The following is a 55757-nucleotide window of genomic DNA, read 5'->3' as shown; positions in this document are numbered from 1 at the left end:
ATCATCCGTCCGCATTCTATCCTGCTTAATCGAAATCTGGTATACACGGCCATCACACGTGCAAAGAAGAAAGTATTTTTGGTGGGTCAGAAAGATATGCTGATCGCCGCCATACTACGGAATAAGATCGACCAGCGGAATACATTGCTGGCGCAGCGAGTGCAACTTTACTATAAGGCTTTGTCCAGAAAGAGCGATGCTGTTGTCGCTTGATCTGGGAAAAGGTAAAAAACGGGGTGCCGTGCAAAAATTTGCCGGTGTCTCGACTTTTTATATTGAAAGGAGATATTTCCATGCCAGAAGAAAAGAACCTTTTGATCAAAGAGAACAAGCAGGTCGCGGATCTAAACCGTGTGCCGGGATTTGACCCTGTCAAGCTGCTCCAGAAGTCCGTCAAAGGGCAGGAGGGTGCGTCGGATCAGGTCCCCCAACTGATGCTGAAGTACAAGAAACTCTGGTTCCGGCTTGCCTGTCCCAATGGCAGAATTCGCCTGGTCGCGCGGCACTTGACCGAGAAAATCGCTGTTGTTGAAGCAGAGATCTATCGGGATAAAGCCGACCCTGCACCGGTTTCGAATTTTGTCGCCAGCCGCACTGCGCATGATACTCCCGGCGGGCTCTATATTCAGGCAGCCCAGTACGAGGCTGTGGACAATGCCCTGACGGATGCGGGCTTTGGGCTCCAACTTTGCGATGTCTGCAAGACTTGGGGGGAAGAGGCCTACACGAAGCCGGTATCCAAAACCATGGATGAGATGCAGGGGTACGCTGTGCAGAGTTCTGAACCTGTAATCGAGCGCCACCAGGAGGAGCAGAAAGACGAGGCCTCCACGCCTGAAATGGAACCGGTTCCCAATCAAGTTCTGTCTGAATGCACCTCTGCGACGCAGAAAGTCGTGCCGGCAGAGAACGAGAACTCTGCTGCTCATGGGTCCGATTTGGAAAAACCGAGTATGCAGCCCGGCACAAATGAAGACTCCGCCCAACCTGCGGCTCCCGAAACGGCTCATGTCGGGGTTATTCCTGACAACAGCGATAGCTTAACGACGCAGGGTGAGGAAGCGAGCGACATTTCCCTGGCCGAGCAAAGCATGCCTGCGGAGACTGTCCATGAAGCTCATCCCGTCTAAGACACGGAGGCGAAACACCGAGAGATGGAGGCCAATGCCATTGTCGGTGAGGCTGACGTACCGGGTGATGAGAGCGCGGAAGCCCAGCACGGCGCACAGGACGGCGAATTGAACGATACGGAAAAGACATCTGCTGGTGAGGCGGATCAGGTGCCCAAGGAGATGACCTTGGAGGAAGCCATGAACGTCATCGCTGATGTGGGAAGCTGCCGGGGAAAGACGCTGGCCCAGATTGCGGACCGCCGTCCGACTACGTTGCGCTGGTATTTTACGACATGCCCGGACAGCAGCGAGCATCTCAGAAAGGCGGCACGCATGGTATTTGAAAGCCTCAATCTGCAAAAGAGTGCTTGAGAGTCATCTTATGCTGACCAAGTGCGGCATGTGGGAGGTGGTGCTTCGTGGACGAGTACCCATTCAATATCCTGGACATCGCCAATATCTTACGGCTGACCGTCAGGCGGGAACTCGCCGACAGCGTTTATGTGGATTGCCCGTTCTGCAACAAGCACCGCAAGGGAAAGCTGAACCTAAATCTGATGAAGAACGTGTGGCGGTGCAACCGATGTGGCGAGAGCGGACACATGTTTGAGTTGTATGCCCGGCTGCGCGGCATCCTTGTATCCGACGCAAAACTGGAGCTGATCGACTTGCTGGCAGAAAGCATGGGACAACCCCGTGTTTCACATAGTGAGGTCGCCGTAAAAGCGATCCCAGCCGGCAGGTACAACCATGCAGTGGAGCAGTCACCAAAGGCATCCCGTGAGGAGATAGACCGCACAATGCGTGCCATGCTGGAAATGCTGAGCGTCCGGCCGGAGCATCGTGAGCACCTTCATCATGTACGCGGGCTCAATGACGACCAGATCGACTACTTGGGGTTGAAAAGCACGCCGTCCTTTAAACTGCGGCATGTGATACCCAGACGGCTCCAGGAAAGAGGCTGCACCTTGGCTGGCGTGCCGGGTTTTTTCGTGGATCGATACGGAAAGTGGACTGTAAATTTCACGACCTGGACGGCAGGCATCTTGATCCCGACACGGGACATGGATGGCTTGATCAGCGGTGCGCAGATCAGGCTGGATAAGCCAATAAAAGATGACGAGAGCGATCCGGAGGAACAGGGTACAAAATATATCTGGTTTTCCTCCTCCAACAAGAGCAAGGGCACATCGTCTGGCTGTCCGGTCAATCTCATCGGGAACAGCTATGCACGCACCGTTTACATCACAGAAGGGGCTTTTAAGGCAGGAATCGCGCACTGCCTGATGAAGCGGACCGTCCTCTCCATCCAGGGGGCTAACAACCTCAATGGCGTAAAAGAGGCGTTTCTGACACTCAAGGATCATGGAACACAGCTGATCGTGGAGGCGCTTGATATTGACAAGTTCAATAACGCTACTGTGGCGAAAGGTGCGCAGAAGATCTATCTGCTTGCCAAAAGCTGTGGACTGCGCTGCCGGTCCCTGACTTGGAACCCCAATTATAAAGGCATCGATGACTGGCAAATCGCACTCCGAATAAGACGAGCGCAGAAAAAGGAGGAACAAAAGAATTTTAAGGAACGGTTCCGAACAGATGCCTGCTCTGCGGAACAGGTTAACGAATTCGTACAGCAATGGGAAGATCTGCCGGAACCAAAGGTGTCCTTGGCAAGCTTTCTGGGAGTTAACGAGCGGGAGTTCGCAGCGTTTCAGGAAAGTATTGCTGCATTCAGCTCACTGCTGGAGCGGGAAAAAGTAAAGCGGCGCTTTCGGATCTATCAATTGGATCTGTCCACCGGCCAGGTAGTACCATTTGCATTCAAAGGGATCAAGGCGCTGGCGGAAGCCGCTTACGCGCAGCCGCCGGCCAGGTCTTACTGCCTAGTCCATGATGGTGAGATCAATACCTTTGCAAGTGATACGGATGACATGATCCTGGAGCGGATCGCTGAACAGTACAGTGACGATCTTCCGAACGGTTACTGCGGACGAAGTGTTGCGCCCTCGGATGTGCTGGAACTGTATGATGAGGGGAGCCGCAGGTACTTCTATGTGGATCAGGACCGTACGTATCTCCCGGTGAGATTTTCGCCAGCGGCGATCAGGCGAACGGTAACGGAGGAGGAGAATACTCGAGAATGGAGATGATACAAAAGGCAGAGGACCGAAAAACATTGGCTATGGCGGAGCTGCTGAAATTGATGGAAGAGTGCAGTAAACTGGATGCGGAGATCCGATTCTGCACCGGAAACCTATGCTTTACCGCCATGGTGTGGCAGGGCTGGGATTCACCAGATCCGGAGGGAAAGGCAAAAGAGATCCAGACGCAGATCAAGAAGTTGGCGAAACGCTACCCGCGGGTTGCGTGCTATTGCTTCGATGAGCACAGCACCTTGCTTTATGCGATCTGCTAAACCATGTAAGGGCACGAGACGGCAGCAACATGCCGTCCCGTGCCCTTTTTGATTCAAAAGGAGGACAGAGCAGAGTGGCTGAGTGCCAGTTGGACGAAGCATGCAGAATGGAAATTGAACAGTGGACTCTGACGTTCCGCTATCAGATGCTGGACCGGCTCAGAACCGATTGTAATTACTACCTCGGTTATGGACGCCGGTGCAGCCGATATCTATGGGCGGGAGACGTCGCTGAGCAGATCGCCTACATGAGAGCGATTTGGGACAGCTTTTCACAGGATCAGAAGCCGGAGTGGCTGAGCATGCTTCAGATCGACGACTATGAGGCTCGTATGATGGGGATGGACCAGACTACAGAGCAGAGGGGGAATGAACATGATTTACAAACAGGAAGGTGAGCAGTTCCTGTACAAGGGTGCCTGCTACAAAATTGGCGGCCGTGTGCTGACGACGGAAGCAAGCGGATACGAAGGATTGTTTGGACGCCTCGTGGAGATCCATACCAGCCGCGAAGGAGTGCCAGAACTCTACTGTACGTTTGATACTCCAGCGCTGCCGTCTAAACGGGGCATGCTGGAGGGGGCTTCGCATGAGTTCAGAAGCGCTGTTCTGCATACTGATTGCCTGGCTTATCGCGCCTCTGTCATGACGCCGGAGATGGTGATGCCGTTGGCGTCACCGGAACAGGATTACGTCTGGCAGGTGATCTATGCAGTGACAGCTCACTGGGCAACCGACGGAGAGTCTGGGGCCTATGAGCTCCCCTTCACCGATCTGAACGACGCAAAGAGACAGCTTCAGGATGATCTGTGGGAAGAATTTCAAAACGGCTGCGTGGAACGATGGCGGGAAAAGAGCCAATTCGTAGAGATGGAGACAGAGCAGAGCTACGAATGTTATCTGGATGGGGAATATAGCGAAAACCACTATTTCATTGCCGTGGAACAGCGGTTATTGTATCTATCCCCATCGTTTCTGAAGATAACAAGTGAGCAGTGGATGGCTCAAAAGATTCGGGATGATTTTTCGCATCAGGCCAAGGGGCGGCGAAATGATCGAAAACTTACCGCTGAGCAGTGGGAGCGGATTTGCCACTCGCCGGAGGTAATGCAGCGGCTCCTAAGCCAGATAAAAACCAGCTGTACCGCGTATCGGCGTTCGCTCTCAGAGGCAGCAGAGTCGCTCTTAGAGGGCAACTGTCTGCAAATCAAAGAAGAGAGGCCAGACAGTACTGCCGGAGCAATGGCCGGAAATGCGGAAAAGAGTGAGCAAAATGTGAAAGATCGATACGAATTGGAGTATCTGTTTACCTTCGTGGAAGCTTCTTCGTTTGAACAAGCGATATTATGCGATCAGCTTGTATGCCTGTGGACTGCGTTCTGTCTACATAACAAAATTGATGCAAAGGCAGACCGGTACAGTACAATTTTGCATGACCTGTGGGACCGACTTATTAAAAATGAGGAAGATCCTGCTTATTGGAGCGGATATGAATCGTTTGCCCTCTCTATGGGCAGATATTTACGGTGAAAGGAGAATGGTGTTTTTATGGGTGCGTACTCAGAGATTGATATCGACCTGAAGTACGGAGACGGTACTGAACAGCCTGTCGAGGCGTTCAGCTTGGGCCCGGAAGAAAAAGAACTCGGGCAGGAGCAAATCAGATTTGAAGATGAGGACGCCCAGAGAGCCGAGGCAGACGCCGCTCCGCAAGAGCTGAAAAAGCTGATGGGAGAAGAAAAACCGCCGAAGCAGGATACCGCACCGGCAGTGCCGAGCGTAACCGATGAGGCCGAGGCCGAAGCCAGGAGAGCCCACGAGGAGGCTGAGGCTAAGCGCAAGGCGGAGTGGGAGGCACAAAGAGAGGCAAGAAAGGCCGCGGAAGAGAAGCAGCTCCAGAAGGTTGCCGCCATGGGTGAGGAGGAACTGCTGATGTCCTCTGCAAAGCGGATCAACGCAGAGACTGAACGCCTGACGCGCAGGAATATGAAGGAATATCTGGCTGAATACCTTCAGACCCTGTGCCTGGACGACCTGGAGTTTGCCAGGCTGACCATGCACCCGCGCAAAAGTTTTATGCACTGCATCTGGTACATCAACCGCAAGGCACGGGAGTACCTGGAGCAGGAGATGAAAGACAACGGCATGCAGCGCCCCTATGGTGTCAACGGCATGTACGGAGGAGATGTTCCGGATGATGTTGTATACCAGTGGGCGGAAGACTACTACCGGGACATGAGTGCCGAGGAGGATAAGGAACCTGAGGAGGAATTTGTACCGAAGCCTTATACCGGCCCTGTGTCCACGAAAGGAAAGAAGCGGAACTCCGCCAAGAAGAAAGAGAAAAAGCCAGCGGAGAAAAAAACGGCTGCTCAGAAGCTGGCGTCCGAAGCTCCGGAAGAAGAGCAAATCTCGTTTGGCGCGTTTCTGCAAGATATGGAAAAGGCAAGCTGAAGGAGGAAAATATGCTCGCTTACAAAGGATTTCATCAGGGTCTGATCTGTCGGGATTATCAGTTCTCTATGGGACTGAATGTGACGGAAAAGGCAAACTGCCGGGCAAACGGATTTCATTGTGCTGCCAACCCGTTTGATTGCCTGTCTCACTATCCCGATACGGCTCATTCTGAGTATTACTTGGTCAATGCCGGGGGAGATATGGATGAGGACAATATCGACTCCAAGATCTCCTGCACGGAACTGACGATCCTGCGGAAACTGGAGTTGGACCAGCTGCTTTTACATGGCCTGGCCTATATGGCCGCGCATCCGCTGCAGCCATGGAGTTCGCGGGTCATTCGAGACAGCGCTACGGCATTCAACGGCTGCGCCGTGGCCAGGGGTGTGGATCCCCGCGCCAGGGGCAAGATCGGAGATATCCTGGCCCTTGCAAAAGAAAATCTCTACGGGACTGGGATAGAAGAAATCTGCCTTACCCGCGTGGATGGAAATAAGGTCCTGCCGGATACCTGGTATGGTGTAGACCTGAAGGAGAGGGTAGCGATCAGATGAACAAGAAAAAACTCTTGGCTATGTCAGCGTTGCGCGCCACCAAGAAGATCTTGGAACTGGCCGCTTTGGATGAATTGAAAACGCGGAAACTGCTGCTTCACGGCTTTCCTTATCAGGGTAAGGGCTACCAATGGGGACGATACCTGCGCAGCAAAGTGCAGGACGGCATACTGCATGTTGCTATCTTCCTCCCGGAGCCACTCCGCATGGGGGCAAGAGACGCCGCCTATGAGATCTATGTGGATCGGGCAAAAAAGCAATTTCTCACCTACGACCGGATCGAGAACCGGTGGCGCAGTGCGAAACTGGATTATCTGGATTGGCCGAAATACGTCAGCTACTCTGAAGGAAACTGGATCAGCCGATCGGATGATAAGACCATCAAACAGTATCTGAACGGAGAACGTGGGGGCTTTAGCGGCGTCCTGGATTACCAGTTGAGGCTGCGCGAGGAATCACTCCGGCGCAGATACAAGCGGGAAGTCGAGCCGTGGGACGCGGATATGGCACAGATTTCTGCATTGCCAAAGAACTGGACGCAGTGGTGCCGGAAGGTCGGGATTCCTGAAAACTATATTTTCTATCAGTACAGCCGAAGGGGAGCGACGACGGGATACTGCACTTACTGTGAGCAGGAGGTGCCGATTTCACATCCTAGGCATAATCGAGAGGGGCACTGCCCGCGCTGCCGTCGGAAGATTGCTTATAAGGCACTGGGCAAGGCAAAGTATGTTTCGACGCCCGACTGCTATATCCACCTGGTGCAACGGTACCAAAGTGGATTTGTTCTCCGCATGTTCATATGTACGCGGAGTTATACCACAGATGACGTAAAAAAAGAGAAACTGTATATGCATGAGTTTCGGCGCGTGCTCTATGACAGCCAGGCGAAAAAGGCTGGTACTTACTGCTGGGAGAACTACAAAAACCGGGAGACCCGATGGATCCCGCAGAACTATGTTTATGGATACAGTTACTATCATCGGTACTGGCATGAAGACTGGGCGGGCGCCGTCTATGGAAAAACCATTCCAGCTCTGGCAGAGAGCGTGCTGCGGTACACAGGCCTCCCGGAGGCCGTCCGGCTGCTCAGGAAGATTGATCCGGAACTCTATCTGGACACGCGCAGAAAAATCCCGATGGTGGAACAGTTGGTCAAGGCGGGACTAGGTGGATTGGCCCGGGACTGCATGTACCATTCGCGCAATTGGAACGTCACAGAACTGAAGTCAAAAGCCGGATTAGCTCGGACGCTCGGCATTGACGCACAGGAGATGAAGCGCCTTAGGGACTGTCAAGGCGGGATGGATGTTCTTGCATGGCTCCGCTGTGAAAATAGCACGGGGAAACCGATACCAGACCGTGCGATCATGTGGCTCTGCGAACATGGACTGAAGCCAAGGGATCTTGCGTTTTTGAACGGCGTCATGAGTCCTCAGCAGGTCTGCAATTATCTGAAGCGGCAAATGCGGGAGCTGAACCGGGAATGCGACTATGTCATGACCACGTGGAAAGATTATCTCTCCATGGCGGCCCGGTTGAAAATGGATCTCACAAGTGAGGCGGTCTACCGTGTGCGAAATGTGAAAAAACGCCACGATGAACTGCTTCAGTTCTTCCACACAGACAAATCCATGGTCCTTCGAGCGGGTGAAATTTTGAAAAAGTATCCGCACTTGGAGGATATCTTCCAAGAGATCAAGCCCAAGTACGAGTTTTCCGACCAGGAGTATACGATCCGTGTCCCGGAGCGCATCGAAGAGATCATCCTTGAGGGACAGATCCTATCCCACTGCGTCGGCGACAGCGAGCGGTACTGGGAACGGATCGAGCAGCGGGAAAGCTATATCCTGTTCCTGCGCCGCACCGGGGAGACTGATAAGCCTTTTTACACACTGGAAATCGAACCGAACGGGGCGATCCGGCAGAAGCGGACCCTGGGAGATGAGCAGAAAGAGGACATCCTTCAGGCGTCCCAGTTCCTGAAAAAGTGGCAGAAAGAAATCAAAAATCACCTGAGCGAGGAGGACCTGAAGCTGGCTCAGAAGAGTAAGATTTTGCGGGTCCAGGAATTTGAAGAACTCCAACGGGACCAAGTTAGGGTCCGGACCGGCAAACTGGCAGGCAGCCTCTTGTTGGATGTGCTCCAGGCGGATCTGATGGAGGCGGCGTGAGAGAAGATCATACCAGCTGTCAGATGAGAACCGAATTGATAGAAAAGAAGAAATAGAAAAGCACTTTCACAAAATTCAAATTTAAAAGAGGAGCGTACTACAATGTGTATCTATCATTCTGTCGCCCTGCGGAACGCAGTTGTAGAGGAAAACCTTTGGTGTATTGATGCGGTGATCCGCAGAAATCATGCGCTGATGCAATCTGCACACCTGGATTACGATGATGTGTACCAGTGGCTGGCACTGCGCATGATCCAGGCGGTTGCCACATTTGACCCGGACAAAGGCGTTTTGCGCCAGCATCTCTTCGCCCAGCTCCACTATGAACTCCTGAAGTGCAAGGGGAGCCAGAGGAAATACGGATTTGCCGATGCCCCCTGGGACCTTCGTGGTGCCGTTGTATCTTTGGAATGTTTGGCCGAGTGCAACCCCGACTGGGAACTGCAGATCGCGGCGTAGCGGTGAGGTATTCACAGCAGGACCGTTGTAAGAATCTGTCTACATTATAAACGATGTAGAACCATGAAAAGGAACGCGCTGACCATGTATGTGGCTGGCGCGTTCCTTTTCGCCAGATCTGAAAGGGGGGACGGCCCGGGCAGCACGATCAAAGGGTCACACGAACGTATCAGAAAGGAGCGCGATCATGAAATTGGAGTATATCACTCCGGTTGTCGGTACAGTTTATCGTAACCGCAACGGGAATCTGTACCTGTGCACGAGTGTCGAAAAGCGGCCTATGCCCTGTGAGACAACGGCGACTTTCCAGCGTATCCCGGACGGATGGACGCTGACCGCCCATGGGATCATGCAGTATGAATCCGATGAGGAGATCGTTTGGGGATATTCCGTCAACGGGCACTGGCCGCCATTGGCCTAAGGGCACCAAACATCAAAACCATTTTAGACGGTTATCGTGCCGACCTCCGTCGCGGGGACGGCTACCGATCAGAAGAAAGGTGATTATGGGAAAATCACGATTTGAGTATGAAATCAGGGGTTGCCGATATGCCCCGGAGCTGTTCCGAGCTTACAAGGGACTTCCAGGACAGGAAAAACATAAGATCCCGTTGTCTTCTGAACAGCGCCGCCAGATGGGGAATCTCTGCCTGACCAAAGGCGGACAGGCCGGCGTGGCCTATCTCAAGCACATCGAGCGGGAACAGGCGCGGCAGTGCCATGCATACAAAACCTATGGCTTTTTCCTCAAAGGGGAGCAGCACAGATATGTGTACGCTTCTAATCTGCGGTGCAGGGAAGACGACGCAATCGAAAAGCGTTTGGATATACTGCGCATGTTCCGGGACTATTTGGCCCGGACGCAGGGGTATATCGAGGAGAGCACGGAGTGCGAGTTTGACGCGCAGTTCCGCCCTGTTCATGTGCGGAAGAATTACGCGATTGCCGACCTTGCCCGGCCTGTTGTGGTCTGGCTGTATGCAGCGTGAGGAAAGGAGAATGACAATGAAGCAGCTGGGTAACTTGGCCATCGTCTGTGCGCAGCGCACTGATGTGCTGCTGCAGGTGTCGTGCGCCAAGGCGAGTATTCATGTAGGGGAAGGTCCAGAGCGGACCACCCTCTCTGCCCGGTGGGATGATGATGAAAAGATTCAGGAGATCATCCGGGAACTGAATTTTGGCCGGTATGCCAAAGACCGCTCCGCAGTGCCAACGGAGAAGTAAACCATGAAATGCAAATTTTGCGGCGGAGGTGAATTTGTAGGACATCAGCGCTGCTATATGGATGTCTTAGTAGATGAAAACGGCGACTTTCTTGCAAACCTCAGTGGAGGAGCGGACGCCAACATTTATGAAGCAGAACAGCCATACGGCCCCTTTGTCTGTCGGAGATGCGGCGCTGAGTATGAGTACCTACGGATAACGCCGTACCGACCCACGGGCCAGCAGGAAGCTGGAACAAGAAAAACAGACGAAATGAGGTATCACAATGAATGCAATGTTTGCAAAGGACAAGTTCTGGGCGCTGCTCCAGGAGGGCAAAGACAAATTGGGACAGGATGTCACAGCCGAGGCGAAGTGGCTGACCGACAGCCTTATCAAGCGCGGCCAGGACGACGCTATATGGTTCCACATCATTTTGGAGTCATACCTGGATATTGCCGTGGAGCACGGCATCAGGGATGCGGCAAGCTTGATGTGCCATGATCTGAATTACGACAAGTTTCTCAGCTTCCGCTGCTGGCTGATTGCCCAGGGGAAGAAGGACTACCTTGCCGTCATGGAAAATCCGGACTATCTGGCAGAACTCGAGACATATGCAGATTGCTCCTTTGGATTCTTAACTCGCGTTGCTGAAAAGGCGTACGAGGAATTGACCGGCGGGAATGTCTGGGACGACGTGCCGGATGGAACATATCCGGTAGTGGCTGACCTGCTGGCGCAGGAGGTCACACTCCGGGAAGGAATCGAGTTTCATCGGAACATGCAGGACATCGCCGAGTATTGCCCACGCCTGTGGAAGAAGTATGGGCCCAATCTGGCGAAATCCGAGGCTCAGCATGACCAAAATCACGCAGGTACCCAACTCCCGATGGTGATTGAAAGCGACGGTGACAGATACCCGGCCCGTATAAAGATCGGGACATATGTTACATTCGACAATCTTGCCGTGGAACGGGAAGCCCTGATCGACGGCTACTGGGAGTCTTGGGATACGTTGACCGTGAACTTGACTCCATGTTCGAAAGGCCCCAACTACGCTTTCCTTGACATCAACAACTGTGGTCAAGAATGTGTGGATTGGCTCAAAAAATATGGATTTGGGAGCCTGACTGGTGCAACGACACAGAGCGGCTTTGTACGTTATCCCGAGTTTCTGTTCTCGGAAGAAAAATTGCGCGAAGTTGATCTCAAGGGTTATGAGCGGCACGTGCGCCAGTGGAGACAGCGCAGTTCCGGAGGTACTTGCTCCGGTACGGAAAACTGAACGGAACTGGCCCTAACCATCCCCCCCACAGGCGGTGCCGCATTGCGGCACCGCCATAAGCGGGCAGGGAGGGAGCTGAGGAAAGCAGCATGGAACAAAACAAGTTGACCCAAGCCATTTATGCAGCGGGCTATACCAAAGAACGGCACCCGGAATATGTCCGTTGGGATAGCTGGCAGGGCTTCGTTTACAAAAGAGAGTACCTGGCTCAGGTTACCTGGGAAACCCCGTGCGGTCTGCTGATCAGAGGAAAGAGCGCAATGGGAATCGGCCTTGCGGAAGGCGAAGTCTCTTTTCAAGGGATCTGCTACTGTCCGGAGAACGACAACCCCATGCTCCTCTGCCCGTATGATCGAAAAGACTGCTCCCACATCCCAAAAGGCTTTCCGATACCGCATTGCCCATGCCACCGCACTGATCGGCATTATCGCTACGAGGACAGTGCGGAGAAAGCAGAGGAGGAGCTGACGCGGGAAAAGAGGCGCAGATATATGAATCTCACGCAGGGCGCCTGCTGTGCCTGCGTGGTCAGCGACACCGACTGCGGCGGCGCCGGCTTTAAGATCCAGTATGATGTGGAGAGGTGTATCCGGAGCGACTGCCGCAATCCGTTTTGCGTGGCCAGGCAGCAGGAGCGGGATCTGCGCCGGGCTAATGTGTACTATGATGTCAGGAGGGTATGGATCACCCGCACCGGTTTCCTGCGGGATCGGAAAGAAACCGTGATGAGAGGTAAAAAGGTGTTCCCGAAACCAGTGGCTCGTACAGACGCAGAGATTTGGCTTTCTGAGCGCAAAGACTCATTTGCACAGCTCCAAAGCAAAAGTACAATCTATAAACCGGATATGGCCGGGGAAATACCTGCACAGAAAGATCATCAAAGGACAGTAAGTCAATGTGTGGACCAGGACTGCGTTCACTATCAGTATCACGTTGAGAATATCCGGGTCGCCGCCCGTGAGCACCGGGATAGTGTACAAGATCAGTTGGAGACTGAGCGCGGCGTTGATGTGATATATGCGACCGACGCCCATAGGGCAGCCAGCGAAAAAAAGCGTGCGGAGAAACGAAAAAGGCAGATAAAAAAGCGGCTCCGGCAGGAACGAGCACAAGATACGTCCCAGATGGGGGCGGAGCAGACCTCGCTCTTCCAGAATGGGGCGTACACAGAGACGACTGAACCATTGGATCGATCTACTTGGATTTTTCCAAACAATGATGAAGAAAGGAAGGATAACAATGAATACCCTGACCGAACAATTTTATGATGTCATGCACAAGTACGGAAAGTCGTTTGGAATCGCAGGCGTCCAGAAAAACCTGGAGCAGTGGAAAGCTGGGAAGAAAGACCTGCACGCGCTGCTCCAAAAGCACCCTGACTGGAATGAGGACGAGATGGCGGTCGTTCTTCACTATGAAGATATTCGGGACATTGACCGAAGCTGTGTGGATGAAGGTGTTTTTGAAATGACGCAGTTGGCCAAGGACTGCGGTCTCTGCGGTGAACTGTTCGACAACTTTACCGGCGCGTTGGATGCCGCCACAAGAGACTATCGACGTGTTCCCAATGATAGCAGATTGGCAGATATCCGCCGCCTCGGAGGGATCGAATGTGCGCCGGGCCAGAAGGCCAGCCGGATCGTCAACCGGCTCTGCCTGAAATTCGGCTTGGACCGCTATGTTGTGGACAAGGAAGAGTCTTCACCGGATGGGACAAAGACCATGCGGCAGATACATCCCTATAACGCGATCTTTGCCCGGCTCGCCGATGCGCTGAACCCAGGTGTGGAGCAGAGGGTAGGGGTCCTCTCCATCCATCCCTGCGACTTCCTGGAGATGTCCAACAAGGACAACTCCTGGCACTCTTGTCACTGCTTAGAGGACGGGGGGTACCAGGCAGGCGCTCTCTCCTACATGGGAGATACGGTCACTATGATTTTTTACACGGTGGCATCTGATGTGGAAAGGGAGTTCCATAAGGCCCCGCGGATCACACGGGAGGTCTTCTGCTATTATGATGGGACACTGCTGCAGTCCAGACTCTACCCTACGGACCGGGCAGACCAGAGAGAGCGCTATATGGATTTGGTGGAACGGGTCATTACCACATGTCTGGACGTGCCGAATCAATGGATTACGCAGGCTATTACACATAGCACCGATAAATATTGGCTCACGGACCGAAATGCGCTCCATTATAGAGACTACAATAATGGATATGCGGTTGTCTCATTGCTTCAGGGACAGGAGTTCCAGCACAAAATTTTTGTGATTGGGTCCCAGGCATACTGTGTCTGCTGCGGGCAGGAATTATATTATGAGGACAGGCTCAAGTGCTCCAGCTGCAGGGGAACTATTATCTGCAAAGAGTGCGGGAGAGAAGTAGGTACCGCATATGGGGAATACGACGACGAAGCAAGCGCATTTTTCTGTGGTGACTGCCGGCCTCGCTGCCGTTTCTGCAGCACCCTTATTCAGGGAGAGGTCTACCGAGTACAAAGACACCGACATGGTCTGCCCGCAAATGCGTGTCGGACGTGCTATGAAGAATTGACAGAAGCATGCAGACAGTGTCAGTGCACGTCTGTCTGTGAAGCCGTGGACGCGGCCGTATTTTGCGGACACTCGGAATGGTTCCCTGAAGCGGCCTGATGGGAGAGGAGAAACGTATGAACCAGAAACTGGACTATCAATTATTGGAGAAGATCCTGCGGCAGACCCAGCCGGAGCTCAAGCAGATGTTGAACAGCCGCTTGAAGGAACAGGGCTACCAGACGACAGTAGAGTGCGGCTACCTATATGCTCCAGGCGACGTTCCGGTGCTCCTGGTGGCTCATCTGGATACTGTACATCGCCAGCCGGTACAGATCATCTGTTATTCAGAAAATAGGCGGATCGCCATGTCTCCTCAGGGGATCGGCGGAGATGATCGGGCAGGTGTTTTCATGATCTTACAGATCATCAAGAAAGCACGGTGCCACGTCCTCTTCTGTGAAGATGAGGAGATCGGAGGCAAGGGCGCGGAACAGTTTGCCAAGAGCGGAATCAAGCCGCAGGTCAACTACCTCGTGGAGTTAGACCGGAGAGGCCGGAATGACGCGGTATTCTATGGGTGCGCCAATCAGGAGTTCATACAATTTGTGGAAGGTTTCGGCTTCCAGGAGGAGTTTGGCACCTTCAGCGATATCTCCATCATTGCACCGCAGCTGGAGACTGCGGCGGTCAATATCAGCGCCGGCTACTATTATGAACATTCTCCCCGGGAATACATCGACCTGGTACATATGATGAACAATGTGCAGCGGGTCATCAAGATGGCGCAAACAGATTGCGGGCACTTCCGGTATGTTTGGGGAAGGTCATTCGGCTTTGGCGGATGGCAGGAACGTCTCCCGCTTTGGGACTTCACACCAGAGGAAAAGGTTCAGGACCTGATGGAGGTTCCCACGGAGGCATATGTCAAAGTAAACGGACAAGTGGTAGAAAACGGACTACTACACTATATGGATAAGAGCGGCAATGTCTATGACTACCTGGATGAGGTTGGAGCTGCGGTATTGGCTGAGCACACGAAAGCGTACACGCTGGACGATCAGCCGCTGGAATTTTCCGAGCACCTCGCGGAACCAGTAGAGGTTATGACATTGGAGGAAGCGTTCAGGTTCCTGAACGCGATCTGAAATTAGATGCAAACGCGCCCCGTGCCAACAGCTGTTGGTACGGGGCTACTTTTTTCTAAAGGTTGATCGAGTTACCAATTATCTTATCCAATCTCCATAAGCATGTGTAAAGAGGAATCCCGCAGGGACCATGCTGGTCTCTGCGGGATTCCTCTTTGTCAGTATCCAGTTGTCAAGTGGAGATCAGAGAATCGTTGTATAGCAGCTTCTCAACACTTGGCTCCTGGATGAGGTGTTTAGTTCAGCTGGGTCCAGTCCTCTGTGTTGCCGCTCTTAGTGTAGTCGTGGGCGTTGGTGGCCTCCATGATCTGGAAGTAGCCCCAGTGAGAGCGGGGCACGTCGCTGAACTGTACCAGGTCGGACTGGTGGTCGATCACATAATCCCGATCCGCCGCGCGGCCCAGCATGTTGTTGACGATGGTGGTCACCTGAGCGCGGGTAATCTGGTCGTTGGGACCGAAATTCCCGTTGGTGTAGCCGCCGATCCAGCCGTAGCTGGCCGCCTGGGCCACGTAGGTGTAGAACCAGTCGCTGCGGGACACGTCGCCGAAGTAGCACACGGCGTTGTCAGGCTCGTAGGCGAAGGCCAGGGCGATGACGCAGAACTCGGCCCGGGTGATGGGGTCGTTGGGCCGGAAGGTGCCGTCGGGATCGCCGGAGACCATGCCCAGAGAGGCCAGGGTGTTCACCGCGGTGGCGTACCACGCATCGGCGGGCACGTCGGAGAAGCTCTTGGTGATGGTCACGTCCTTGTTCAGCAGCAGGGCGTAGAACATCTGGGCCACCTCGGCGCGGGTCATGGAGTTATCGGGGCCGAAGGTTCCGCCGGGATAGCCGGAGAGGTAGGCCGTGTGGTCGGTGGTGTTCAGCCAGCGGGACACGCCGGTGACGCTGGGGTCGGCCAGGACCACGGTGGGGGTGACGGAGAAGGCCGCCTCGCTGCCGGAGGTGCGGATGACGCCCTCGGCGCCGGTGGAGGTGGCGGTGTAGCCGTCGGCGGTCTCGATGATGACCTCATAGCGGGTGCCCTCGGGCAGGTTGCGGATGACGATCTTGTCGCCGCCGGTCAGGGTGATCTCGTCGCCGCTGCCGATGGTGCCGGTGTAGTCGCCGTTGTAGTAGAAGTTGTTCTCCAGCTCGTCTCCGTCCTCGTCGGTGAAGATGACGGTGAAGGTGAAGTCCTCATTGCCGCCGCTGCCGCCCAGGGAGATGGTCAGGTTGCCGGTGGGGTCGCTGTTATCGCTGCCGCCGCCGGAACCACCGCCGGGGTTGGTGCCAGGGGTAGAGGCGTCGGTCCATACCAGAGCATAGGGAGAGAACTGGCCGGCCTCAACATGGAACTTGATCCCCGCGTCTGATTTCTGGATGTTTACCGCAGTGGGGGTAATATTCGCAAGGTCGCTGAGTTCAAAGCCAGAGTTCTCACCATCCCGGTGCAGGCCCGCAAAGTGCAGCAGGGTGAAGTTGGTGCTTCTGTCGGTGCCGCTGGGATAGCCCCAGTAGATGTCGGTGCCATTGCTGGACTTGATCCAGGCGTTGCCGTTGTTGGCGTCCACCAGGTCCAGATACTTGATCTGATACTCACGGTCCGCATCCGCGCCGCCGAGGACGGCGTCCACTTTGTCCTTCAGGGCGCTGGTGCGGTTAACATCCGTGTCAATGATGTCGTCGAACAGCAGGGAGGGCAGACTGCCTGTGGGCAGTTCCACGCCGGTGTCATTCAGGGTGTATGTAGTACCATCTGCCGGGGCAACCGCCGTGGCAGAGCCAGGGGTGACAGAGGAGGGAGCCTGAGTCTCAATGGGACTGGTGGCGTTGCTGCTCTGTACCGCGCGGACGGTGAGGATGCCAGTATTCGTGGAAACGGTGTATACCGCCTGACCTGCCGTCGCAGTAACGTCATCGTCACCAGAGAAGATCGCGATGGTGTGAGTATCGAAAACCTCATCCGTTGTTGCAACAGTATCACTTTCGATTACGTTGCCATCTTCATCAATAAACTGGATGCGGATTGGTGTGCCAGAACTCTTCGTATCGACCAGTCTGTAATAGGTTGTCCCTTCCGAATCTGTACCAGCCACTTCCACATGCCAGCTGTTGCCGGTGCCGTGATTGGTAAAGGTCAGATTTTCTGGATCGGCCCCGCTGCCTTCCGGCGTGTTGATCTTGAACAGCGGCTCGGGGAAAGAGCTGCTTGTGATCGTACTTCCGCTCTCGTTAACGACTCCTTCGTAGCCGGCGACGCCGCCCTCGTAGATCGTGATGTCGGCGGGAGTAATGACAACTGGGGCGGACTCGACAACAACAGCGGAAGCTGTACCGTCCATCGCAGTGTCTTGGCTCAAGTCATAATTTGTCAGTTTATCGTTTAAAAATTCTGCGGCAAGCGCAACGGCCATGGGATCGCTGGGTTCGCCAAATATGTTTGCCCAAGCGTCATTAGGCGATGTTGTGAGCAGACTGCGAGCCTTCTGATATAAGGTGCGGGACTCACCCGTTGCCGTAAGATCAATCTTGGCGGTAATGTTGGCATTTGTCTGGAGCTGTATCCCTTGCGTCTGCACATCATCTTTCAACTGGAAAACCAGATTGTCAAGCGTCATGGGCTGGCGCAGCGTATTCTCTGTAGACGGGTAGACCTTAGAAATCCACTCCGCAGTTACTGTAATGGTCATGCAGCCATCCTCATCCGGCGTTATGCTGCTGGGAGAAAATGTGATTGTGTAATTGCCGTTTTCGTCAGGAGTATCTGGAATTGTTGCTTCCTTAATATTTGTGCTTGTCGGCTTCAGGAATGGGCAGTTGAAGGTAAAACTTGCCTGTCCGTCTGTCCCACTTACAAACTCCAGATTATTATCCACCTTCAGAGAAAGGGTAAATGTGGCAAATTTCTGGATCGCACTATCCTGCGCAAAACTATTGACATCTCCACCCATTCTGGCAGAGACTCGGTAATGAATCGTTCCAGTTTCGTCGAGATATACCGTATCACCAGAATATTCTCCAAAATCCGGTTCGCCGTGCAAGCTGCTCCACTGGGTCAGCAAGACATTTTCGCTGGTGGCGCTGCTGTCCCTCTCAAGCACATCAATTTTGAAGTCTGGATAACTCTCTGCATTGGCCCAAGCGGCCTGCGCCTTAGCCAGCTTTTCTGCGGCCTCGGTCTGTGCCGCTGTCGGCTCCTGGCCTTCCGCCGCTTCCGTGGGATAGAACAGCTCCCACTGGGCGGTCAGCGTAATGGTATCATCCTCTCCGGCTAACAAAGAAGTGGCCTGAACTGTGCAGGTGTTCTCTTGGGTCTCGTATAAGTTCCCCTTCTCATCCTGCCAGCCCGCAAAGGCATAATACCCTTCGTCGCCAAAGACCAGATAGTCTTTGTACTGTCCGCCCTGGGCAATGGTAAAATACCGATCTTTTTTGACCGAGGTTTGATACTTGCCAAGTTCTTCGTCCAAGTCAGTGAGTCCATCATTGCCGATGACCATACCGCCTGCTGTATCGACTGGATAGATGTTTCGGTTTTCCAGTGTGGGAAGATTAGGAACGTATTGAATCTGATATGTTGCTGCCGGAGTCACTTCGCCCTCCCATGAGTCAGGCGCAATATCGGTCCAGCAGTAAACAATGTAGTACCGGTTTGAGCTATTTGGTTTTGCATTGATCTTGCTCAAATCAAATGAATATACATTATCCGAACTGTTATTGTTAGCCTCAACAATCTCATCTGAGGATACAACTGTGCCTGTATCCATTGTTGCATAATTTATGGTCGATGCATTTGTCCATATGATCTGATAAAGGTACCATCTCGTGTTGTTGCTGTCATCAATAAAGGGGATCGCAACATCAGAGCGATCTTCTTCGGTCATGTCTTTGGTCATCGGATAAACATCGATCTTATTATTTTCCCTCTTCTCAGAAGGCCATGCGTTAGCTGTTATCTTATGGGGAGGATTTAAGATATCGGATTCACCCGCATCGATTCCGCTGGCCGCGTCTTTCAGATTGGTATTCTCTGTGTTCTTTAGAGTGTCGTCCATTGTTTTATGGAGAGCCACGATCGCCGCACCAGAATTGTCCGTATATCCAGCGGTGAACCCTTTAACAGGCAGCAAAGACAACATCAATCCCAGCATAAGCAGATAGCTGAGCGCGCGGTTCAAGTTTTTGCTTCCAGCTTTCATGATAAAATTCCTTTCTGCTTCGTATGGGGACGCGTAGCACAAGGCTACGCGTCCCAAATAAAGAAGCGAATTTGTCAGTTATTATCAGTAAACTGGTACTCAACTGCGGTTTCAATAAAATCTGTTTCATCACCGTCCGCCAAATTCCAGTAAACTTCTCCAGAGGCATTAAAACCAGCTGCTTCAAAAGCGCTCGATTCAGTACTATCCGGATCGACATCATCAAGGATGTTAATATTCGTCCCTCCAGAATCCGAGGCCCCGACAACAACCATGGTTGCCCAACAAGTATCAGCATATCCGCCACGGACATTCTTACTTACGACACCACCGGTACTGCCGCCAAAAATGGACGGCAATGCAGTGGGCGAAGTGGTGGAATAGCAGAATTCTACTCTGGCGTTGTTGATGCCCACAATGCCGCCGCCGTTGGCGAGCCCGGTAATAGTGGTATTCCGGCTGGAGCAGAAGCGCACTGTGGTATTACGAGTAAAACCAACCACACCTGCTGCGGTGCGGCCGCTGGCGCTGCTATTACGAACCTGCACATTCTGGATCAGAACCCGCTGACTAGAGGTGCCGTCTGCCAGACCAGCCAAAGGCGCAGAATAGGTAGAGGCATACTGAGCAGTGATGTTGTCCAGCGTCAGGTTGGCAACAATCTGCCCCGCGCCCAGAGCGGCGAACATGCCGCTACACACGATGTCGGACTCGGAGGAGGTGTAGTACGCGCTGTCAACAGCCCTAAAAGTGGCGTTGGAAATGGTTTTGCCATTGCCGTTGAAGTTGCCCTTGAAGGTCATGGAATCATAGGTGGTGTTGTTACAGTCGATGTCAGCACCCAAGGTAATCAGTTGTCCCGCAACTACCACGTCAGAGTTTTCCACAAATGTGTCCCACTCAGTTTTTGTATAGATGGTAACATCATCATGATCTTCCAATTTCTCCAGGAAAGTTTTATCCGTAGCTGGAACATCTACTTTAGCATACAGGGTGGTATTCCCAGTAACAGTCGTACCCACCACAAAAGAATTGGTGCAGTCAGCATTGGTGTACCAGCCCTCGATTTCCTGGCCGCCGGACAGCTCCACCGCAATTTCTCGAATTTCAGCCCCTGCGGGCAGCTTCCAGGTGATGGTGGTGTCCTCGTCCACTACGTAGTCCACTGTGTAGACTGTGGCATTGGGGGCGCAAAGAGCCAACATGACGTCCTCAGCATCCTGGTTGACTAAGATCTGCTGAGCCTCGCTGCCAGCGCCAAGAGCTCCAGCCGCCAGCTGGATGTCCTGATCCACCAGATACCCGGCCAGGGTCTCCAGGGACAGGCCCGCGGCATTCTCAAAGCCGCCGGTCCACTTGTTGTCCCCAGTCTCCTCCAGAATCAGTGCGAACTGGTCGGCGCTGATATCAACACCACCCACGTTCAGATTGAATTTCAGGGTGGCAGTACCTTCGCCGACTTCCTCCACGTACAGATCCCCGGTGTTGGGGGTGGTGGGGGTAGTGGGGGTAAAGACTGCGCCGTCGCTAAGGGTCACTGTGGCAACATAACTGGTCACCGCGCTGTTCAGCGGCGCAGTAAAGATATAGCTGCCATTGACAACTTCACTGTCAGTGACATTGGAGATTTCAATGTCACTGATAGTCGGCACAGCAGTCTCTACCTCAACAGGCTCTTCCGCAGTTTCCGGCTGAACAGGCTCCGCACTATCGGTCTCTTCCGTAGCGGACTCCGGCTCAGCGGGTTCCTCAACCGGAATTTCATCGGCCGGGACAAGCTCTTCCGCTGGGATTTCCGGCTCCGTCGGTTCCTCGATCTCCGTTTCCAGCTGAACCGGTTCTTCTACTGGGGTCTCGGTCTGAACAGTGATCTCTTCCTCCGGAAGAGTTGTGTCCTCACCCTCCGCCGCCAGTGCCGTCACCGGGGTCAGAGACAGGACCATAGCCAATGCCATTGCGGACGCCAAAAGTTTCTGTTTCATGCTCGGTTCTCCTCCTTTACTATATCAGTCTGTACGCGTTTCGGGCCGCGGGCCCCTTACGGCGCGCTGCTCACCTCCTTACTTTGATCCCAGCCGATGGTCAGCTGTTCCGTCTCCAGCAGGTTGTCACAGGTCTGCTCCACCAGGTGGTCCAGGCGGAGGCGCACGTCGTCCTGAATATCCTGCCACATCCGCTTGAGGCACCTTGGGTTCACCTTTTCCTCCTCCACCCGGGCGTCCCGGCACAGCTGTTTCATGCTGTCAGTCACGGCGGTTCTGCCAATGGGATTCCCATATCGGGTCTGAAACAGGGGGCCGCTGACCACTCCGCTGCGTTTGGCATAATCCTTCAGTTCCTGATGCAGGCAGTCTGGAAGACGCACCGGACATGGGGCCTCCCCCCGCAGGGCCTCCGCCGTCAGCCGGGGCAGATCGCTCACGGTCAAATCCGTACTGCCAAACAACTTTATCAGCAGATAGATCCGCTCCTTGCCCAGGGTCCGGGCCGTAGACAAGAGCCTTAGATATTCCAGCCGGGTCAGTTCCGGCAGGTCAGCCTCCGCCACTTCCAACCTGCCCCGGGCCTGCAGCTCACGCCGCCCCAGAAATGCCACCAGGTGGTTGGCGGCCGACACGCGGGTATTCACCGTCCGTGGGGAGTACCCGTCCGCGAGCATGTCCCCCTGCCACTGATCCAAAGTGCCTGGCCGCAGCGTTTTGTCGGGGGGCAGGGCGTCGTACAGCTGGTACACGCTGCGCCGGTACGTCTCCAGCGTGCCTGGGGTCCGTTCCTTTCGAATCAATTCCCCCAAAAATTCTTCCAGCAGATCCTTCGTCAACTCCAGCTCTGCTGGTTGCGGGAGCACCTTGGATTCCAACATCGCGTTCACGTTTGCCACCCCCGTTTCCCTCGTGGGCAAAATAATTGTTTTGCCTTCTTCTGGAGCGCCGAAAGGCGTTGGAAATATGGATTGAGCCGTTGGCTCAGCTCGTCTTTCACCGTGTAAAACGTCGAAAAGGCGCAAAAATCCAGGCCGCATGAAAACAAGTTTTCGCGCGGCTAGATTTTCACGCCCAAAATCCGCACGGTACCTTGAAAATTCGGATTGCCCGTGCTACAATGCTTTTAAACATATGTAAAGATTTGGCTCTTTTATCAAATGATGTAGGCAAAACAATTATTAAGTTTTATTGGACAAGATGCATGTTCCGTAAAATCTTTGTGTGTTCCGAACCCGTGGACATCAGGTAAATCCTGGTGGTCTCTACGCTGCTGTGGCCCAGTACGTCGGCCAGCTTCACTACATCTCGGCATACCTTATAAAATGTCCGGGCAAACAGGTGCCGCAGGTTATGGGGAAACACTTTGCTGGAGGCGACCCCAGCTTTTTTGCACAGCCGTTTCATCTCGGCCCAGATCTGCCGCCGGGATAAACTTTTGCCGCTTCTGGTGAGAAAAATCTCACCGGAAGTGATTTTTTTTGCTCGAGCGTATTTTTTCAGCTTCCGGCACAGCTTCCCGGGGAGCAAAATTACCCGCAGCTTGCCTTTGAGGGAGATCTCCGCCCGCCCAGCGCGGACTGCCTCCAAAGTGATATACCGTACCTCGCTCACCCGGACGCCGGTGGAACAGATGGTCTCCAATAGCAGAGCCAGGCGGTCTCTCCCCAGGTTGTGGGCGGTGTCCAGCAGACGCTGGTACTCCTCCCGGCTCAGGTCCCGGCGGTCATCCCGGAACAGCTTTCGCTGGATTTTCAGAGACCGGATTTTACAGTCTTCCCAGCCCAGAAAGGCAAAAAACTGATTCACTGCCGCCACCATGGAATTTACCGTCACTGGAGCGTAGCTCCGATCCAGCAGATCGTCACGCCAGTCTCTCGCCCGCTCTCGTGTGACTGGTTGCCCAGCCAGCCAGTGGAGAAAGGCTGCGGCGTCCCTCAGATATTTTTCAATCGTCCCGGGACTGCGCTCCTCCGCGTGAAGATGTCTGGCATAGGCAGCGAGGTGATCTTGGGTCAGTTGACGCTCATTCATGACAAAGTCCTCCAAAACAGCAAGAATACGATTATTATACCTTTCTGCCATTCGCTCATTCTCAAAGCGCTGTGGATACAAAGCCAATAGCAGCTGCGGATCAATGATCGGCAACATTCAGTGAATTTGAGGACCTCCGGCAAAAAAATGTTGATAAAAGCGCGTTGTGTGCGTATAGAAGGAGTACAGCAAAAAAAGGAGTTGATTTTATGCTGATTGCAATTGACCATGGGAATAAACAGATCAAGACAGAGAATTGCCCTCCGTTTACCTCCGGGCTCCGGGAGAGCCTGACCCGGCCGCTTGGGGACATGGTAATTTTCTACGACGGGAAATATTACTCTCTGATGGATGAGCGCATCCCCTACCGGCGGGATAAAACGGAGGATGAACGATTCTTTATCTTGACCTTGTTCGCGATCGCGCGAGAATTGGACAAGCGTGGGACGTACTCCCCAAATGTCGTCCTGCCCATCCAGCTGGCAGTGGGACTCCCACCGGCGCACTACGGTTCTCAGTACGAGAAGTTTGAGTGGTACTTCAAAGAGCGCCGCAACGTCAATTTCACCTTTCAGGGACGGCCCTATTCCATTTTGATTACGGATGTGCTCTGCTTCCCCCAGGCCTATGCCGCGGCCTGCACGATGCTCACGCAGCTGTGTGATGAGCCGCGGGCGGTGGTTGTAGATATTGGGGGCTTCACTGCGGACTACTTACAGATCAAGTTTGGGGAAGGTCAGCTCAGCGCCAGCGATTCCCTGGAAAATGGAGTGATTCTTCTCTATAACCGGATCTTGTCCAAAGTCAACGCGGAATTCGATCTGCGGCTGGAGGAGAGTGACGTGGACGCGATTCTGGAGCGAAAAGGCGGGTATGCCCCTGCGCTTGCCGAGATGGTGGAGCGGGAGGCGGTCAGCTTTGTGGGCGACCTGTTTGGGACCCTGCGAGAGCGGGGGATGGATCTGCGCACCGGTCTGACCATCTTTACCGGTGGTGGGGCAATTCTTCTTCGGCGTATAATTGAAAACACAGGAAAGGTAGGGCGGTGCCTGTTCGTCACGGATATCAATGCCAACGCCAAAGGCTTTGCCAAGCTCTATCTGGCAACGGAGCAGGGGGCGTGAGAGCATGCCGGAGAAAAAGACACCAGGGCGGTTTACGATCAGCCTGAACCTGGAGGACCCGATCCAGCGGGAGGTGGCCGAGGTCATCAACCGTCAGGGGCCCAGGCGTAAGGCACAGTTTATCGTCAATGCGATTTCACACTACATCCATTGTTCAGAGACGCCGGTGATACAGCGAGCACTGGAGCCGGCCGCAGACAGTGCTGCCATCGAGGCGGTGATCCTCCATGTACTGGCGGAGAAAGGACTGCTCCGGGAGAAAGCGCAGCCGCAGAGAACTGCAGTGCCGGTTATGCCGGTCGAACAGGAAAAAGAGGTCCGCAGGCAGGCTGAGGAACTGCTGGGAGAAAAGGGAGTGAGTGCGATACAAAGCACCATAGCGGCCTTTCGGCAGCGGTGACAGCAAACTGGATATTTTGAGCAGCGGATCATGACGAAGAAAGATATATATTGACAGGAGTATGATTTATGCCATAATTTCAAATTGCGGCAGCTTTTCCGCTGCATGTCCGACTAAAGCGACTGCGGTGGTAAAATGAAGAATGTGAGGTATCAGGAAATGAATGATATTTTAAAATCCTCGGATTTTCAGCATCCAGACACCGGCGTCCCAATCTGCTTTGTGTGGGATGGAGTTGCGGAACTGCTCTGGCAGGAACCCTGCGAGGAGGTCTGCGAGCAGTGGGATGTACCCTCCAGTGAATATAACGAAACGGTGGATCTGTGTAAACGATGGGGAGAGCGTGCATGCGCCTCTCCGGCAGAAGCCAATCGTATCATTCAGAGCTGTTACCCGGAACTCATGGAAGATGGGATCTATTTCCCTGAAGATTAAAATTACGACGAAAGAATGCAGCTGCGGATGCTCTGAATCCGCAGCTGCATTCTTTTTGGAATAGCAGATTTTTCGCTTATATCGAGTGCTCCGGCCCGCCTGCGGCGGCTGGCTGGAACCGATGTGTCAGAAAGGCAACTTCACATCGCGGCCGAACAGTGCCAAGACAGACAGAGCATCATCCTTGCTGAGAGTTGGATAGGCCACACGCAAAACGGCGTACGCAATGATTTGGGCGGCGACCGACACATCTTCCTGGATGGTTGTCCGCATAACGTATTCAGAGCACTGCGGGTTATCTGCACAGGCCAATTTTGTCACTAAAGGTACACCCACCGCGAGTGCCGGGATACCGAGAGAATTTTTGGTCAGGGCAGTGCCCTGCAAAGCGGTGGTGATTCCGAAGTTGCTCACGTCAATTCTGGAGGATAGAGCGCTGACGTCTTGTGCCTGGGAGGCGTCGATCAAAAGGACGCAGGAGGCACCGCTCGCTTGCAGGAGCGCGGAAATATGGGTGGCTGTATCAAGATTCGTCTGCCCCAAAGTTCCAGGTGCCAGTGTCAACAGAGATGAAAACAAGGATGGGATACCGGCGGCTGAGATAGTATGTACAGGGATCAGGGAGGCAGTCAGCGGTCCGAGCCTGTCGTATACTGTCCAGACATTCCCGATTCCACAGACGCAGAGCGTTTCTCCCTGAAAAGGCTCCAAAAGAGGCACAAGGACCTCACGAAGGCACTCGCCGGCCTCACTGATCTCAAACAGATCGTGGAAGGAGCCCGTCTCAATGCACCATGTTGTACCAACAGGGAGGCCTACAAGTGCGCCTGCCTCCGCGGAGGTAATGCTGGTTACATGCACATCAAAGCCGCAGATCTTCTGCTGCTCCGTCTGGATATGGTCCTGCAAAGCATCAAAAATCATGGCTACTGATTCCCCACCTTACTGCTGCTTGGTATCGCACAGGCTTGGCATTGAACTGGCCTGGAGCCTGCGGAAGCGCGCAATGAATGCCGCCATCATTATAGCAGTCATTTGATAGTAACTCAACCAATTTGTATAGAAATAATTTCTATTAGAAATGAAAAGCCGTATACACTAGTAGAAAAGGAGGATACGGCTCATGGTTGATTTTTCTCAAAGACTCAGGAAGGTGAGACTGGATAATCATATGACTCAGGCACAGGTCGCCAAGAAGATCGGCGTCACTGCGTCTATGGTGTCTTCCTATGAAACGGACATCCGGCTGCCCTCTTATGATGTGCTGATCCGCATTGCAGATTTGTTTGGGGTATCGGTAGATTATCTGCTGGGCCGGGAGGAGAAACGCACACTGGATATATCCAGTCTGACAGATGAAGAGGCCGCGCTTGTCAGCGGAATCACAAATGTGTTCAAGCGTCATGGAGAATCGGAGCAGTGACCGTGCAATCTGGGATGTCCTGCGGACAGGAAAAGTCTTATTAGTCTCCGACCTGCTGCAGATGTTAAAATATATTTGCCGATTTGAGATTGCAGCAGATGGACAGACCCGGCAGTATATCATCCAATAAAACCCGTTCATCAAGTTTGAAAAATTTCTACAAATAATTTTGGACAGTCCATAATCTCCTCTTGTTTTCGTATTATATAATGAGAGAAACTGACGAACAGCGAGGCTGAGGAAATTATTTGGGTATGCCAATTATTAGGGAAAATAAAGGGTGAAAAACATGAAAAGAACGATGAGAAATAGTATACCGGCGGGCGATATGAAAATGCGGCGTCTAAAGGTGGTGTTCTCTCTTGCTCTGCTAATAGCTCTCACGGGATGTAATACGGAGAAGCAGACGATTGGGCTTTCAGCACGCGGAGACAGCTTTGACATCAGCAATACAGAAGGGGAAACGGTCAGCTGCCGCAGCGGGGACTTTTCGGGAGACATGGATTTGATCAATCAACAGATCTTTGAGGATGCTCCGGAATCTGCGGACAGGTATCTGTTGGAAACTGCTTTCAGCGACAGTTTTACCTATCAGTGCGAGGGAGATGGCGGGCAGCTCTTTGGAATTGTCTCCGATCCAAATTTGGACGTCAGCACAGAGGGTTATTTTGAGTACACCGTAAGCGGCATCGGTATGGAGACAATCACCGTTACTACGGATGGCGAAATGACTTTTTCCGGGAATGACGCATTCGCGGACATTGCCGGTTCCATGCCGTGCAAAAATTTGGGCGAACATGGTTTTATCCGCTTGTCTGCCGGCACTGCAGAAACGGCCACAGTCAGTATTGACGTGGAGAACAGCAAGATCCATTTTTCGGGGCTCTCTGCCGGAGACCTGGTCCTTTCCTATGCGGGAACGATATCCAATTCATTGCTTACGATTGAATTAAGCGCAGGCAGTGGGAGCATTGATTTCAGTGAGCTGGACATGGGTCAAATAATCCTCGCGGAGGATGGACATGAGGACCAGATCATCAAGGTTTAGCTGCTAAGGTAAAAGAAACACGTGGCAAGTGCTTCAGAAAGGATTCGCAGGTTGAAAGAGGCCGTTTTTGTGATTTTTTGCTTGTAATAGTAATCAATAGTAGAGGAAGCACTTGCTTTAGATAACTAAAAGTGGTACAATAAATGGTACAAAATATAGTACATGATATGGTGCATAATATGGATTGGAGGTGTATGGAATGATTGCGATTAACTTTTCGACGGCCCGGAGCCGGCTCAAGGCTCTCTGCGATAGAGTTACGGACAATGATGAAACTGTCATCGTGACACGAAAAGCAGAAAAAAATGTGGTAATCATCAGTGAGGAACGGTATAACGAGTTGGAGAAAGCTGAGCGGAATGCTGCATATCTGGGCAAGTTGGAGAGAGGGCTTGAACAGGTCCATGCAGGGTTTGGTATCACAAAGACAATGGAGGAACTGGAGGCAATGGCGGAAGATGGCACATAACATTACTTTCTCGCCGGATGCCTGGGCTGACTACCTTTACTGGCAGTCAGAGGATAAGAAAACACTAAAGCGGATCAACAAGCTGCTCCAGGAGCTGCAGCGGGATGGCGCAGTGCAGGGAATAGGCAAGAGTGAGATCCTGCGGAGAAAAAAGGGTATGAGCAAGCGGATCGACAAGGAGAACCGTCTGGAATATATAGTGGAGAATGACAGCATTGTGGTGTTGTCTTGCCGGGGCCATTATGAAGATTAAAAATAAGCGATGTGGTGCTCATGGCAAAGAAGGTGCTGCAGGTTAGTTATGAGGCGGAGTGTGATCGCATGATCTAGGACGGCTGGGATATTCACTGGGGGTAGGGGTGGACGTGCTGCGCCCAAATCGGCTCGGTGGGGCACTTGGCGTTCTGTTTCCTTTGAGTACAAGTCTGAAGGGGGTATATGCCAGGGCAGCCTAGGATTTTCTCGGCTTGTCTTTGAGAGCATGAGAGTAAGCTCCATAGAAAGAGGAGGGGAAAAGTTTTGGATAAAAAATTATTGTGGGTTGTTACAATACTGCTCATAACGGTACTGGTTTTGCAGTGTGTTTTAATAAAAAAGGTAGACAAGGTATATGAGGGCTTAGGTTCTGTTGGTGAATATTTATCTGAAAAAATAGACAAGACAATGGGAGAAGTATATGAAATACAAGATATTCTTGAAGAAATAAAAAATAGTGAAGATCGGGGGGAAGGGTAACCTTCCCCCCAATCTTCACTGCAATAAATTACCAGCGGTAATTGTCCTTATTCCAATCTGCTTTTGTTGCTGCAACAGTCCAGTTAATAGAACCTGATGCACCACCAGGGAGGCTTACAGAAAAACCAACCATTTTTCAGAAGTGCATCATCAGAAATGGATATAAAAAATTTTCTACAAATAAATTTTGGTGGTCCAAAATCACCCTCTTATTTCGTATTAAATAACAAAGAAAGGGGGGAAATTAAGACTGGTATTGGCTACGTTGGCATCTGAGAGAAATGTTGTAGAAATGGAGGGGGTCAAAATGAGAGGGATTCTTATGTGAAAGTAAGAGCAACGGGAACATTCGATACGGAGATACCCGGAAACAATTCCGTAAAGGCCATTAGCGTTTCTCTCTGAATGTTGGAGAGATGTTAACGGTTAAGGTGACCTGTTCTCCGCTTTCTAAGAGTGCAGATTTTGGTTGGATTGCTGTAAATAATTTGTTCTGCGAAGTGAATACGAAAAACGTTATCTTTGATGAATCAATCGGAGTAAACCAGAAAGGATTACATTTTAGCTGTAGGGGAAATTTTCCGGAATCAGTTTATGTATCTGGCTATATAAAGTATTAAAAGTAATTATCAACGATGGAGACAGTCAATGAAAAAAACTCACCTAAGTGCAATTTTAGTGTTGGGTGTATGCTGTATTTTAGTACTGGTACTGGGGGTAGTAAAAAGTCAAAATGACAGTAACACAGAAACATTAACGGAGCACTACTATGAAAAAATAAAAGAAATTAGAGAAGAATTTTCTTTTGAAGGATTTGCTGAGGTGATGCAGGATCGAACAAACATCATGGCGCTACCGATGGAATATCCCCAAATTAATGAAAACGGTATTTTTTTGGATTTACAAAAGTTGCTTGTATATAAAAATGATGTAACTGGGACAACTGTTTTTCTTCAGATAACCTGTGATCCAATGGTTTATACTGGAGAAAATCAATGGCTGAGTAGCATGAGTTATAGCGCAGAAATGTTTAATTTACTTAACATTGAAAGTTACGACACAAATACTCCAAAAGTGGAAATCGCATCAAATTCTTTTTCATATTGTGGAATAGTTTTTTCTACACTTGTTTTTTCAAATGAGAATTCAGAGCCAAGTGCAGCGGCAGTTTTGTTGGACTTCAGTAATAAATTAATTACCTTTTTAGTAGAAAAACAATAAGATGAAGGAGGAAACAAAATGAAACGACTGGTATCTATAATGGTAGTTTTGGCTTTTTGCCTTTCTGCACCATCTGTAATGGCGTATGAAAGAATTCCAGACAGTGTTTCATATAATGGCATTCTCCCTGATGGAACAAGTATTTATGAAAACGATTTACCTGAAAAAATAAATGTGCCTCAGAATCAGGAAGTTTCACCACTCGTATTCATTGGCTATAATTATGTTCCTGGATATGAGGAGTTAAAAAACCGTACTTATGTCCATGAGTATGCATATATCTGGGGAACAAGTGTGAATTTTGACGAAGGTGCAAGCCCATACTACAAAGTGTCGACAAGAAAATGGACTACAGAGGAGAATGAGTGGAATATTCGCGTACAAGGATCAGGAGATTTTGACATAAAGGCAGTAAAAGCAAGTTTGCTGCTAGAAGGGGACTATCATAACACAGAAACTGCTAGTATTGAAGTTAACGAGGAATGGTATTGTGAATTTGATAGTCCGGGACTGTATGAATTGACTTGGTACATGAGAGGACATAAGTATGATGCCTATTGTGGAGGAGAATATATAACGACGGACATGAATGATGGTAGATTTACTAAAGTATATCTTGGTACGGTGACTTTTGCTACAAAAGAAATTCACTTTGATATTTCTAAAATTTAGGAGAACTATGTAACAATTTGAGAGTCATATATAGTATGGAACCCGACAAATATGGAGATGTCGGGTTCCATATTAATATACCGGTTTATCTTTTAAACAATGATCGGATAAAATAAAAGCCGCCCTTGCGGGCGGCGCACTAAAAGTAAATGCTGTACCGGCGAATCTGCTCAAACAAGACGCGCTCTACTCGGGAGAGAATCTCCGGTGGGTAGAAATCAGCAAAAGACTCCAGGATCGAAGTAACGTCGCTTCGGGTAAAAGAGCACTGAAGGTGACTTCCATAGAGTGCATTAGCGGCATCTGCCTGCTCATCAAAGTCCAGTGAGAACGGCTTGGCCTGCACGCGGCCAATGCAGTGGTACACGTCATTGTCCAGTGGATAGTCGTTCAGGTCAGACAGCAGCGCCAGGCCGTTATCAAAGATAGGGCAGAACCGGTAGACGCCAGTCTTTTCGTTGCGGACGACTGCCAGGTTGTTGGTGTGCCGGTCCTCGTTGAGAAACAAACAGTCCAGCTCTAAAATGACGCTTAGATATGGGCCGAATCCCGTCAGGCCGGTGACGGATTCCACAAAATCCACGGTGTAGCGGATGCGGTCGGTTGTTTCCGGCAGAGCGGCGATTGACTCCGCCAGGCCGCGGCCGTGATAGGCCCGGTGCAGTCGCTCCAGCGGAACCAGCATCTCATCCTTGCCGCGAAAATTTTTGCTGACACAGCCGCACAGTGTGCGGCCACGGTATAAAATTTGAATCGGCTCATAGGAAACAAAATCCTGGAGGTTGGTTTTCTCCAGAAGTGATGAGACCAGGCATTCCACAAGAGCTTCGTAGCCCATATGATCTGCTTTATACCACCGGTTGCGGATCTGCCACTTTGGCTGATCACCTTTAGACGTGTGGCCCGCAGCCGGCACCAGAGCTGCGTCATCCAAATTGATCTGTTTCATGCGGGAGCTCCTCCTTCCGTGCGGTATTGAAATTTAAGCCAAAGATCGTCGTCAGCAGTCCGTCCCTTTGTTTTTTCCGCAATGCGCAATGGATCGTAGGTGTCTACGCCAATGTCATTGAGCGCCTCCTTCAGCATGCCGCGGGAAGCAGGAATACAGCGATCCTGCAGGAACTGCTGGAAATCTGTCCAGGTTGGGTGTTCGTTGGAGCCGAACGCGCGATGGAGCGGGTCCGGGGTCAGGTTGCAGATGTGAATTTTTTCCTCCAGAAAATCCACGTCGATCGTGGTACATGGCTTCTGGCGGTACATATAGGTGATGCGCATCGTATACGGCGCAGCCAGCGGGGTATGCAGATACTTGCCGACAATCTGCCTGGAGGTGCCGAACTTATTGGCGATTTGCTGTATCGTGGCACCGGCGACCTGAAGATCCCGCATCCGGGCGATTTCCTCGGCCCCGAATTTTCGCTTCCGCCCGGCATTGCGGGGATTCTGCTTCCGCGCCAGTTCAGCAATTTTGCGGAGCCGGTCCACATCATCGGTTCCGAATAGCTCCACACAAAGTTCTCGGTAATCTGTTCTGCTCAACTGACTCGCCTCCTCTATAAAGTATATGTAATTATTTTAATTTAATTACATTCTAAACGAAGTGAGCGGAAGTGTCAAGAGGAGATAGAGGAGAAAGGAGAGTGGCTGATAGTTGGCTCGGAAGAAGTCCCATTTGAAACGGGACAGGTGCTGTTGGTGTCCATGGCTGTTAGGGTCTGCTTTGCGATATTACAAAAGAGAAGAAAAGATGCTCAAGCAACTTGAAGGGACAGCAAATTAAACTGTAGGTTGCGGAGCTGTGCATATTGGCCTGTCGCTTCGGTACAATAGTGGTATCTGCATTTTTAGGAGGACACTGCTATGAGCCGAAAACCCACAATTTTACCTCCAGCCACATCCGCCGCTATGTCAGCTATCTGCAAGAGCAGGAGCGCGCCCCGGTCACCATTCAGAAGTACGTCCACGATCTCACCGCTTTGCTTTCTTGGATGAATGGCCAGCCCCTCACCAAGGCGGCGCTGATTGCCTGGAAAAAAGCTCTGACCGCCGACCACGCCCCGGCCACGGTCAACAGCATGGTCGCCGCCGTCAATGGCTTTCTCTCCTTTATGGGCTGGTGCGAGTGCAAAATCAAGTTGCTGAAAATCCAGAAGGCCATCTTCTGTGACCCCGACAAGGAGCTGACCCGCGCTGAGTACGCCCGCCTGGTCCGCGCCGCTGAGCAGAAGGAAAATCAGCGTCTTTCCCTCATCATCCAGACCATTTGCGCCACTGGCATCCGAGTGTCCGAGCTGCGCTATATCACCGTTCAGGCGGTGCAGACCGGCCGGGCCGAGGTCAGCAACAAGGGGAAGCGGCGCGCCGTCTTTCTCTCGGGCAAGCTGCGCCGACTTCTGCAAAAATATCTCCGGACACAAAAAATCACCGCCGGGGCGGTGTTCGTAACGCGCAGCGGGAAACCCGTTGATCGGAGCAACATCTGGCGGGATATGAAACGGCTGTGCGAGAGCGCCGGGGTTGAGCCGGAGAAAGTGTTTCCCCACAACCTGCGCCACCTGTTTGCCCGGACCTACTATGCCATGGAACGGGATTTGTCACGGCTGGCGGACATTTTGGGGTATTCTTCTGTCAATACCACCCGCATCTATACCGTGGAGAGCGGCGCGGTCCATGCCCGGCAGGTGGAGCGCATGTGGCTGGTCCTGACCACATAGTTTTCCTTTTGTTGTAATCCGGCCACGGAGGAAAACAGCTCCGCTGGTGCGGAGCTTCTTAAAACGTGTCGAAAATTGAAATATGCACGAATGTTGGCATGACAAAACTGGCGTGAGGAGCAATTCACCCTCGTTCACGCATGTCTGTGCTGGCGGGGACGAAATTATCTTGCGAATTTCCCAGCAAATATGTATAATTTTGTTATTGAAATATTTCTGTGCAGACGCAGCTACAACAAAAGGAAAAGTATGTGGTCAATGGTTTTTTCGGAGGTGTTTTCATGCTGGAATATCTGCGAAAGAGACAGGGAGAAGCCAAGGCACAGGAAACTGAGAAGGAACAGGCAGCCGTACCCGCCGGGGCGGGCAATCAGGCTATGCTCTCCATGCTGGAGGCGCAGGGGGAGAGGGGGGAGGTCCAGCCCGCCTCCGGGGGGACGCCCCTGGCCGAGGCCATGCGGGCGAAGTTTGAGCGGCATTTCGGCCTGCCCATGGACGATGTGCGGGTCCACCGCAATTCCGATGAGCCCGCCAAGTTTGACGCCGGGGCCTACACCTACGGCACAGACATTTTCATCGGGCCGGGGCAGGAGGATTTGCTGAACCATGAGATGACCCATGTGGCCCAGCAGAAGCTGGGGCAGGTGCGCCCCACGGGGATGGAGCACGGGATGGCCGTGAACCGCTCCCCGGCGCTGGAACACAGCGCCGACGCCGGGTCTGTGGCCCAGACGGCGGGGACTGCGGCGGGGCCGGTGGTGCAGTATGGAAAACCTAAAAAGGGCAAGGAGAGACGGGGGCGAAAATCTTCGGCAGCACCACCTGCTACACAACGAAGGGTGGCTGCAGCGGAACCGACGGTGCCAACGGAGTTATTAGCGCGAATATTTAGTTGTAGGGATGAAAAAGTAGGAGGCGGAGCATCGAGTGATGCTCGCTTCCAAAGGTTTATGAAGGAACACGAAAAACCTGAATGGCCCAAAGATAGTGAACGGATTTTGAGCCACGCTTTTTTAGGAACAGATGCAAAAACAAAAAAGAAAACTACAGATCCGGTTGGAATCCATGCATATTTAGTAGATGGGGCACGGAACGGAAGGATTCTGCCTGATGATGTTTATCCCGAACGTATCATTGGTGACCCCAGAGCGGTTCACGTTTTAGTTTGGCATCGTAAAGGTTCTGGCGGAAAAAAAGAGGAGAAACGAAAGAGCAGCACGATGTTTCCCATATCGGAATCTATGGAAGCTGCGGCAGCAGCATTCTTTGATGATACCTGTACAGGCAGAGAGAAAGTTGCTCGAGTAGGGGACACCAGATATCCAACCATGCGTCCTGAAACGATTGGACTTTCCGAAGATGAGTTTAGTGAATTGTTAACTGACCCGGATGACTTTATTGACCGAGTAAGCAGTAGTGCGACGAATAGAAAAAAATATGCTCAATTCATACATATGATTTATGAAAACGTGAGGTAGGGAATATAACAAGAGAAATAGGGGTGCGTTTGTAAAATGAAATCAAAAATACTCAAAAACTGGAATGCTTTTTTACTTTTCCTCGCCCTGTGCCTGAGCCTGCTGCCCGCCACGGCGCTGGCGGCGGGCGCACAAAGTGGACAAACGATTTATGTCGGCGGCAAAGAAGTGACAAGCGGCGGCTACTGGACGACGGACAGTGATGGAAGTGTCACCCAATACACCGAGGAAGGCACACCGTCAAACAACTATATCCATTATGACGCAGGCTACAATACCCTGACCCTGCACAACGCCACGATTAAAGAGGAAGTACCCTATAATACCAGCACTTATGTCGCTGGCGCTGCCATTGGCGTGCACAATCAGAACGGCGCTGCGGAGTTGACAATCACATTGGAGGGCACCAATACAATCGCAGAGGTCGGCAAGGGGATCTATGTGTTGGCCAATTCTACTGGCGGCGCCACCCTGACCATCACGGGCGACGGCAGTCTGGATGCCAGCGCCAGTCAGACTGGCATCTGGGTTCAGAGCAACAACGGCAATGGCGCTTTGTTTATCCAGAACGCCAAGGTTGAAGCAACGGGGACCAATACCGCCGGCTATGGTGTTAATGTGCAATCCAGCAATAGTTCGACCGCCGCTCTGACTGTGGACGGCGGCAGCCTGACTGCCAGCGGGTCTCCAGGGATTCTATATGATTCTATCGGCAGTGGTACCGTTCCTAAAACTACGGCCTTAACCATCAGCAACAGTGCCATCGTGGACGCAAGAAATGGCGAAATCGGTGCCGGAAGTACTACAAATCTCCAGCCAGTGTCCCCTTCCGGCGAGGGCATCGTCTTTAACGGCGACGAGGGCACCGTGTACGGCAATGTGACCTTGCAGGAGGATTTGACCATCGGCGAGGGCGAGAGCCTGACGCTGGACGATGGTGCAGCCCTGGCCGCAGGCGGCCACAACGTGATCGTGGACGGTGGCACGGTGGACGAAGATATCACGACCAGCCTGGGCGACAGCGTGAAGTATCCGCCGACCATTACAACTGCAAGCCTGCCGAACGGCGAGGTGGGTACGACCTATAATCAGACCCTTGAAGCTACCGGCTCTGACACCATTACATGGAGCGTCACCAGCGGTTCTCTGCCCGCGGAATTGAGCTTGAATGGAAATATGATCTCCGGCACGCCCACAGCACAAGGGGAAAGCACCTTCACTGTGGAGGCTGAAAATGACTACGGCAACGACAGCACGCAGTTTACGCTGACGATTGAAACGGCAGCTTATGTCCCAGTTAATAGTGTGTCGCTTAGTCCAAGCACATTGAACTTGGTGGAGAACGAAACAGGCACCCTCACCGCTACGGTGGAGCCGTCCGACGCCACCAACAAAAACGTGACGTGGGAAAGTAGCAACACAAGCATTGCCGCCGTGGACGCGACCGGCAAAGTGACCGCCATAGGTGCGGGCACCGCAACCATCACCGTCACCACAGCTGACGGCGGCAAAACCGCCACCTGTGTCGTGACCGTGACGGCCGCGACGGTTCCTGTTACCGGAGTGACACTGAACAAAACCAGCACCAGCCTCTATGTGGGCGACACCGAGATCCTCACCGCTACGGTGGAGCCGTCCGACGCCACCAACAAAAACGTGACGTGGAGCAGTGATGATACAAGCGTTGCCACCGTGGACGCAAGCGGCCGCGTCACCGCCGTGAGTGCGGGCACCGCCACCATCACTGTCACCACGGAGGACGGCACAAAGACCGCCACCTGCACCGTGACCGTCACAGTCCCTGTCACCGGCGTGACCCTCAGCCAGACCCAGGCGTCCCTGTACTACAACCGCACCCCCAACACCCTGACCCTCACGGCCACGGTGGCCCCCGACAACGCCACCAACAAGGCGGTGACCTGGACCAGCAGTGACAGCGCTGTGGCCACCGTGGACCAGAACGGCGTTGTCACCGCCTTGGCCCGCGGCACCGCCGTCATCACCGCCGCAGCGGCGGACGGAAGCGGGGCAAGCGCCTCCTGCACCGTCACCGTCTCCCGGTACAGCTCCGGCGGAGGCAGTTCCAGCAGTTCCACCTCCCTCAGCGACCAAGCCATCGACGACATCCAGGACGCCCGGCCCGGCGACACGGTGGAGATCACCCTGCGCCCCGGCCGCACCACCCTGGAGCGGGAGGTGTTTGAGGCGCTGGCCGGCCAGGACATCACCCTGGAGATCGACGCCGGGGACGGCGTGCTCTGGACGGTCAACGGCCTGGACATCCCGGAGGACACCCGCCTCCACGACCTGGACCTGGACGTGGACCTGGGGGACAGCGATATTCCCGCCACGGTCCTCAACGCCGTCACCGGCGAGATCGGCGCCGTCCAGCTATCCCTGGCCCACGACGGGCAGTTCGGATTCACCATGACCCTCTCCGCCCCGTTAGGCCGGGACAACGCCGACTACTGGGCCAACCTCTACTGGTTCAACGAGGGGACAGAGGAGCTGGAGTTCCAGCAGGCCGCCCGGATCGCCAGAGACGGCACGGCGGAGTTCGAACTGGACCACGCCTCCGACTACGCCATCGTCATCGACGACAGGAGCCACGAGCCGGTGGACCTGCCCTTCAACGACGTGCCGGAGGGCTACTGGGCCTATGACGCCATCCAGTACGTCTACGGCGAGGGCCTGATGGCGGGCACCAGCGGCTCCACCTTCAGCCCGGAGGGCGCCACCACCCGGGGGCAGATCGTCACCATCCTGTGGCGGCTCTCCGGCAGCCCGGTTGTCAACTACCTGATGGACTTTGACGACGTGGACCCGGCGGCCTACTACGCAGAGGCCATCCGCTGGGCCACCTCCGAGGGCATCGCCGGGGGCTATGGAAACGGCAGTTTCGGCCCCGACGATCCCATCACCCGGGAGCAGCTGGCGGTGATGCTCCACCGCTACGCCCAGCACCAGGGCTACGACGTGTCCATCGGCGAGAACACCAACATCCTCAGCTACGCCGACGCCTTTACTGTGTCCGAGTACGCCGTCTCCGCCCTCCAGTGGGCCTGCGGCGCGGGGATCATCAGCGGCACCGGCGACGGCAGCACCTTATCCCCAGGTGGCTCCGCCACAAGGTCACAAGTTGCCATGATCCTCATGCGATTCTGTCAGGAGTTTGTGGAAGAAGCAAACTGACATATAAAATCTGAAACAACAAGAAAAGGCCGGAGGAACTTCCTCCGGCCTTTTCTGCTATTAAACAGGGTTCACCTTCAAAATTTTTGTTGAAAAGGAAGCTGATTTTTCGTATAGGAAAAATACAGAACGGAGGAATCCATATGAACACGACTACACTTTATACTTGTACGGGTCATCTGCAGGTCAAACAGACGCAGAAGAACGAGCGCTACCCGGTTGTGATTCTGAATCGGAGAGAGTACCTGCTGACGCCGATGGAATTGGTGCTGTGGAGCCGGCTGTGCTGGCGCTTTCGGGACCAGAAACATCTGTGGAGTGAATACGAAGCGGCGGCAAAAGAGGCGGGGCTTCCGGCACGGGAGCGGGAGGAAGAAGCATTTCGCCGTGCGTTGAAACATCTTATGTCCCGGGGGCTGATTGCGGCGGGGGAGGGGGAGTGCCAGGTGGACGCCCTTTATGATCTTGTGAGCAATCTCTATATCTCGCCCATCAGCGACAGCTTTTGGAATCGGCTGTCACTGGCCTCAAAACTCATGGCGAATGGACGGGCCACACCGGCCGCTGTGAAATCCATTTTGAAAAAGGACTGTACCACGGAGCAGGAGGCGCGAATTTTAGCGCTGTCCGGCCAGACACTCTTATCCACTGCCGAACTGGTCAAATGCGAGGAGTGCGGCGTGCTGGATGTATCCAGCGGTGAAAAGGTGCTGTCTTCTCTCTACTACGATGATACCACAACCTGCTATAATATTGCGCACCTCATGAGTGAAAGCCCGGTGAGGGACGCCGTTGTATTGGCGGTGTCCAACCTATATCTGCGTAAGCAGATCGTGTTTCAAAGAGGCTGCCTATGATGGAATTGATCAAAATGTGGCCGACAGTTCTGATTCATCGGTGGGGACTTACCATTGCGGCGGGATTTGGTTTTCTCCTGGTGGGCGTTGCCGTCTGGATGGCGACCCAGGACCGTATTATGTTGCTGCTCAGCGGGACAGTTTTTCTTCTCTCCCTTGGGCGGGCGGCTCTGCTGTTCCGGTGCTTTGTATTGGGCAATTATACTGTGCTTGAGGGGGTATGTGTCCAGATTACCCCGCTGCCGCTCCAGAAGTGCAGAAAGGTGAGGCTGTTGGGTGCGGATGAAGAGGAACTATCCCTGTGTATTGGAAGACAGTACACGATGCAGGTAGGGGAGCGTTACCGGTTCTATCTTCAGCGCCAGAGCGGCGTATCCCTCCCAGGGACATGGCTCGCCGCAGCTTTTTCTACCGGAAATCTGCTCGGCGTGGAAAGAGTTGAGGACAATTCGGGATAATCTTGCCCGAATACGCGGAATTTGCAGAAATCAGGCGTGCTTTCCCCTTTTTAATAGATGTAATGGGAAAGGAGGCTTAGCCATGTATAAACCCAGAACCATTGAGCAGTTCAAAATCATGGAGTACATCAAGGATAATTTCCACATGGAGTGCCTGTTGGTGGCCCCGGTCTCTCGCTCCAGCCTGATGATCCAAGATGAAATCGGAGACCGCATGGCATTCCAGTGGATGGACGGACATGTTTTAGAAGCGCCGCTTCCTACGCCGGCGTCTAATCAGGAGCACCTCGCATTCATCAAGGCATTTTGGGCCGATCCGCGGCACCCGCAGTTCATGAGCTTTGACGACCTTACCACTTGGTGGCTCAATAATCCTACCCCGCTGACCCACCAGCAGATTCTGAACCTGCCTGATGACCTCTATTGCCGCTATCTCGAGTGTGAACAGCTGCTGGAGCTTGACGATGTTCTGACCATGGTGATGAAGGAACGGATCACACAGACGGAGTATCAGGATATCAGACTCTGGTTCCTGAACGGACATAATGGCGGGAACTGGCTGGGGCTTGTTGGTGTGGACGGCGATGGAGACAGGTATGACTTGGTGTTCAATTATGGTACATCGGCTGAGATGCGGTATCACTTCTATGTTGAAGACGGCGAAGACGGAATCTGAACATGGGAAAAGCGTAGTTTGCCTTGCGGAATACTATATATAGAAATATGAACTTGACAAACACATAATATTGTGGTATCCTGACGCTGTAATTGATTATTGTGCGTGTCCTTCGGGATGGCAGACCACCCGGTTTGTCCCGCAGGAGAGATCCTGCATTGCACACGTTGTTAAGTTTGTATTCAAGTGTCAGTAGTACGACTGCGCCCATTGCGGGATGCAGTTGAATTACTGGCACTTTTTATATATAGAATACAGCCGCAAGGCAGAAAGGAGTGAAATGAGTTTTATTCATGTTGTGGGGCGTGTGACCACGGAGTTGGAGTTGAAGGTGAGCCTGAAGGGGACCCCCTATGTCCGCTTTTCACTGGAAGAACGCACCGGAAATGCACCGGCGCAGCTTTTTCAGGTATGGGCATACGGATGGGAGGCCGAGCATCTGGTCAAGCGAGACTTGAGGCCGGGCTGCATCCTGGAAGTAAACGGCCCGCTCTTGGTTGAGGAGTACACGGCAAAGGACGGGTATACACCAGGAATCCGGCTCAAAATCATCTATCGTGATGGCAGGCTGATCCTCCGGCAAAAGCCGAACTCAAATTCTCAAAGGACGTCTACAACCCACGCGGTCTCACCGGCTTCGGAGTCCACCCTTCCACCGGAAGGAATGCGGATTGACGGAGAGCGGGAACCGCTGCCGGAGTGATCTCCGGTACAAAAGGGACTGTGTCATGTTTTCAGAAGCGACGCTGAAAACAGGCACAGTCCCTTTTTTGTTTTCAGTTAGAAAAGGAAAGGTGGAGTGTATGTGAAAGTATATGAAAGGCTGTGGTGCAGCGTCTCCGTTCTCGTTGGCGCTGTACTCGCGGTATTTGCCTTCGTTCCAGGAGCTTGGAGAACCGGCATTCTGCTGCTTGTGTTTGCCGTGTGGGGGATCTGGGTGTTCATGATTATTCTGCGTCCACGCATCGCATGGAGGCGCGCCCAGAGAAATTTCCTCGGGCGGAGACGGTCGACCGGAGACGGGCAGGCCAGGTTTCGGGCCGAAGAGACTATGGTGAAACATGTGAACTACCGCATTTCAGCCCGCCTCCATTCCGCTTACCCGGACGCTTCCTGGGAGTGGGAGACAAAAGATCCCGCGCGCCTTATTGTTCGCGGCGGAAAGGGACGGCTCCTGCTCCACGGCGTACCGGATTACAACTATGCGGAAGTGGATCTGCGGCCGAACGGTTGTATGGAGTGCAGTCTTCTCCGCGTGGTTCCTGTTCCTTCCGAACATGATTTGAAGGAAGAAACGCCAAGGGCAGATGAGCAGTTCAATCCCCAGGTATGGTTTGAGATCCAAGGTCGGCAGGTCTTGGAAGAGCTGATTGCTGACCTCGATTCACGGGGCCACAACAGCCTGATCATGAACGAGGATGGCAGCGTCACAGTGGAGGGCGAATTTGACGACAAGGCTGTTCCGGCCTTTACCAGCTTCCCAAGCAAGGTCCACTGGCCGCAGACGGTCCGAGTTTTGGAAAGCGAGGGTTACGCTGCGGATGTGGACGGTGAAGCCATCCGAGTTACCTGGTGAGTCGGTGTGACGGAGAAAGGAAGTGAATGAACGCCATGATTGAGCGTTTGACCTTGGAGGAACTGGCCCAGACACTGGTGCAGCAGAGCGAGGTCAAGCAGGATTACTTGGTTGACTCAACCCGAATGGTGATGGAGGCGTACGGAGGGACGCCGGTTCTGCGGGTCCTAGACTATTCCGGCGGGGACTGTATGGAGCCGCTGGAGCTCACCTCCACAGCCCATAAGCAGCTGGGGGCGTACCTAAAGATTCCGGCCAGTTATTATGACCGGATGCTGAGGGAGGCCACCGATCTGCTGACGACCAATGTGAATAACTGGCTGAACCGGACCGCGGAGGTAAAATTGCTTCGTACCATGGACGGCACCGCCAGGGCCGTGCTGAGTAACCGCTACTGGTGTGTAGACCATCTGAATCTACTCCAGATGGTAATTCCCGTACTCGGCCACATGCCCGGCATCAGCGTGCTGGACTGCGGTTTGTCGGAGACACGCATGTATGTCAAGGTTACCAGCGAACGGCTCAAAGAAGATGTTGTCCCGGGAGATACCGTTCAATACGGGCTCATCATTACTAACAGCGAGGTGGGGATGGGAGCTATCACCATTCAGCCTTATCTCTACCGGCTGGTCTGCAGCAACGGGATGGTGAGCGGTGAACGGATCGGGGACGGCACGCGACGAATCCACAAGGGCTGTACGATGGAATTGAACGGCCCCATGCAGGTCTATCATCCGCCGGAGCTGACTCTGAGGGACAAGTTTGCAGAGCAGTTTCAAAACAGTGTGAAGATGGCTGCGGAAGAGAGCAAATTCGGCGAGATCCTGGATATGATGCGGCGCGCAGCACAAGCAAACATCGAGACAGAGGAGCTGCCCGGTCTGCTGAAGCTGGTCGGGACTGCCGTGGGAATCCGAGAGCCGGAACAGCAGCATGTGCTTTCCCATCTGCTGGAGGTCGGAGACATGACCCTCTACGGTCTGGCAAACGCAGTCACCCGATACGCTCAGGATGTGGACAGCTACGACAGAGCAATACAGCTCGAATCAGCGGGGTACGACCTGATCGCCATGCCCCTGCGTCAATGGAACCATTTCAATCAGGCCGCGGCGCTTCAGGCCGCCGCATAAAATGAAGGAGGACTACTATGTATAATCAGACGAATTTGGCAGTTGCGGAAGAGCAGGACATCGTGTTCCGATTCCCGGACGTAGATGCCTCCGCAGACTTTTCCAAGGAGGACATGGAAGACGATATTGACGGTCTCCACCTCTCGTTCCCCAGGGCGAAGATCGCCGGCGGCGGGACCACGGTGTTTGAGCTGCCCAGCGACGACGCCTCAAAGCCGGAACATGTGGGCAAGCTGGAGGGTGTTATTCTTTTCCATCACCCGGTCAATGGCTACTGGGTAGGCGATTCTGCGGACGAAGATAACGCGCCGTTGTGTACTTCCATGGATGGTAAGACTGGATATGGAGAGCCCGGCGGAGCCTGTGCCCAGTGCTATCTGAACCGGTTTGGAAGCAGCGAAGATGGGCGTGGAAAAGCCTGCAAGAATCAGCGGTGCCTGTATCTGCTGCGGGATGGAGAGTTTATGCCGATTCAGCTGTATCTGCCCCCGACCAGTCTGAAGGCGTTCAGCCAGTTCATGAACATTGCGTTTCTGCGTCGTAACCGGGCCAGCTACGGCAGTGTGGTTGAGCTGACGCTTCATCGAGAGGAAAAGCCGAAGCCCCATGCGGTGGTAGATTTCCGCAAGGTGCGTGACTTTGTTGGCGTGGAATTGGCACAGGCCAAAGCATACTCCAATGCCTTCAGAAATCAGACGAAGAAAATGCTGGAGGAGCGTGTTCAGATTATCAAGGATCAGCAGGATGACGGCTGTGACTATGATGGCTTTGGAAAGAAAGGGAAGAACGGCGGCTTTGTTATCCAGGACGGTGTCAGTGCAGATGAAGATCTGGGCGAACTGCCCCTTTGAACTGCGGGGGGCGAAACGACGCATCTGACTGGAGCCAGTAACACAGCGTGGCAGGCAAGGTGAGTTCTGTATGCTGGATAGTGCGCTGACAGATCAGGAGCGGCGCTTTGCTGCTGAGAACCACCGGCTTATCCTGGCGTACCTCGCACGTAGAGGGCTGCCGGAGGAGGAGTATTACGCCGTCGCCGCACTTGGGTATATCAGTGCGGTGCGGCGCTACCTCTCCCGGCCGGAACTCCATCGGCATGCCTTTTCCACCATTGCCAACCAGGCCATGCGCCGGAGTGTTTCACATGCCATGCGCACCCGCTATGGACGCCGTCATCACATGGAGACGGTCAGTTTGGACACGGGAGGCACGGATGGGATGCCGCTTCATGCGATCTCCGACAAAAGGATGGAACAACAGCTGGAGGAGGTGCTGATCCTCCATGCGCTCTCTGCCAAACTGCCTGCGCAGCAGTATGATCTGATGCGGCTGAGATTGGCTGGATACAGCGTGCGGGAGATTGCAGCTGAAAAAAAGTTGAGTGAAAAAAAGGTGAGGACACTGCTCCGGAAAACCCGAGAATCCTATACAAGGTTGTGTGAGAGTCCATAAGACAGATTTTACTGTCCGATCACAAAACAGATGAAGGAGGCTTAGAAATGAAACCGAGAATGAAGACTGTCCGCATGGCGGGAGTTGCCCTGGCTCCAGTCGAAGTAGGGAGCCGCGCGCTCCTGCTCAGCGGCGGCAAAATTATCTGGACGACTCAGGTGGTTGCTGTTTACAAGCGGACGGAGAGCGAACTCCGCTTCGAGACGCTCAACACTATCTATCAGATCAAATTGAGCCCTTTTCCGAGAAACGATTGCGCCGCGCTCCCTGTGAGTATGGCCGCATAGTCGGATAAGGGAATGGGGCGCCTGTATAGAGGCGCCGCAAGTCACCCGGCCGGGGCAGGAGAAATCCTTGCCCCGGCTTTTCTATGATACGAGTTTGAAAGGAGTGATGACTATGACTTGGATGGATCGGATGGCAAAACGGGTGAGGGCCAAGGAACTTGTCCACTTCCACTGCCAGCGGTGTGGACGTTGCTGCCGGAATCTTCGGGAACAGGCCATGGTGGAAAACTTGGACGCGTACCGGATTGCAAAGTACCTCAAGGAGCACGGCCACCCCGAAATTGATATGGCGACCGTCTTTGATGAGTACACGGTGCCGGTGCTCCTGCCGGGCAACTTCCCTATTTTCATGGTGAAAACTGCGGGTCAGGATGAGGCGTGCATCTTCCTCAACGGCGATGCGTGCTCAATCTACCCGGCTCGCCTGCGGGTCTGCCGACTGTATCCCTTTTCGGTGGACACAGGGGAGCACGGACAGGATTTTATCTGGTATCAGTGTTTAGAGCGACAGTTCCATTTCACCGGCGGCACAGTGCGAGTCAAAGACTGGTTCAATCAGAATTTCTCCAGGGAGGACCGTGCGTTTGTCCTTCGGGAGAGAGATTTCCTGCCTCAGCTCGGCAAGCGGATTCTGGCTATGGAAGGAGACGTCCTGGACGCTGCAATCAGGGAAATCTGTCTGCTGCGCTATGCATTTTTTGATCTGGATGAGCCGTTCCTGCCTCAGTATGATCGAAATGCCAAGGAGCTGCTCCGCAGATTGGACCGGCTTGCCCAGGAAAACGGGATTGAGATGTGAGGAATGGATACGCTGAAATTGGCGCTGGCCCTGCGTAACTATCAGCTGGGAGTCAGCTTCCTGGCAACAGTTTTCTATCTGGACGCAATGGCGCCTGGAGAAGTTGCGGAACCTGTGCGAAAAGCGCGCGGCTGGGGCGCCGAGCGACAGGTGGAGATCATCAACACCTACCATAAGCAAGGAATCCTGACGGAGATTCTGCTGATTATTCTGGCGAAGAAGCTGGAGTTTATCGCTGCTGCGACAACCGTGAACCAGGTGAAGGAGATTATCCGCCCCTCTCTGCCGGAGTTTCAAGCGGGGGTGATCAAAGTCATGTCTCCGTATCATGTGGAAGAGGAGGAGCTGGTTTTGTGGTCACTGTTTTCGGCGCAATGCCTCCTGCGCCATGAGGCACAGGAGCGAGCTCTGGAATTATTTGACCGTTATCAGCACCGGTGGGGAGATGACAGAGTCGGAGGAGAGATGCCGGCAGAGCATGAGAATGCCCGCTGCCGGGAGAATCAGAGCGAAAAAGGAAAAACTCAGAGAAAGGGGACATAGAAATGCAGAGCAAAGAGATCCCGGATCAAAAGGTACCTGGGCGGCTGGCGGACCAGCATTGGAGTGAGGTAATGGACGCGGCCAAGCGGTACGGATTTGTTGCTCAAGCCTATGGCGGGACAGCGCTGCTGCTGACCCATCGTGTCCAGCTGGAGGAGTATGGAGAAGGAGGTTATCTCCGCATCCAGAAGATGTGCGGACACTGTGCCAGAGACCTGGGGTACCGAGGCTGTCTGAATGACAATGGACAGATTTTGGACTGTGCACTCTGCGCGCTGAACCGGCCTGAAGCCGGAGCGGCTCAAGGAGGGGAGACACCCTCGGCTCAACAGAAAGGAAGTCCAATATGGGTGAAATGACGATAGACTTTGCCATTCGGGTTTTGCGCGGCGCGAGAGTAGTGCCGATCCCCAATATCCCGGGGAACCCCATTTTGTACTCCTATCAAAATCAGAAATTTTATGATATAGCCCGCAGCATGGCTATCCAGGCACTCAAGGAGAATGCGGAGCTCAAGGAACAGATTCGTGCGCTTGAGCGACGGCTGGAGGCTTACGGCGCGGACAAGGCCGCTGATACAAATGGCGGAGATAAGAGAGGATGGTAAGAACTTGAGAATTCTTGCGTTTTGCCGGCATAAGAGCGCCGGATGGGAAGGAGTGATCTTCCAGGAGGACGACGGGCGGACCAGGATTACCAACGGCATCGCCGTGTGGGACGATTCGGAAAAACGCCGCGCCGCGTTGGAGGAGGTGAAGAGCGTGGACCTGCAGACTATATGCAAGGGATTGGAGCGGTACAGCCTGCATCATGCGCTTTTAGAGCTGCTCCGAACTGACCCTGAAGCTGTGGACAAGCAGGACCAGGAATATCTGGCGGAGCCGCTGGTGGAGGAACTGAGGTTTCAGATCTCCGATGAGAAAATCGACATCCGATGCAGCGGGTTCATTTTTGTCCAGGCGAGAGGACCGGCGGCCGCCTTGGAACAAAAGGCGCTGCTGGAACAGTACCAGCGGGTGCTGCAGGAGGGGAAAGCGCGTAAGGTGCAGATCTCCTTTTCCAATCACTTCCGCAGACGGCTTCTGGAACGCTGGGACGAGTACCTTACGGCGGTCGAGGACCGCTTGAGGACCTATCGGAAGATGATGGAGCTGGCATGGCTGCTGGAGCGCCGGGGAATCCATTTGGGATACTGCAACGATCATGTGCTTCAGGATTTGTATGACCAGCATTCCAGCTATTCGGCCTTTTACCACGCCGGCAGCCCCTGCCAGGAGATGGAGTGGATTGCCAGAGAGCTGATGGGGCTGGAGCAGGCGTTTGCTGAGTGCCCAGATATGCGGGGACGCAAACACAAAATCTATTTGTAATACAGCTGCCTGAGCAGAATCAGGTGAAACAGTGCACAACCGCCGGACGGATGCGTGATGCTCCGCCCGGCGGTTGTGTATTCCGAGAGCGAACGGAGGTATCTGGATCATGAGGAAATTTTCCTACGATACGGCGGTCCGTGGACAGGAGATCAGCAAAGAGGACTACTATGAGCAGCTGAATATGCTCCCTCCTATCTCCATTCGGGGCGGCCAAGGCTGGGGCGGAGGGTTTCAGATCAGCGAGCCCCGAAGTCACGTCGAGGATTTAAGGACTGGGCGGTGGCGCGGACTGTACGCTACATTTACCTGCAGCAGCGGACACTACTATTTCCAGGGATACAATTTCGCCGGTGAAGTGGACAGCCGTCCTTATATCAGAGAGCCGGAAGAACGGAGCTGAAATCTGCCCTGACTGGGTTAAAACCACGAGGGATGCCGTCAGAGAAATGAGAGCAGAAAGGAGTAATGCAAATGGGTATGCAGGACCCCAAAAGCGCACTTCAGCAGGAGGCGCTGTCTGAAATTGCGGCCAGACTTGGAGTTGTGGCAGTATGCCCAAACGAGGTCGGAAGAGAGAGAAATACAGTGCTGTTCTATGACCTGGGAGAGGACGAGAACGGCGGGCCTGCCAGGCGGGGCGTTTCCCAGGGACCGTTTTGGCGTTTTGAAAATATCAATGCGGAAGGCCGACCGGATACGAATTTTGCCAACAAGGGAAAACTGGATCTTCGCTCCAGCCGGTGGCGTGAGGTTTTGGAGGGAGCGGTCAGACTCGCTCTGGCAACCAGCCGCCAGCAGGAGTATGTGATGAGGAGCGGAGGTTATCTGGCTGTCCGAGAGTCGGACGAAAAATACAACGACTGGAACCGTGAAAAAATAGCGGCTATGAAGCTGCTCCATGGCGCTGCCTTTCTGGGTGAGATCAATTTTTATGGCGACCGGCGGCGGAAAGTGGCACAGGGGGAAATGAGCGTCTACGAGGAGTTCTGTGGTCAGCTGGTCTGCAATGGCCAGGGTGCCTTTTGCGTCCCTGCGGCAGACGCCTGGCTTCAGAAGAAAATCAGACTGTGGAATGCCAGGGAGAACATGATAGGGGCCCGGGTGGATATGAACTCCATCATGGACCGGATCTATATACTCGGAGGTATAAACCTGATTTGGTTCTGAGAAAAAGATGAAGGAGGAACAATACAGTGAGTGATATTCGCGATAAAATTGCCAAATTATTATCGCTGGCAGACAGCTCCGATGAGAATGAGGCCAGAGCTGCGCTGCTGAAAGCCAGAGCGATTATGGCTCAGCACAAGCTGTGTCCAGAGGATATTAAACGTGAAGAGAGGTCCAGTGTAATTGTTCAGACTGTGGGCGTCAGCTGCACCAAAATGACGGATAGCTGGGCAGTGGAACTTGCAGCAGTCATTGCCACAAATTACTGCTGCAAAGCATTCCGAAGACGGACGAAGGGCGCGAAGATAGTGGCGGTCGGATTTGCTGGTTTGGAAGAAGACTTTGCCATCTGCAAAGAAATTTTCCTCTATGCCTATGACTGCGTCAAAGTGCGGGTCAATGAGATCCGAAAGGAAAATCGAGAGAAAGGATATCCTGCGAACGACATTCGGAAGATGTGCAATGGATATGGATTCGGATTTGCCCGCGGGCTGAAGATCGCCTATGTACAACAGCAGGAGCAGCATCAGGAGTGGGGACTGGTCCTGGTTGTTCCCCAAGAGGTGGAGGCCGCCATTGCCAGCTACAAGCCGCCTTCTGTCTATGCAAAGGCAGATATGCGCGGCGCCGGTGCTGCCTATGCGAAGGAGGGCTTCGAGGATGGGATGGCGTTTGATGTGAGCCGTCGTATCGCGCCCACTGAGGCAGATAGGAAGCCGGAACTTCCCATTGAACGGGAGTATGCTTCTTAATAGTGGAGATCTCCTTGGAACAGATACATGCGGACATTTTGCTGACAAAAGAAGAATAAAGGGTCCAGGCTGCGTTTTCGCGGCCTGAGACCTCCTTTGGCAGAAAAACGCTGGAAGTCCGGAGAAGACGGCCGTATGCCCTATAAGGATTGGAGGTATGGTGCTATGAGGATCAAAGTGATAATCGTGGACGGAATTGTGACAAGCGTTTTGACCGATGGGGACGCAGAAATCGAGATCATCGACATCAATCAGGACTATAGAGATTGCAGACAGCTCTGTGCCTACGAGGAGGAATTGCACCGCGACGCAGAACTTCGCGAAAGCGCATTCACAGTGGCTAATTTCTGCGACGACTCAGAGTAAGCAGAAGGTGTGGCCGGTGTGTCTCGCGTCAGAGGTTTCTCAAGCAGGAGAAGAAAATGTGGGAGCCGGCTGATTGCCTGAGGAAGATCAAATTGTGGGCAGAGCGGCTTGACGGCGCTGTCCCAGATAAGAAGGAGAGAACAGGAATATGAAAGTTAAATATACATTTCACGAGCCGGGCTGCTACATCTGCAACGACCTGGTGATCCAGGGGGGCGGGATCAGCGAGACTCGGTACTGCGCAGGCTTTCCTAAACGGAAAAACCCTAAAAGATTCCGGGCATCTGATCCGAAAATGAAGGCGCCGTCCTGGTGCCCGCGGCGCATTACGCCGCCGGTACTTCGAATCTATGGGTTTCGGGACGAGTGGAGCAGACTGATGGAGTTGGATAGTCTGCCGCAGAGAGGAAAGCCAGCGCCCGCCTATATCAGTCCCCACAGTTTTCATTACAAGCTGCGTACAGAGACAACGACGAACTTGACGGCCCGGCAATTCTTCAAAATGTACCACAAGGGGAGAGATCTGGCTGAGATCGACGAAAACATGGCCATAGGGGAGGTCATTGAGATCGACAATGGATTACGGCCGTATTTTTTCTTCTGTTATGATTACTCGACGATCATCCCGGTGTCGACATTTTATAAGCCGCAGGGGGAAGAAAAATGAATGATGTGAAACAGAGGGCTATCGATACGATGGATGAATTGCACCAGACCATTGAATATTGCCAATATTCCACAGTGATGGATGGACTGCTGGACATAGAACCGCTGCAGGAGCGGGATGAGGCTTTGGAAGAACTGTGGGCACAGTTTTCCGATGTGCCCATGAACCCGGAGACAGAGCGTATGGAAGCCCCCTTCCTGGAGTGGGATGCCGGCACGGCGCGGGAGGAGATCTGGCGGTGGTTCGATGAGCGCCACAGCCGGGGCGTGGCCTACCTGCTTTATGGCGCCAATGGATCAGAGCAGAAGGCGTGGCAGGGCCTGGAATGCGAATCCGCAGGCTGCCCCTACCAGCATCAAGGTGAGTGCCGCTTTCAGCTGGTGCATGAGCGACCGCCTCGACTGACGGAGCGGGACGGATGCATCGACTTCGACTACACGGAAGGCGGGGCGGCAGAGGTGTGATTCCTGCGGCCTGCCCGCCTGGACCGCGAAACATGACTGGGAGGAGCAGATATGAAGTACCGATTGATCTACGAAGTGATGGACCGGCGCCGCCGGGCGGACCGCCGGTTTCTCTATGACGATTACAGCTTCGGCAGGCGGCCCGAGCAACGGCATGGGCAACCCTTGGGACCGCTGTGGATTGTGGCACGGGACCCGACCGGCGGCAGACGGTTCTGGATCGTCGAGAAAAACGGCGTGCTGGAGCTGAGTGTCGTGCGGCGGGATGAAATGGGCCTTGACCACAAAATGGTCCTCAAGCGAAGATGCAAGACGCAGAGGGAGATGGCGGCGCTGTTGGCGGCGCTCTTTGAGAGAGGAGGTCCTGCGCTATGACGAAATGGGGGACCTGGTGTGCGGCATTTACAATCGAGCTGGACGGCATCCTGCTGGATTGGTCGGAACTGTCCAGCATCACCCGCACACAGATTCTGCTTGCACTTTGGAAGGGAGTCACCAGCGGCGAATTGCACGAGGATGAAGCATGGGAAAAGGCTGCCTCATGAATGGGCGGCACTGAATAGAGCGGCCGGTGCGCTGCGGGGGAGCAGTGCGGCCGACGGCTGAAGAAAGGAAGGCCCGGACTTATTTTGAGTCCGGGCCTTCCTTTTATGTACCGGCGCTTATACCGGGAAGGTGTGGATACACTTCAAGAGAGTGATCCTTAGCTCCTGGTAGAGATCTTCATCGAAGATCCCGTCATGCCAGGCCATACTGCTGAGCAGAGGATCGTAAAGGCGTATCATGCGGTCCTGAGCTGCCGGGTCCCCGGCTTTTGCATGGAGCAGCAATTCCCTGAAATTCATGCTTTCTCGTCCTCCTTCAGCTGCTGGAGCAGCTTTTTTCTGGCGCGGTAATATACGGCCATGGCGCCTTGGTAGGTGAGCCCAAGTTTTTGCGCGAGCTCTGCCGGCTTCATCTCATAGACGATGAGATCGAGCAATACCTCCAGATCCCGAGGCGCCATGGATTTGAGCGCACGATAGACCGCCTTGTTCTCAATGGTGTCCATGAGAGGGAGGCCGGAGAGAAGATCGGGTTCTTCTGTGGAGTCTAAGGGCGTCTCCTGGAAATCATAGCTGGGTTCATACACGGCTAATTTGCGCAGGTCCTCCAGGTACCTGCTTTTACAGCGCCGCACGGCCACAGTCAGGTAAGCGGTAAAGTGATTTTGCAATAAGTTGATCTCGCCGCGGCCGTCATTTCTCTGTGTCATTTGTATTTCCCTCCTATGCGGATCGTTCGTGGATATGAACACTGCATGGAGGGAGGGGAGCGGCACCTGACCAAGCTGCGGCCGTTTCGATGTATCTCGCCGCTAAATCCAATGTTCTTCCCTAATTCGACATAAAAAAGACCTGCGCACCTTACGGTGCGCAGGTCACTGATGATGGAATATATTGGATTATGATGGGGGCCGGCTCTACCTCCCTGGCTGTCCGGCCTGACAAAAAGGCCCTTGGCGATGCACTACAATCTCACGGTGGGAATTTCCTGCCATTTCTGTTTACCTCCTGCAGTATGTGTCTGTTTGAAATTCCGCCAGGTGATTTGATAGATTGTTGCGATGCTGTATTCTCTTGTATCTTGGCCTCTCATTGACCTCCCGATATAATAAAATTGCGGTTATGTCATAGATGTGGATATGTTGCCACAAATCGGATGACTTTTGCTTGCCTCAGCAAAGAAAAGCCGACAAGCATCCGAAAGGCTGATTACATGGCCTTGGCAATGTCCGTGATAAATTTGTGAATGATTTCAAGCTGGTGGTAATCGCACTCATCGAGCAGAGCTACAACGGAGTCACGGAGCTGTTGTGTGTCTCGTTCCTGAAAATCCAGCGTTATGATCTCCTCGATACGAATATGGTAGACCTCGCAGACTTGAAGCAGTTTTCCAAGGCTGATGGTCTGCTCACCGCGTTCGATCTTGCCCCAATATTCCACATTTTCTCCCAGGCGTTCACAGAACTGTTCCCGTGTGAGATTTTTCAATTCGCGGATTTTCCGCAGTTTCGCAGCTATTTCAGCGACTTTTTCATCTGTTTTGTGGTTCACTGCACCCCTGCCGTCCTTTGGTTATGTTTTTCTCTATTTTATCGGAAATTAAAAATGCTATACAGTGTGAGAAAGGCAGGGGAACCCTTGACATCTATACAAGTTGGAACCTATAATATTGTTGAAAATAACTTATGTCAAGATGAAAATAGGGGGTGGAGTTGTGCATAAAGCGGGCCGGGAACATCTGGAAGAGTTCATTTTTTATAATCAAATTGCATATATGAGAGACAACATGAGAGCCATGATTCAGCTGACGAAGCGGTACCCGGAGCTGCTGGAGCGCTCTCTTGCCCATGACGATCTGACAGAAGGGTTTCATCCAGATGACCTCGGTGAGGAATATCTCCATCCGGTCACATCTCTTAGCACCCGCATGACGGTGCGGAGGGTGCTGGATATGGTGGCATACTTGCTGGGCTGTGACAAGGCACCCAGAAAGTACAGAATCCAGCTGCAGAACAGTACGATAGCAAGCAGGACGGTTTTTAACTATGCCGTGAGCCGCTACCAGCAGGATTATGACAGAGAGGAGATCTGGAAAAGATATTTTCTGGCTTTGCCGGAACTGCAGCGGATCATTGAGTACCGCCGCATCAATAGTCTGGCGGAGCTGGAATACCGGGCGGCGGAATATTTTACTGGGAGGCGTACATAAGGGGCGTGTATAACGGAGGGGCCAAAAGGATATAGGAGAGTCTTGGTATAACATTACAGCTATAACCTAATATCTTAAAACTGAGAAGGGGACAGCAGAAGCTGTCCCTTTCTGATAACTGAGGGGGAAAAGTAAAACACTTGGAAATACAGACTCAATGTGCTATGATGAGCTATGGTAAAAAGACAGAAGACCGGGCCGGCCGGCGCAGTCGGGCGGGCCTGCCCGGAGTGAAAAGGAGTTCGGATGACCATGCATACATTGGGCGAAGTACGCACTGCGCTGGCGGCCGGCGAGCTGGACGAGGCTCTGGCCCGCCTGATGTGCGGGGACCCCGCGCCCGGCCGGCAGCGGGTATCCCAGCTGCTGGACGGCTTTCAGCGGACCTTCGGCGGGGGGGAAGACACCCCTGTGACGCTGTGTTCCGCACCGGGCCGCACGGAGATCTGCGGCAACCACACCGACCACCAGCACGGCAGGGTGTTGGCCGCGGCGGTGAACCTGGATTTTTCGGCCTGCGCCGCCCCCAACGGCACCAACACCATCCGCTTCCAGTCGGAGGGCTGGCCCCTGGTGGAGGTGGAGCTGGACACCCTGGACCCCAAGGAGGAGGAGAAGGAGTCCACCGCCGCCCTGGTGCGGGGGATGGCGGCCCAGGCCGCCCGGCGGGGCTACCCTGTGGCGGGCTTTGACGCCTACGCCCTCTCCAACGTGCTGCCCGGCTCCGGCCTGTCCTCCTCGGCGGCCTGCGAGGTGCTGCTGGGCGTCATTGAAAACCACCTGTTCTGCCGGGATGAGCTGACGGCGGTGGAGATCGCCCAGATGGGCCAGAAGGCTGAGAATCTCTACTTCGGCAAGCAGAGCGGCCTCATGGACCAGACCGCCTCCTCCGTGGGGGGCGCGGTGGCCATCGACTTCGCCGACCCCGCCGCCCCCGTGGTGCGGTCGGTGGCGGTGGACCTGAACGCCCTGGGCTACGCACTGTGCATTGTGGACTCGGGGGCCAGCCACGCCGCCCTCACCGGCGAGTATGACTCCATCCCCCAGGAGATGCGGGCGGTGGCCGCCTTCTTCGGCAAAAACGTGCTGCGGGAGGTGGACGAGGCCCAGGTGCTCTCCCAGCTGCCCCAGCTGCGGGAGGCAGCCGGAGACCGGGCGGTCCTCCGGGCCCTCCACTTCTTTGCCGACGACCGGCGCGCGGAGCAGGAGGCCGACGCTCTGGAGCGGGGCGACATGGACGCCTTCCTGGCCCTGGTGGAGCAGTCGGGCCGCTCCTCCTGGGAGCTGCTCCAGGATATCACCCCCACCGGGGCGGTCCAGGAGCAGGCCATGGCCGTGGCTCTGACGGTGGCCGAGCGGGCCCTGAACGGCCGGGGCGCCTGCCGGGTGCACGGCGGCGGCTTCGCCGGCACCATCCAGGCCTTTGTCCCCCTGGACCTGCTGGAGTCCTTCAAATCCCAGGTGGAGAGCGCGCTGGGCGCGGGCAGCTGCCACGTGCTGAGCATCCGCCCCGTGGGCGGCACCGTCCTCTGGGGCTGATTTTCGATCGGAATCGAAGAAAGGAGCGCATAGAACTATGGCGATCTTAGTATTGGGCGGAGCCGGCTACATCGGCTCCCACACGGTATATGAACTCATCGACGCGGGCCGCGAGGTGGTGGTGGCCGACAACCTTCAGACCGGCTTCCGGGCCGCCGTCCACCCCAAGGCAAAGTTTTATCAGCTGGATATCCGTGACAAGGGTGCCCTGGACACCCTGTTCCAGGCGGAGCACATCGAGGGCGTGATCCACTTTGCCGCCTCCTCCCAGGTGGGGGAGTCCATGTCCGACCCTTTGAAGTATTACGACAACAACCTCCACGGCACCATGGTGCTCCTGAAGTCCATGGTGGAGCACGGGGTGGATAAGATCGTCTTCTCCTCCACCGCCGCCACCTACGGCGAGCCCGAGCGGGTGCCCATCCTGGAGGACGACAAGACCGTCC

The 55757-nt window shown here is 53.6% G+C and carries 66 protein-coding genes (1 of these 66 running past the window's edge); 56 read left to right on the top strand and 10 right to left on the bottom strand.

From position 1 onward, the window contains the following. From B5F19_RS05440 to B5F19_RS05355, 18 genes are all read left to right on the top strand, one after another. Nucleotides 1-213, top strand: partial view of an ATP-dependent RecD-like DNA helicase gene (locus tag B5F19_RS05440; RefSeq protein ID WP_087288753.1) — the 3' end only. 2100 nt of this gene lie to the left of the window's left edge; 213 of the gene's 2313 nt are visible here — the last part of the coding sequence; the start codon falls outside the window, past its left edge; its stop codon occupies nt 211-213. An 80-nt stretch (nt 214-293) separates the two neighbouring features. Beyond that, a complete protein-coding gene (locus B5F19_RS05435) occupies nt 294-1130 on the top strand; it encodes a hypothetical protein (RefSeq protein ID WP_087288751.1) in 837 nt (278 codons plus the stop codon). A gap of 24 nt (nt 1131-1154) precedes the next feature. Beyond that, the gene (locus B5F19_RS05430; protein ID WP_087288749.1) at nt 1155-1484 is read left to right on the top strand and encodes a hypothetical protein; all 330 of its coding nucleotides are present in this window, start codon (nt 1155-1157) and stop codon (nt 1482-1484) included. Nucleotides 1485-1531: 47 nt separating this feature from the next. Beyond that, nucleotides 1532-3262, top strand: a complete 1731-nt coding sequence (locus B5F19_RS05425; protein ID WP_087288747.1) for a YodL domain-containing protein — start codon at nt 1532-1534, stop codon at nt 3260-3262. Beyond that, the gene (locus B5F19_RS05420; RefSeq protein WP_087288745.1) at nt 3253-3528 is read left to right on the top strand and encodes a hypothetical protein; all 276 of its coding nucleotides are present in this window, start codon (nt 3253-3255) and stop codon (nt 3526-3528) included. Before B5F19_RS05425 ends, B5F19_RS05420 begins: the two co-directional genes overlap by 10 nt. 29 nt (nt 3529-3557) lie before the next feature. Next, nucleotides 3558-3926 (top strand): LPD11 domain-containing protein, encoded by a 369-nt coding sequence (locus tag B5F19_RS05415; protein WP_343219417.1) that lies wholly within the window; start codon nt 3558-3560, stop codon nt 3924-3926. Beyond that, nucleotides 3904-5058, top strand: coding sequence for a hypothetical protein (locus tag B5F19_RS05410; RefSeq protein WP_087288744.1), 1155 nt, complete (start codon nt 3904-3906; stop codon nt 5056-5058). The genes B5F19_RS05415 and B5F19_RS05410 overlap by 23 nt, the downstream gene beginning before the upstream one ends. A gap of 18 nt (nt 5059-5076) precedes the next feature. Further along, nucleotides 5077-5982, top strand: a complete 906-nt coding sequence (locus tag B5F19_RS05405; RefSeq protein ID WP_087288742.1) for a Cas9 inhibitor AcrIIA9 family protein — start codon at nt 5077-5079, stop codon at nt 5980-5982. A gap of 11 nt (nt 5983-5993) precedes the next feature. Further along, on the top strand, nt 5994-6539 hold the full coding sequence (locus B5F19_RS05400) for a hypothetical protein (RefSeq protein ID WP_087288741.1): 546 nt from the start codon (nt 5994-5996) through the stop codon (nt 6537-6539). Further along, nucleotides 6536-8713 carry a PcfJ domain-containing protein gene (locus tag B5F19_RS05395; protein WP_087288739.1) on the top strand — a complete coding sequence of 726 codons (2178 nt, stop codon included), beginning with the start codon at nt 6536-6538 and terminating at the stop codon, nt 8711-8713. Before B5F19_RS05400 ends, B5F19_RS05395 begins: the two co-directional genes overlap by 4 nt. Nucleotides 8714-8815: 102 nt before the next feature. After that, nucleotides 8816-9172 carry a hypothetical protein gene (locus B5F19_RS05390; RefSeq protein WP_087288738.1) on the top strand — a complete coding sequence of 119 codons (357 nt, stop codon included), beginning with the start codon at nt 8816-8818 and terminating at the stop codon, nt 9170-9172. A 187-nt stretch (nt 9173-9359) separates the two neighbouring features. After that, nucleotides 9360-9593, top strand: coding sequence for a hypothetical protein (locus B5F19_RS05385; protein WP_087288736.1), 234 nt, complete (start codon nt 9360-9362; stop codon nt 9591-9593). A gap of 190 nt (nt 9594-9783) precedes the next feature. Continuing rightward, a complete protein-coding gene (locus B5F19_RS05380) occupies nt 9784-10161 on the top strand; it encodes a hypothetical protein (protein ID WP_242972708.1) in 378 nt (125 codons plus the stop codon). A gap of 16 nt (nt 10162-10177) precedes the next feature. Then, nucleotides 10178-10396 (top strand): hypothetical protein, encoded by a 219-nt coding sequence (locus B5F19_RS05375; protein ID WP_087288732.1) that lies wholly within the window; start codon nt 10178-10180, stop codon nt 10394-10396. 265 nt (nt 10397-10661) lie between these two features. Beyond that, a complete protein-coding gene (locus B5F19_RS05370) occupies nt 10662-11660 on the top strand; it encodes a DUF4240 domain-containing protein (protein WP_087288731.1) in 999 nt (332 codons plus the stop codon). An 89-nt stretch (nt 11661-11749) separates the two neighbouring features. Beyond that, on the top strand, nt 11750-12928 hold the full coding sequence (locus tag B5F19_RS05365) for a hypothetical protein (protein WP_087288727.1): 1179 nt from the start codon (nt 11750-11752) through the stop codon (nt 12926-12928). Beyond that, a complete protein-coding gene (locus B5F19_RS05360; RefSeq protein WP_087288725.1) occupies nt 12900-14312 on the top strand; it encodes a hypothetical protein in 1413 nt (470 codons plus the stop codon). The genes B5F19_RS05365 and B5F19_RS05360 overlap by 29 nt, the downstream gene beginning before the upstream one ends. A 17-nt stretch (nt 14313-14329) precedes the next feature. Continuing rightward, nucleotides 14330-15340, top strand: coding sequence for a hypothetical protein (locus B5F19_RS05355; protein WP_087288723.1), 1011 nt, complete (start codon nt 14330-14332; stop codon nt 15338-15340). Between the two features lie 236 nt (nt 15341-15576). Here B5F19_RS05355 and B5F19_RS17070 read toward each other — a convergent pair whose 3' ends face one another. The 4 genes from B5F19_RS17070 to B5F19_RS05325 form a co-directional block, all read right to left on the bottom strand. Continuing rightward, on the bottom strand, nt 15577-18825 hold the full coding sequence (locus tag B5F19_RS17070; protein WP_140394166.1) for an S-layer homology domain-containing protein: 3249 nt from the start codon (nt 18823-18825) through the stop codon (nt 15577-15579). A 773-nt stretch (nt 18826-19598) separates the two neighbouring features. Continuing rightward, nucleotides 19599-21506 carry an InlB B-repeat-containing protein gene (locus B5F19_RS05335; RefSeq protein ID WP_087288714.1) on the bottom strand — a complete coding sequence of 636 codons (1908 nt, stop codon included), beginning with the start codon at nt 21504-21506 and terminating at the stop codon, nt 19599-19601. Between the two features lie 56 nt (nt 21507-21562). Continuing rightward, entirely contained in the window at nt 21563-22405 is an 843-nt protein-coding gene (locus B5F19_RS05330) for a hypothetical protein (RefSeq protein WP_087288710.1), read from the bottom strand. Between the two features lie 289 nt (nt 22406-22694). Then, entirely contained in the window at nt 22695-23540 is an 846-nt protein-coding gene (locus B5F19_RS05325; RefSeq protein WP_087288707.1) for a tyrosine-type recombinase/integrase, read from the bottom strand. Between the two features lie 209 nt (nt 23541-23749). On the opposite strand from B5F19_RS05325, the gene B5F19_RS05320 reads away from it, so the two are divergent. The 3 genes from B5F19_RS05320 to B5F19_RS17065 all read left to right on the top strand — a co-directional run bounded on the left by B5F19_RS05320 (nt 23750) and on the right by B5F19_RS17065 (nt 25499). Next, nucleotides 23750-24664: a ParM/StbA family protein gene (locus B5F19_RS05320; protein WP_087288705.1), complete on the top strand. Its 915-nt coding sequence runs from the start codon at nt 23750-23752 to the stop codon at nt 24662-24664. A 4-nt stretch (nt 24665-24668) separates the two neighbouring features. Further along, nucleotides 24669-25064: a hypothetical protein gene (locus B5F19_RS05315; RefSeq protein ID WP_087288704.1), complete on the top strand. Its 396-nt coding sequence runs from the start codon at nt 24669-24671 to the stop codon at nt 25062-25064. Between the two features lie 159 nt (nt 25065-25223). After that, the gene (locus B5F19_RS17065) at nt 25224-25499 is read left to right on the top strand and encodes a hypothetical protein (protein WP_140394164.1); all 276 of its coding nucleotides are present in this window, start codon (nt 25224-25226) and stop codon (nt 25497-25499) included. 126 nt (nt 25500-25625) lie between these two features. On the opposite strand, the gene B5F19_RS05310 is transcribed toward B5F19_RS17065, so the two are convergent. Next, nucleotides 25626-26423 (bottom strand): GPR endopeptidase, encoded by a 798-nt coding sequence (locus tag B5F19_RS05310; RefSeq protein ID WP_087288703.1) that lies wholly within the window; start codon nt 26421-26423, stop codon nt 25626-25628. A 199-nt stretch (nt 26424-26622) separates the two neighbouring features. Here B5F19_RS05310 and B5F19_RS05305 point away from each other — a divergent pair, with 199 nt between their 5' ends. The 7 genes from B5F19_RS05305 to B5F19_RS17055 all read left to right on the top strand — a co-directional run bounded on the left by B5F19_RS05305 (nt 26623) and on the right by B5F19_RS17055 (nt 31067). Then, nucleotides 26623-26922, top strand: coding sequence for a helix-turn-helix transcriptional regulator (locus tag B5F19_RS05305; RefSeq protein WP_087288702.1), 300 nt, complete (start codon nt 26623-26625; stop codon nt 26920-26922). 289 nt (nt 26923-27211) lie between these two features. Then, a complete protein-coding gene (locus B5F19_RS05300; RefSeq protein WP_087288700.1) occupies nt 27212-27970 on the top strand; it encodes a hypothetical protein in 759 nt (252 codons plus the stop codon). Between the two features lie 199 nt (nt 27971-28169). Continuing rightward, on the top strand, nt 28170-28439 hold the full coding sequence (locus tag B5F19_RS05295) for a type II toxin-antitoxin system Phd/YefM family antitoxin (RefSeq protein WP_087288698.1): 270 nt from the start codon (nt 28170-28172) through the stop codon (nt 28437-28439). Next, nucleotides 28429-28692, top strand: coding sequence for a Txe/YoeB family addiction module toxin (locus B5F19_RS05290; protein ID WP_087288695.1), 264 nt, complete (start codon nt 28429-28431; stop codon nt 28690-28692). The genes B5F19_RS05295 and B5F19_RS05290 overlap by 11 nt, the downstream gene beginning before the upstream one ends. Before the next feature lie 266 nt (nt 28693-28958). Continuing rightward, nucleotides 28959-29174, top strand: coding sequence for a hypothetical protein (locus tag B5F19_RS05285; RefSeq protein ID WP_087288693.1), 216 nt, complete (start codon nt 28959-28961; stop codon nt 29172-29174). 648 nt (nt 29175-29822) lie between these two features. Next, nucleotides 29823-30395 carry a hypothetical protein gene (locus B5F19_RS17060; RefSeq protein WP_140394163.1) on the top strand — a complete coding sequence of 191 codons (573 nt, stop codon included), beginning with the start codon at nt 29823-29825 and terminating at the stop codon, nt 30393-30395. 18 nt (nt 30396-30413) lie between these two features. Continuing rightward, nucleotides 30414-31067 (top strand): hypothetical protein, encoded by a 654-nt coding sequence (locus B5F19_RS17055; protein ID WP_140394162.1) that lies wholly within the window; start codon nt 30414-30416, stop codon nt 31065-31067. A gap of 139 nt (nt 31068-31206) precedes the next feature. Here the strand turns inward: B5F19_RS17055 and B5F19_RS05280 are convergent, their stop codons facing one another. Further along, entirely contained in the window at nt 31207-32016 is an 810-nt protein-coding gene (locus B5F19_RS05280) for a hypothetical protein (protein ID WP_087288691.1), read from the bottom strand. Further along, a complete protein-coding gene (locus B5F19_RS05275; RefSeq protein WP_087288690.1) occupies nt 32013-32606 on the bottom strand; it encodes a helix-turn-helix domain-containing protein in 594 nt (197 codons plus the stop codon). Before B5F19_RS05275 ends, B5F19_RS05280 begins: the two co-directional genes overlap by 4 nt. Nucleotides 32607-32962: 356 nt before the next feature. Between B5F19_RS05275 and B5F19_RS05270 the strand changes: the two genes are divergently transcribed. From B5F19_RS05270 to B5F19_RS17430, 25 genes are all read left to right on the top strand, one after another. Beyond that, a complete protein-coding gene (locus tag B5F19_RS05270) occupies nt 32963-33781 on the top strand; it encodes a tyrosine-type recombinase/integrase (RefSeq protein WP_242972710.1) in 819 nt (272 codons plus the stop codon). 281 nt (nt 33782-34062) lie between these two features. Continuing rightward, nucleotides 34063-35259, top strand: coding sequence for a DUF4157 domain-containing protein (locus tag B5F19_RS05265; RefSeq protein WP_242972707.1), 1197 nt, complete (start codon nt 34063-34065; stop codon nt 35257-35259). A gap of 36 nt (nt 35260-35295) precedes the next feature. After that, nucleotides 35296-38451, top strand: a complete 3156-nt coding sequence (locus B5F19_RS05260) for an Ig-like domain-containing protein (protein ID WP_087288686.1) — start codon at nt 35296-35298, stop codon at nt 38449-38451. 143 nt (nt 38452-38594) lie between these two features. Further along, nucleotides 38595-39308: a hypothetical protein gene (locus tag B5F19_RS05255; RefSeq protein WP_087288684.1), complete on the top strand. Its 714-nt coding sequence runs from the start codon at nt 38595-38597 to the stop codon at nt 39306-39308. After that, nucleotides 39305-39766, top strand: coding sequence for a hypothetical protein (locus tag B5F19_RS05250; RefSeq protein ID WP_087288682.1), 462 nt, complete (start codon nt 39305-39307; stop codon nt 39764-39766). Before B5F19_RS05255 ends, B5F19_RS05250 begins: the two co-directional genes overlap by 4 nt. A gap of 82 nt (nt 39767-39848) precedes the next feature. Further along, the gene (locus tag B5F19_RS05245; RefSeq protein ID WP_087288680.1) at nt 39849-40442 is read left to right on the top strand and encodes a hypothetical protein; all 594 of its coding nucleotides are present in this window, start codon (nt 39849-39851) and stop codon (nt 40440-40442) included. Between the two features lie 280 nt (nt 40443-40722). Beyond that, entirely contained in the window at nt 40723-41145 is a 423-nt protein-coding gene (locus B5F19_RS05240) for a single-stranded DNA-binding protein (RefSeq protein ID WP_162612526.1), read from the top strand. Nucleotides 41146-41247: 102 nt separating this feature from the next. Further along, the gene (locus tag B5F19_RS05235; RefSeq protein WP_140394161.1) at nt 41248-42018 is read left to right on the top strand and encodes a hypothetical protein; all 771 of its coding nucleotides are present in this window, start codon (nt 41248-41250) and stop codon (nt 42016-42018) included. A gap of 35 nt (nt 42019-42053) precedes the next feature. Next, nucleotides 42054-43148 (top strand): DUF932 domain-containing protein, encoded by a 1095-nt coding sequence (locus tag B5F19_RS05230; RefSeq protein WP_162612525.1) that lies wholly within the window; start codon nt 42054-42056, stop codon nt 43146-43148. Between the two features lie 17 nt (nt 43149-43165). Then, nucleotides 43166-43999: a hypothetical protein gene (locus B5F19_RS05225; protein WP_087288672.1), complete on the top strand. Its 834-nt coding sequence runs from the start codon at nt 43166-43168 to the stop codon at nt 43997-43999. A 70-nt stretch (nt 44000-44069) separates the two neighbouring features. Continuing rightward, nucleotides 44070-44600 carry a sigma-70 family RNA polymerase sigma factor gene (locus B5F19_RS05220; RefSeq protein ID WP_087288670.1) on the top strand — a complete coding sequence of 177 codons (531 nt, stop codon included), beginning with the start codon at nt 44070-44072 and terminating at the stop codon, nt 44598-44600. Nucleotides 44601-44647: 47 nt separating this feature from the next. Beyond that, nucleotides 44648-44887 (top strand): hypothetical protein, encoded by a 240-nt coding sequence (locus tag B5F19_RS05215; protein WP_087288668.1) that lies wholly within the window; start codon nt 44648-44650, stop codon nt 44885-44887. 112 nt (nt 44888-44999) lie between these two features. After that, nucleotides 45000-45686 (top strand): YkgJ family cysteine cluster protein, encoded by a 687-nt coding sequence (locus tag B5F19_RS05210; protein ID WP_162612524.1) that lies wholly within the window; start codon nt 45000-45002, stop codon nt 45684-45686. 3 nt (nt 45687-45689) lie between these two features. Then, a complete protein-coding gene (locus B5F19_RS05205; RefSeq protein ID WP_087288664.1) occupies nt 45690-46229 on the top strand; it encodes a hypothetical protein in 540 nt (179 codons plus the stop codon). A gap of 2 nt (nt 46230-46231) precedes the next feature. Then, entirely contained in the window at nt 46232-46588 is a 357-nt protein-coding gene (locus tag B5F19_RS05200) for a hypothetical protein (RefSeq protein ID WP_087288662.1), read from the top strand. Continuing rightward, a complete protein-coding gene (locus B5F19_RS05195) occupies nt 46576-46836 on the top strand; it encodes a hypothetical protein (protein ID WP_087288660.1) in 261 nt (86 codons plus the stop codon). The genes B5F19_RS05200 and B5F19_RS05195 overlap by 13 nt, the downstream gene beginning before the upstream one ends. A 4-nt stretch (nt 46837-46840) precedes the next feature. Then, nucleotides 46841-47599, top strand: a complete 759-nt coding sequence (locus tag B5F19_RS17660; protein WP_204248296.1) for a hypothetical protein — start codon at nt 46841-46843, stop codon at nt 47597-47599. 109 nt (nt 47600-47708) lie between these two features. Then, entirely contained in the window at nt 47709-48002 is a 294-nt protein-coding gene (locus tag B5F19_RS05185) for a hypothetical protein (RefSeq protein ID WP_087288657.1), read from the top strand. A gap of 71 nt (nt 48003-48073) precedes the next feature. Next, a complete protein-coding gene (locus tag B5F19_RS05180; protein WP_087288655.1) occupies nt 48074-48769 on the top strand; it encodes a hypothetical protein in 696 nt (231 codons plus the stop codon). A gap of 26 nt (nt 48770-48795) precedes the next feature. Beyond that, on the top strand, nt 48796-49521 hold the full coding sequence (locus B5F19_RS05175; RefSeq protein ID WP_087288652.1) for a DUF2786 domain-containing protein: 726 nt from the start codon (nt 48796-48798) through the stop codon (nt 49519-49521). 165 nt (nt 49522-49686) lie between these two features. Next, on the top strand, nt 49687-49887 hold the full coding sequence (locus B5F19_RS05170) for a hypothetical protein (RefSeq protein ID WP_087288650.1): 201 nt from the start codon (nt 49687-49689) through the stop codon (nt 49885-49887). Nucleotides 49888-50035: 148 nt separating this feature from the next. Further along, nucleotides 50036-50554, top strand: a complete 519-nt coding sequence (locus tag B5F19_RS05165; RefSeq protein WP_087288648.1) for a hypothetical protein — start codon at nt 50036-50038, stop codon at nt 50552-50554. Beyond that, nucleotides 50551-51018, top strand: coding sequence for a hypothetical protein (locus tag B5F19_RS05160; protein ID WP_087288646.1), 468 nt, complete (start codon nt 50551-50553; stop codon nt 51016-51018). Before B5F19_RS05165 ends, B5F19_RS05160 begins: the two co-directional genes overlap by 4 nt. Before the next feature lie 51 nt (nt 51019-51069). Beyond that, nucleotides 51070-51393 (top strand): hypothetical protein, encoded by a 324-nt coding sequence (locus B5F19_RS05155; protein ID WP_087288644.1) that lies wholly within the window; start codon nt 51070-51072, stop codon nt 51391-51393. Further along, complete coding sequence (locus B5F19_RS17430) at nt 51390-51563, top strand: hypothetical protein (RefSeq protein ID WP_162612523.1); 174 nt, start codon at nt 51390-51392, stop codon at nt 51561-51563. The genes B5F19_RS05155 and B5F19_RS17430 overlap by 4 nt, the downstream gene beginning before the upstream one ends. A gap of 117 nt (nt 51564-51680) precedes the next feature. Here B5F19_RS17430 and B5F19_RS05150 read toward each other — a convergent pair whose 3' ends face one another. The 3 genes from B5F19_RS05150 to B5F19_RS05140 all read right to left on the bottom strand — a co-directional run bounded on the left by B5F19_RS05150 (nt 51681) and on the right by B5F19_RS05140 (nt 53114). Beyond that, complete coding sequence (locus B5F19_RS05150) at nt 51681-51863, bottom strand: helix-turn-helix domain-containing protein (RefSeq protein WP_087288641.1); 183 nt, start codon at nt 51861-51863, stop codon at nt 51681-51683. Then, entirely contained in the window at nt 51860-52273 is a 414-nt protein-coding gene (locus B5F19_RS05145; protein ID WP_087288639.1) for a sigma-70 family RNA polymerase sigma factor, read from the bottom strand. Before B5F19_RS05145 ends, B5F19_RS05150 begins: the two co-directional genes overlap by 4 nt. 499 nt (nt 52274-52772) lie before the next feature. Then, nucleotides 52773-53114, bottom strand: coding sequence for a helix-turn-helix transcriptional regulator (locus tag B5F19_RS05140; RefSeq protein WP_087288638.1), 342 nt, complete (start codon nt 53112-53114; stop codon nt 52773-52775). 235 nt (nt 53115-53349) lie between these two features. Here B5F19_RS05140 and B5F19_RS05135 point away from each other — a divergent pair, with 235 nt between their 5' ends. The 3 genes from B5F19_RS05135 to B5F19_RS05125 all read left to right on the top strand — a co-directional run. Next, on the top strand, nt 53350-53772 hold the full coding sequence (locus B5F19_RS05135) for a hypothetical protein (protein ID WP_140394159.1): 423 nt from the start codon (nt 53350-53352) through the stop codon (nt 53770-53772). Between the two features lie 246 nt (nt 53773-54018). Then, nucleotides 54019-55311, top strand: coding sequence for a galactokinase family protein (locus tag B5F19_RS05130; RefSeq protein ID WP_242972706.1), 1293 nt, complete (start codon nt 54019-54021; stop codon nt 55309-55311). Between the two features lie 37 nt (nt 55312-55348). After that, nucleotides 55349-55757 (top strand): NAD-dependent epimerase/dehydratase family protein (locus B5F19_RS05125; RefSeq protein WP_140394158.1); only part of this gene is annotated, 409 nt, incomplete at its 3' end.

The sequence above is a fragment of the Pseudoflavonifractor sp. An184 genome (assembly GCF_002160305.1).
GTDB classification, from domain to species: Bacteria; Bacillota; Clostridia; order Oscillospirales; family Oscillospiraceae; genus Lawsonibacter; species Lawsonibacter pullicola.
This window is presented reverse-complemented; position numbering and strand designations above follow the sequence as displayed.

What these genes read in the sequence shown, in the direction of transcription:
- B5F19_RS05435 (WP_087288751.1), top strand. Translation starts at nt 294, where the DNA reads ATGCCAGAAGAAAAGAACCTTTTGATCAAAGAGAACAAGCAGGTCGCG.
- B5F19_RS05430 (WP_087288749.1), top strand. Translation starts at nt 1,155, where the DNA reads ATGGAGGCCAATGCCATTGTCGGTGAGGCTGACGTACCGGGTGATGAG.
- B5F19_RS05420 (WP_087288745.1), top strand. Translation starts at nt 3,253, where the DNA reads ATGGAGATGATACAAAAGGCAGAGGACCGAAAAACATTGGCTATGGCG.
- B5F19_RS05415 (WP_343219417.1), top strand. Translation starts at nt 3,558, where the DNA reads ATGCCGTCCCGTGCCCTTTTTGATTCAAAAGGAGGACAGAGCAGAGTG.
- B5F19_RS05410 (WP_087288744.1), top strand. Translation starts at nt 3,904, where the DNA reads ATGATTTACAAACAGGAAGGTGAGCAGTTCCTGTACAAGGGTGCCTGC.
- B5F19_RS05405 (WP_087288742.1), top strand. Translation starts at nt 5,077, where the DNA reads ATGGGTGCGTACTCAGAGATTGATATCGACCTGAAGTACGGAGACGGT.
- B5F19_RS05400 (WP_087288741.1), top strand. Translation starts at nt 5,994, where the DNA reads ATGCTCGCTTACAAAGGATTTCATCAGGGTCTGATCTGTCGGGATTAT.
- B5F19_RS05395 (WP_087288739.1), top strand. Translation starts at nt 6,536, where the DNA reads ATGAACAAGAAAAAACTCTTGGCTATGTCAGCGTTGCGCGCCACCAAG.
- B5F19_RS05390 (WP_087288738.1), top strand. Translation starts at nt 8,816, where the DNA reads ATGTGTATCTATCATTCTGTCGCCCTGCGGAACGCAGTTGTAGAGGAA.
- B5F19_RS05385 (WP_087288736.1), top strand. Translation starts at nt 9,360, where the DNA reads ATGAAATTGGAGTATATCACTCCGGTTGTCGGTACAGTTTATCGTAAC.
- B5F19_RS05375 (WP_087288732.1), top strand. Translation starts at nt 10,178, where the DNA reads ATGAAGCAGCTGGGTAACTTGGCCATCGTCTGTGCGCAGCGCACTGAT.
- B5F19_RS05370 (WP_087288731.1), top strand. Translation starts at nt 10,662, where the DNA reads ATGAATGCAATGTTTGCAAAGGACAAGTTCTGGGCGCTGCTCCAGGAG.
- B5F19_RS05365 (WP_087288727.1), top strand. Translation starts at nt 11,750, where the DNA reads ATGGAACAAAACAAGTTGACCCAAGCCATTTATGCAGCGGGCTATACC.
- B5F19_RS05360 (WP_087288725.1), top strand. Translation starts at nt 12,900, where the DNA reads ATGAATACCCTGACCGAACAATTTTATGATGTCATGCACAAGTACGGA.
- B5F19_RS05355 (WP_087288723.1), top strand. Translation starts at nt 14,330, where the DNA reads ATGAACCAGAAACTGGACTATCAATTATTGGAGAAGATCCTGCGGCAG.
- B5F19_RS17070 (WP_140394166.1), bottom strand. Translation starts at nt 18,825, where the DNA reads ATGGTCATCGGCAATGATGGACTCACTGACTTGGACGAAGAACTTGGC.
- B5F19_RS05335 (WP_087288714.1), bottom strand. Translation starts at nt 21,506, where the DNA reads ATGAAACAGAAACTTTTGGCGTCCGCAATGGCATTGGCTATGGTCCTG.
- B5F19_RS05325 (WP_087288707.1), bottom strand. Translation starts at nt 23,540, where the DNA reads ATGAATGAGCGTCAACTGACCCAAGATCACCTCGCTGCCTATGCCAGA.
- B5F19_RS05320 (WP_087288705.1), top strand. Translation starts at nt 23,750, where the DNA reads ATGCTGATTGCAATTGACCATGGGAATAAACAGATCAAGACAGAGAAT.
- B5F19_RS05315 (WP_087288704.1), top strand. Translation starts at nt 24,669, where the DNA reads ATGCCGGAGAAAAAGACACCAGGGCGGTTTACGATCAGCCTGAACCTG.
- B5F19_RS17065 (WP_140394164.1), top strand. Translation starts at nt 25,224, where the DNA reads ATGAATGATATTTTAAAATCCTCGGATTTTCAGCATCCAGACACCGGC.
- B5F19_RS05310 (WP_087288703.1), bottom strand. Translation starts at nt 26,423, where the DNA reads ATGATTTTTGATGCTTTGCAGGACCATATCCAGACGGAGCAGCAGAAG.
- B5F19_RS05305 (WP_087288702.1), top strand. Translation starts at nt 26,623, where the DNA reads ATGGTTGATTTTTCTCAAAGACTCAGGAAGGTGAGACTGGATAATCAT.
- B5F19_RS05300 (WP_087288700.1), top strand. Translation starts at nt 27,212, where the DNA reads ATGAAAAGAACGATGAGAAATAGTATACCGGCGGGCGATATGAAAATG.
- B5F19_RS05295 (WP_087288698.1), top strand. Translation starts at nt 28,170, where the DNA reads ATGATTGCGATTAACTTTTCGACGGCCCGGAGCCGGCTCAAGGCTCTC.
- B5F19_RS05290 (WP_087288695.1), top strand. Translation starts at nt 28,429, where the DNA reads ATGGCACATAACATTACTTTCTCGCCGGATGCCTGGGCTGACTACCTT.
- B5F19_RS17060 (WP_140394163.1), top strand. Translation starts at nt 29,823, where the DNA reads ATGAAAAAAACTCACCTAAGTGCAATTTTAGTGTTGGGTGTATGCTGT.
- B5F19_RS17055 (WP_140394162.1), top strand. Translation starts at nt 30,414, where the DNA reads ATGAAACGACTGGTATCTATAATGGTAGTTTTGGCTTTTTGCCTTTCT.
- B5F19_RS05280 (WP_087288691.1), bottom strand. Translation starts at nt 32,016, where the DNA reads ATGAAACAGATCAATTTGGATGACGCAGCTCTGGTGCCGGCTGCGGGC.
- B5F19_RS05265 (WP_242972707.1), top strand. Translation starts at nt 34,063, where the DNA reads ATGCTGGAATATCTGCGAAAGAGACAGGGAGAAGCCAAGGCACAGGAA.
- B5F19_RS05260 (WP_087288686.1), top strand. Translation starts at nt 35,296, where the DNA reads ATGAAATCAAAAATACTCAAAAACTGGAATGCTTTTTTACTTTTCCTC.
- B5F19_RS05255 (WP_087288684.1), top strand. Translation starts at nt 38,595, where the DNA reads ATGAACACGACTACACTTTATACTTGTACGGGTCATCTGCAGGTCAAA.
- B5F19_RS05250 (WP_087288682.1), top strand. Translation starts at nt 39,305, where the DNA reads ATGATGGAATTGATCAAAATGTGGCCGACAGTTCTGATTCATCGGTGG.
- B5F19_RS05245 (WP_087288680.1), top strand. Translation starts at nt 39,849, where the DNA reads ATGTATAAACCCAGAACCATTGAGCAGTTCAAAATCATGGAGTACATC.
- B5F19_RS05240 (WP_162612526.1), top strand. Translation starts at nt 40,723, where the DNA reads ATGAGTTTTATTCATGTTGTGGGGCGTGTGACCACGGAGTTGGAGTTG.
- B5F19_RS05230 (WP_162612525.1), top strand. Translation starts at nt 42,054, where the DNA reads ATGATTGAGCGTTTGACCTTGGAGGAACTGGCCCAGACACTGGTGCAG.
- B5F19_RS05225 (WP_087288672.1), top strand. Translation starts at nt 43,166, where the DNA reads ATGTATAATCAGACGAATTTGGCAGTTGCGGAAGAGCAGGACATCGTG.
- B5F19_RS05220 (WP_087288670.1), top strand. Translation starts at nt 44,070, where the DNA reads ATGCTGGATAGTGCGCTGACAGATCAGGAGCGGCGCTTTGCTGCTGAG.
- B5F19_RS05215 (WP_087288668.1), top strand. Translation starts at nt 44,648, where the DNA reads ATGAAACCGAGAATGAAGACTGTCCGCATGGCGGGAGTTGCCCTGGCT.
- B5F19_RS05210 (WP_162612524.1), top strand. Translation starts at nt 45,000, where the DNA reads ATGACTTGGATGGATCGGATGGCAAAACGGGTGAGGGCCAAGGAACTT.
- B5F19_RS05205 (WP_087288664.1), top strand. Translation starts at nt 45,690, where the DNA reads ATGGATACGCTGAAATTGGCGCTGGCCCTGCGTAACTATCAGCTGGGA.
- B5F19_RS05200 (WP_087288662.1), top strand. Translation starts at nt 46,232, where the DNA reads ATGCAGAGCAAAGAGATCCCGGATCAAAAGGTACCTGGGCGGCTGGCG.
- B5F19_RS05195 (WP_087288660.1), top strand. Translation starts at nt 46,576, where the DNA reads ATGGGTGAAATGACGATAGACTTTGCCATTCGGGTTTTGCGCGGCGCG.
- B5F19_RS05185 (WP_087288657.1), top strand. Translation starts at nt 47,709, where the DNA reads ATGAGGAAATTTTCCTACGATACGGCGGTCCGTGGACAGGAGATCAGC.
- B5F19_RS05180 (WP_087288655.1), top strand. Translation starts at nt 48,074, where the DNA reads ATGGGTATGCAGGACCCCAAAAGCGCACTTCAGCAGGAGGCGCTGTCT.
- B5F19_RS05170 (WP_087288650.1), top strand. Translation starts at nt 49,687, where the DNA reads ATGAGGATCAAAGTGATAATCGTGGACGGAATTGTGACAAGCGTTTTG.
- B5F19_RS05165 (WP_087288648.1), top strand. Translation starts at nt 50,036, where the DNA reads ATGAAAGTTAAATATACATTTCACGAGCCGGGCTGCTACATCTGCAAC.
- B5F19_RS05160 (WP_087288646.1), top strand. Translation starts at nt 50,551, where the DNA reads ATGAATGATGTGAAACAGAGGGCTATCGATACGATGGATGAATTGCAC.
- B5F19_RS05155 (WP_087288644.1), top strand. Translation starts at nt 51,070, where the DNA reads ATGAAGTACCGATTGATCTACGAAGTGATGGACCGGCGCCGCCGGGCG.
- B5F19_RS17430 (WP_162612523.1), top strand. Translation starts at nt 51,390, where the DNA reads ATGACGAAATGGGGGACCTGGTGTGCGGCATTTACAATCGAGCTGGAC.
- B5F19_RS05150 (WP_087288641.1), bottom strand. Translation starts at nt 51,863, where the DNA reads ATGAATTTCAGGGAATTGCTGCTCCATGCAAAAGCCGGGGACCCGGCA.
- B5F19_RS05145 (WP_087288639.1), bottom strand. Translation starts at nt 52,273, where the DNA reads ATGACACAGAGAAATGACGGCCGCGGCGAGATCAACTTATTGCAAAAT.
- B5F19_RS05135 (WP_140394159.1), top strand. Translation starts at nt 53,350, where the DNA reads ATGAGAGCCATGATTCAGCTGACGAAGCGGTACCCGGAGCTGCTGGAG.
- B5F19_RS05130 (WP_242972706.1), top strand. Translation starts at nt 54,019, where the DNA reads ATGACCATGCATACATTGGGCGAAGTACGCACTGCGCTGGCGGCCGGC.